Genomic DNA, 57,671 nt, shown 5'->3' on the forward strand with positions numbered 1-57,671 from the left:
CAGATTTACGTCGGACAGCCGGTTACCATTCGTTTCACGGCATTCAATCAAAGCACGACGCCGGATTTGAGCGCGCAAGTTGCTGTCGTCGCCCCCGATCTGCAGACAGATTCCCGAACTGGCACATCTTATTACGCGCTGCGTATCAAACCCGACAAGGCCGGAATGGGTCATCTGCCCGGCGGGAAATTATATCCCGGCATGCCGGCCGAAGTATTCATACAAACCAGCGAAAGGAGTGTTCTTTCTTATTTTGTGAAGCCGTTCCAGGACAGGCTCAAAAAGACCTTCGTACAGGAATAAACAGTTTCCATTGCATGATTTTTCGAAAGGAATTTTCACAACACGTTAAAGACGCACTTTATTCAAAAAAACAATTTCTTATATTGTATTATCATTTTTTACGTATTAAATATCACCCGCAATATTTATTATAAATTTAATTTCAATTCATCGATTTCTCAAAAATTTATGGGAGTGTAAAATGGCGTTGAAAGTAACTTTTGGTAATGGTGGCGCTGCTTCGGTCTCTTCGCTCACCAATCTGGTCGATCAGGAAGCTTATAAGCTCCTCACCGAATCCACAGCACAGGTCAAAAACGGTTCTTCGCTCGACTCCGGCGTGGTCAATGTCGGCGCGGTATCGGTTCCCGGCACCGGCGCGGGCGGCACGGTCGATGTTGGCTATGACCCCAGCTCGAACGGCTTCAAATTTGACGTATCGTCGGCATGGAATTCGGTAAAGAACGCTCTCGCCCAGTCCGACACTTCTGAAAACCTTATCTTCAAGGATTTCGTTCAGGTCGATGTTCATCTCGGCGGCACCGGTTCGTCCACCGTGGAAGTTCTCAATGCCAAGCGTGGCAACATCTCGACCGGCGCGGGCAACGACACGGTCTCGGTCTCGGTCGTATCGAACGACAAGGCTTGGGTAAACGCCTTCAACATCGACACTGGCGCCGGCAACGACACCATCGTGGTCAAGGCGGGCACGGCGTTCGACGGCGGCGTTGCTGCCGGTACCAACGTCGTGAACGGTGGCGCTGGCGTCACCGACGGCAGCTTCACCTCCGTCAAGATCGACGCCGGCGCGGGTAACGACTCTATCGACCTGAGCGGTGTGAACCTCGCTTCATCGCTCGTCACCGGCGGCAAGGGCATCGACCACATAAAGGCAAGTGGTGGCGCCGATACCTTTGTCTTCAATCTCGGCGACATGGCCAAGAGCATCGCCACCGACAGCATTGAAGGCTTCAACGCCGCCGTGGACAAGCTCAAGCTGGTCGGCACGGTAATCGATAACTGGGCGGTTTCGACGATCGATAGCGACACCGTCCTCACCTACAACGTCACTGGCGAGCACAAGGGCGAAAAGATCGTTGTCGCCGGTGTTCACCTGACCGGTAGCGACTGGTTCACCGCGTAATTCTCTCGAAGAGAATTTCATTATTTGCCGCTTAAAATGATCGTGGCCCGGAAACATCCGGGCCACGATTTTTACATATGCGACCGCCGGCGCTTATGGCAGCCGTCGCTATTTTCCAAAATCAGGCAGCCTTGACCTGATTGCCCATTCTGCGGGTTGCGATGATGACCAGCACGCCAGCAAGCGCCAGGCAGAAAGCAAGGAAGAACATCGGCGCGATGGTGCTGCCGGTCTGATCCTTGATCCAGGGCACCACATTCTGCGCCACGAAGCCACCCAGATTGCCGACGGAATTGATCGCGGCGATGCCGGCGGCCGCACCTGCTCCCTTGAGGAAGCGGCCGGGCAGGCTCCAGAACACCGGCTGGCCGGCAAAGATGCCTGCGGCGGCGATGCAGAGGAAGGCGAACTGCAAGACCGGATCGCTCAGCAATGCCGACATCAACAGGCAAAAGGCGCCGATGAAGGCAGGACCGACGATATAGGGCGTCTTGTTCTTTGCCTTGTCGGCGGCCAGGGGCACAATGAACAGGGCGATGGCCACGATCACCCAGGGGATGATGTTAATGAAGCCATTGGCGGTGTTGGAAACGCCGAAGCTCTTCACGATGGTCGGAAGCCAGTAGCTGAGACCATAGGCCGCCAGCGGAAAGCCGACATAGCAGAGCGCCATGAACAGCACGCGCGGATTGACCAGCGCCTTGAAGCCGTCCTCCGCATGCTCTTCCATGCCCTTGTTTTCTTCGGCCAGCCGGTTCTTCAGCCAGTTTTTCTCATCCTGCGTCAGAAACTTCGCCTTTTCCGGGGTGTCGTCGAGATAAAAGAAGGTGACGATGCCGGCGATGACGGCCGGGATACCCGTGGCGAGGAATACCCACTCCCATCCCGCATAACCGAGGAAACCATCCAGATCGAGCAGCATGCCGCCGAGCGGCGCGCCGATGGCATTGGCAAGCGCGCTGAAAATCATGAACAGGCCGATCATGCGGCCGCGATAATCGCGCGGGAACCAGAGCGTCATCAGGAACAATACACCGGGGAAGAAACCCGCTTCGCAAAGCCCGAGCAGGAAGCGCAGGATGTAAAACATCGTGGCGTTCTGCGTGTAGGCAAGCGCGATGGTGACGGCGCCCCAGGAAACCAGAATGCGGGCAAACCATTTGCTGGCGCCGAAACGGTTGAGGAACAGGTTGCTCGGCACTTCGAAGATGAAGTAACCAATGAAGAACAGCGAAGCGCCAAGACCATAGGCATATTCGCTGAGGCTCAGCGCATCGACCATCTGCAGCTTGGCATAGCTGACATTCTGGCGGTCGATATAGGCGATGAGATAGAGAAGGCCAAGAAACGGCATCAGCCGCCAGGTGATCTTCGAGATAAGGGCTTTTTCCGATACCATATGCTTTTCCCTCCCTTCGATTTCTCGTCGAAACGCAAATGATAAGGGAACCCATCTATATGTGCATCGCAAAATACGCAAGTTGCATTGCATCATGGCCATTGGAGAACTCCAGTGGGACAGGCCCGTTGCGGGCCTTCAGTCGTGATGCAGTGCATATAGAAATGCCGAGCCGCCGCATTCCGTGCTGTACGCATTCATATTGCCGTAAAACCGGCGATCTGCTATGGAGGCTGCCATGGGATCTAAATTCGGATGTCTCGCGCAGAATGTTTATGTGCTGCAGGACCACAAGCGTCTGCCGGCACGGTTCTTTGCGCGCGTTTCCGGGGCGCTCACCAGCCGACTTAGGCTCGCCTGACAGCACCGCTGTCCACGCCTTTCTGAACCCTGATTACCCTTTTCCATGACAAGGCATAGAGCCATGAGCGCACCCCGCACCTTATATGACAAGATCTGGGACGACCACGTCGTCAATCGTGACCCGGATGGAACCTGTCTTCTCTACATCGACCGTCACCTCGTCCATGAGGTGACGAGCCCGCAGGCCTTCGAAGGCCTGCGCATGGCCGGCCGGCCAGTGCATTCGCCTGCCCGCACGCTGGCCGTCGTCGACCATAACGTTCCGACCACGGCCGACCGGCTGGAAGGCATCAAGAACGAGGAAAGCCGCATCCAGGTGGAAGCGCTCGCGCAGAACGCCAAGGATTTCGGCGTCGAGTATTATTCCGAGCGCGACAAGCGCCAGGGCATCGTTCATATCGTCGGCCCTGAACAGGGTTTCACCCTGCCGGGCATGACGATCGTGTGCGGTGACAGCCACACCTCGACCCACGGCGCGTTTGGCGCACTGGCGCATGGCATCGGTACCTCGGAAGTGGAGCACGTTCTGGCGACCCAGACGCTGATCCAGAAGAAAGCCAAGAATATGCTGGTGCGTGTCGACGGCAAAATTCCCGATGGCGTTACCGCCAAGGACATCATCCTCGCCATTATCGGCGAGATCGGCACGGCTGGCGGCACCGGCCACGTCATCGAATTTGCCGGCGAGGCGATCCGTTCGCTCTCCATGGAAGGCCGCATGACGGTCTGCAACATGACCATTGAGGGCGGCGCCCGTGCCGGTCTTATCGCACCTGACGAAACCACCTTCGATTACATCAAGGACAAGCCGCGCTCGCCGAAGGGCGAAACGCTGGAACAGGCCATCGCCTATTGGAAAACGCTGAAATCCGACGAAGGCGCCCATTATGACAAGGTCGTGGTGCTGGATGCGGCCAACCTGCCGCCCATCGTCTCCTGGGGTTCGTCTCCGGAAGACGTGACCTCCGTTGAAGGCATTGTTCCCAATCCCGATGATATCGAGGAAGAAAACAAGCGCGCCTCCAAGTGGCGTGCGCTTGATTATATGGGTCTGAAGCCCGGCACGCGCATCACCGATATCGCCATCGACCGTGTCTTCATCGGCTCCTGCACCAATGGCCGCATCGAGGATTTGCGCGCGGCGGCGAAAATCGTTGACGGCCGCAAGGTGGCTCCGACCGTTTCGGCCATGATCGTGCCCGGCTCCGGTCTCGTGAAGGAACAGGCGGAAAAGGAAGGTCTGGACAAGATTTTCCTCGAAGCCGGTTTCGAATGGCGCGAGCCAGGCTGCTCCATGTGCCTTGCCATGAATGACGACCGCCTGAAACCCGGCGAACGCTGCGCTTCCACCTCGAACCGCAATTTCGAGGGCCGCCAAGGCTATAAGAGCCGCACCCACCTCGTCTCCCCCGCCATGGCGGCGGCGGCGGCGATTGCCGGTCATTTCGTCGACGTACGTGAGTGGCAATAAGTTCCTGAGGCCATCGTTTCAGGAAAGCCACCCGTCCCCCGCCGGGGGCGGGTGGTTTTTATTAGAGCCCCTGCAAACGCCGCTGCGGCTGCGTGCCGTGCAGAAACACGGCAAAAGTATCCCAGGGCGGCGTGATGGAGAGCTGGCTCAAAATACGCGCGGCCTCGCCTCTGTGAATGCCCGCATGCAGGACCATATGTGAGATCATCTCAGCGCGGGACATGTAACCCTTGTCCCCATCCGTGAAGGTGAAGGCGACAAATTCGCCAAGCGATGCCGGCGATGTTTTCTCGAGATAATCGAGATACCAGCCATCGAGAGCGGTGACATCCTTCGCAAGATCATCCAGCTGCGGCGCTGCCTCGGTATTATCCGAGAGAAAGCCATGTGCCGTTCCGGTGAGGTGACCCGAAAAAATCCTCGCGACGACGTAATAGTGATTGATCAGCCGGATTGCCGTGTGCCGTTCGGATGCATTTTGGACGGGATCGAGGTGTTTCAGCTTCTCGAACAAGTCCCTGTTCGCCCATTGGTGATAGCCGAGCAGGCTCCTGAGCAGATCCCTCATCACAATATCCTTTACATCTGAAAAATGTGAGCACTATGTTTATATTTTCGCCATGGAGGGTATCTTGTCTACTCGCATTGCAAAGCGGAAGACCGAGATGCGCAAGGAGCCTCGTCAGGAGCGTTCCCGCGCCACGGTCGATGCCGTCATTCACGCGGCGGCTCGCATTTTGAGCGATCATGGCTGGGCGGGTTTTACCACGAACAGGGTCGCCGAAACGGCCGGCGTCAGCATCGGCTCGCTCTATCAATATTTCCCGGACAAGATTTCAATCGTGGAAGCGGTGCGCCATCGTCACCTCGAAGACTGTCTCTCTGTCATGAAGAGCGTCTCGCAAAAGCGGCAATCGCTTGCGACATTCGTGGAAGAACTCGTAACCGGCATGATCGGGGTCCACAGCATCCATCCCGGTCTTCACAAGGTCCTTCTGGACGATGCGCCCAGCCACGAAGGGACGAACGATCCCAACAGCGTTTTCGAACAGGAATATCTCGGCCTCTATGCTGCAGCGATCGCGGCACATATGACAGCCGGCACAAAGGGCGAAAGCAGAACCGCGGCGCTGATCGTATCCGATGCCATTGACGGCATCATTCACAATGCCGCCCGCCGCGGAGAATTGCAGTCATCCAAAGTCAGACGGGAAATGATTGCACTCGTTCATGCCTACCTGTCTCAGGCAACCGGTGAATGAGAGGCCGTCAGCTCATTCAGAAATGATCTTCACCCGCTGGCCTGGCTGAATGGTGGCCGTGGCGCTCATGGCGTTGATCATGCGGAACATGTCGAGCTTCCGGTCGGTTCCCATCATCCGCGCCGCCATCGTCGCGACGGTTTCACCGGGCTTCACCGTCACCACCCGCACCCTGAGCGGCTTCAGCGAGGCGATTTCCTGCGGCGTCATCTTGCGGAAGCTGGTGCGCAATGTATTGGCGATGGAATCGAGCTGCGTATTGCCCTTCGGCACGGCGGTCAGGAAACGGAATATCTGCTGGCCGACACGAATGACGGTAACGTCGAAGTCCCATTTATCCGCACTTGCCCGGGCCGTCGCAGCCTCCAGACCATTGATCTGGGTTTCCTTGACGGTTTCCGGCAACAGGCCGGCAACCCAGCCGCTGGTCAGGTAATTGGCAAGGCTCGTCTGTTTCGGATCGGCGACGCCGTCGAAACGGATGGCCATATCGCCCGGTCCCGTCGCCAGAACGGCCTCGACCTTGTTGTCGATGACGAAACCTTCCGGCACATCGAAACGAATGCCGAGCGTTCCGTGCAGGAATGTCTGGCCGCGGACATAACCTTCCTGCGGGCTGTCGCCATAAAGCAGACCGTCTATGCCATCCAGAAACCAGTCGCGACCACGATCACCGACCTGGCCGTCCTGGCCGAAGGCGCGGGCATGACGGCGCGCAAGCTCGATGCGCTGCGGCGTGTTGGGGTGGCTGGAAAGGAAGTCGAGGCTCTGGTCGTTTTCGGGGTCAGCCGAAGAGAACCGCGCATAGGCCGCCATGGAATCCAGAAAACGCGGCGAGGCAAAGGGGTCGTAACCGGCCTCACCCAGCATCCGCACGCCGATCACATCCGCCTGCAATTCCTGCTGGCGCGAAAAGGCCGCGAGCCGCAGCTTGCCGCGCGCAAGCGCCTGCTTGCCGGCAAGATCGCTCGACAGCACTTCGGCAACCACGCGGCTGGCAATCACCTCCGCCTCTTCGCGGCGCTGGCGTTCGATGCCGTGATTGGCGGTGACGTGGCCCATCTCATGCGAAAGCACGGCGGCCACTTCCGAAGCGTCGTTGGCAAGCGCCAGAAGCCCGCGCGTCACGTAAAGATATCCGCCCGGCAGCGCAAAGGCGTTGATGGCCGGCGAGTTGAGGATGGTGATGCGGTAAGACTGTTGCGGGTTTTCTGAAACGGCCGTCAGCGCACCGGCAATGCGCGCAACAAGCCGCTCCGTCTTGGCGTCGCGATATTCACCGCCATAACTCGCCACGATGCGCGGATGCTCGCGCGCGCCCATCTGGGCGCGGGGATCATTCTTCTGCACCTCTTCCACGGTCTGCGGATTATCCGACGGGCGCAGGGTGGACTGGTAGGCCGGGCTGAAGAGAGACTGGCACGACGACAGGAACACCGCAGACGCGGTCAGCACACAACAGGCTGCAGCCATCCTGCCCGAACGGCGAAGGCCTGAACGGGAGAAGAGCCTCCACTGTGCAGTCATGCTATTTCTCATTCTCTATGCCTGCCCCTAACGTTCCTGATCATCCGTTAATTGCAGACCAGAATAACAGATTCGCCCCAACGGGCGATGAATGCCGAAACGGTAAAAACGATCCATCAAGTCCGGATTATTCCTGAAGAACGCAATAATTCCCATCTTTTCTCGGGCAACAACTTGAAACTGACAAGTGCAAATTAGCGCCATTGAAGTCATCTAAAGCGATTGCCAGCGGCACACGTCGAAAATAAGGCGATCACCCGTTCAGAAAACTGTCCACCGCCTTCACATTTTGTGTGGCGAAGAAATCTGCGGTCGGGCCGGTATAGACAACCCGGCCGCGATCAAGAAAAACCACCTGCTGCGCCAGCTTCTTTATGTCTTCGGGATGGTGGGTGACAATAATCACCGTGTTTTTTGTTTCCTCATGCAAGTCGAGAAGCAGGGAGGTCATGCCCGCCCGCAGTCCCGGATCGAGTGCGGCAAAGGGCTCGTCGAGCAGCATGACCGGTTTTTTCCTGACCAGCGCCCGCGCTAGCCCCGCCCTCTGCCTTTCTCCGCCGGAAAGCGTGCCCGGTAAACGTTTGTCGAAACCCGCCAGACCGACACGTGCAAGCGCCATCTCAATCCGTTCCCGGTCTTCCAGCCGCAATTTCAGCCCGGGGCTGACACCGAGAGCGACATTGGTGAAGATATCGAGATGCGCAAACAGATTATTATCCTGAAAGATCGATGAGACCGGTCGTTCCGAAGGATCGAGCGCCGTCATGTCCTGCCCGCCGATCATCACGCGGCCGGAATCCGGCGCCTCGAAACCGGCGACGAGGTTGAGAAGCGTCGACTTGCCCGAACCGGACGCGCCGACGACGGCGATTATCCGGCTCTTTGGGAATGTGCAATCGAGGTCGAAATCCTGTGTTCCAAGCCGCAGCCTGACCTTGTCCAGTGCAACGGCAAAATCATCGCCTGTCATATGCTCGCCCTTGCTGATTGGGATTGCCGTGCAACACCGCCTGCGGCAAGCAGCAGGCAGACGACACCGAGAAGGAAGGCATAACCGGCGGCGTCATCGGTACGATAGCTGCCCATATTGCTGTAAACCAGCCATGGCAGGGTGACGAAACTTTCCGATCCGAACAGGGCAACCGCGCCTAAATCGCCGAGAGACAGCGCCATGGCGAAGGAAAACGCCATGGCCAGCGGCCGCCACAGAACCGGAAGATCGGCGAACCGCAGCCGCGTCAGGCCCTGAAGTCCGAGACTGGCGGAAAGCCGGCCGGTGCGCAAAAAATGACTGGTGCAAGCCGGCTCCAGCACGCGCATGGCAAGCGGCAAAGCCATCAGCATATTGATGAGCGCCACGAGGACCGGCGCATAGAAGCTGACATCGCCGAAAACCCGCAATAACAGGAACCACCCGCTTCCCAATACGACAGGCGGCACCAAAAGCACCAGCGAAGACCCTGCCCCCAGCATGGCGGAGAGGAAACGCAGGGGTTGCCCCGCCTGCCGTCTGGAGCCTATCGCCTGGCGTGCGCCGATGATCGCCATGCAGCAAAGCACGACAAGGGCTGCGGACAGTGCGGCGATTGCAAGACTGGTCGCCGCCGCACGCAGGAAAATAGGCGCGGACAGAAGACGCGGCAGATCGGCCCTCAAACCCGAGACAGCGATGGCGACAAGCGGCAGGCCGATCAGCAGAACAGCGAACACGATTGTCGCGCCATCCCAGAGACGGGCACCGATGCCCTTTCCGTCGAAACGGCGAAGGGAACGGCCAAGCGAGGGAATTTCCGCTTCGGGCGACGGCAAAAAGGCAAGAAGGCCGAGTAGGATTGCGGTGAGGCCAATCTGCAAAACCGAAAGCGCAATCGCCCGCTGCGGATCGAAATCGAACCGTAACGCCTGATAAATCGCCACCTCCAGCGTCGTTGCCGCCGGCCCGCCGCCCAACAGAAGAACGAGCGTGAAGCTGGTGGCGCACAGCATGAATACAAGCCCGGCAATGCCGGGGACGAGACGAGCGACCGCCGGCCATTCGATAAAACGGAAAATCGAAACCGGCCCCATGCCGAGGCTCGCCGCCATGCGCCAATATTCGCCCGGAATGCGCTCCAGCCCGGCCAGCATCAGCCGCACCGAAAGCGGAAGATTGAAAAACACATGGGCAATGAGGATACCGGACAGGCCGTAAATGCTGAAAGGCTCATTCGCCCCGGCAAAAACGAGGGCCGAATTCAAAACGCCCTGCCTGCCCCAGATGGTGATGATACCGAAGGCGCCGACGATCACCGGCAGACCCATCGGCACCGCCATCAGCCTGACGATCCAGATCCTTCCCGGAAACTCGCGCCGACGACAAAGCGCCAGCGCCACCGGCAGGCCGAGAACAATGGAAAGAAGGGTGGAAAGCGTTGCCTGATAAAGCGTGAAACGCAGGATGCGCAGCGTATAGGCATCCATGATGCCGGCAGCGGACGCACCGGCATCAAAAGACAGGAGAGCCGCAACCGCGAGCGCCATGAACAGGAAAACGGCGGCAAAAGCCGCCGTTCCGAAAATGATCGACCGCCGGTAATCGCGACGCAGCATCATGCGCGGGTGTGCCTCTTCCTCAATTCATGCTCATGGCGGCAAGCCATTCATCGATCCATGCCTTGCGGTTTTTCGCCACCTCTTCCGGATTCATCAGGAAAGTCTTCTGCGGCACGACGAGTTTTGAAAACGCCTCCGGCAAGGGCTTCGAGGTCGCCGCAACCGGCATCATCCAGTTGTTTTCCGGAATGGCATCCTGAAAACCGGATGTCAGCGTGAAAGCGAGGAATTGCTTTGCCAGCTCCTTATGCGGTGCATTTTTGAGGAGACCGGAAACCTCGATCTGGACGTAATGCCCTTCGGAAAAGGCGGCGGCCTGATAGCGATCCGTTTTTTCAGCGACCATGTGATAGGCGGGCGAGGTGGTGTAGGAGAGCACCATCGGCACCTCACCCTTGGTGAAGAGGCCATAGGATTCCGACCAGCCCGGCGTAACGGTGAGAATGCGCTTCCTGAGCTTTTCCCAGGCCTCCGGGGCCTTATCGCCGTAAACCGATTTCACCCATAGCAGCAGGCCAAGCCCCGGCGTGGAGGTGCGCGGATCCTGAATGACGATTTTCTGCGAGGGGTCGCCTTCCACGAGGTCTTTCAGGCTCGTGGGCGGGTTTTTCACCGTCTGCGTATCATAGATGACAGCGAAATGACCGTAATCATACGGAATGAAAACATCGTCCGTGTAGCCGCCCGGCACCTTCGCCGCCGATGCATCGATGCCGCTGACATCGAACAGACCGGTCTGTTTTGCTTCCGCGACAAGATTGGTGTCGAGGCCAAGCACGACATCCGCCTTGGACCCCGCCCCTTCAAGCTTCAGACGATTGAGCAGCGCCACACCATCGGCCACGCCGACGAAATTGACCGTGCAATTACAAACCTTCTCGAAGGCCTCCTTCACCTTGGGACCGGGACCCCATTCGGAAACGAAGCTCTCATAGGTGTAGACGGTCAGTTCCTGTTTATCCTGTGCGACGGCAAGACCGGGCAGAAACAGCGAGGCGGCAATGAGGGAATTCAGGAAAAGACGACGGCGCACGGGTATCTCCTCAAAAAAACGATAGGGAAATAGCCGCCTGCGTTAAAGCCGTCTAATCCCTCCGCCGGTATGAACCGGATCAGGTTCTTCGGGTTGGCAAGCCTCTCAGCCTTTTGCACTAAAGCGCAAAAGACACCCCGTTAGATCAAGATGATGGTGTAGTCCCGCCGTCCCTGATTGGCAAGATGGCCGAGGTCAGCCCTGCTCCGTCATATGCACCAGTTCCCAGACGTGCCCGTCGGGATCCTGAAAGCTGCCAGCATACATGAAGCCATGGTCCTGAACAGGTTTCCAGCCGCTGCCGCCGGAGGCAAGCGCCGTGGCGATCATCCGGTCGATTTCCTCCCTGCTTCCGGCGGAAAGACAGGTCAGAACCTCGGTGGTTCGCGTCGCATCGGCAATGTCGCCGTTGATGAAATCGCGGAAACGTCCCTCCTGGAGAAGCATCACAAAGATATTCTCTTCCACGATCATGCAGAGCGTGCGGTCATCCGAATATTCCGGGTTGAAACTGAAACCGAGAGCGGTGAAGAAGTTTCTTGATGTCTCGATATTCTTGACCGGCAGATTGACGAAAATCATGCGCATTTTCACAACTCCTCCAAACGAACGCCGGCATAGAACGGCAATTCTGCTTTTCTGTCAAAGGCTGAAGGAGGACCGGTCAAGCGGGGAACTGGTTGCCTTCAGCCCTCCAGTTCCTCGCGCAGCATCTCCAGTTCCAGCCATTCTTCTTCCATGGCCTCCAGCTTGTCGCGCAGCTTCGACATTTCCTGCGCTAGCGTGTTGAAGGCCGCCGGGTCCTTTGTGAAAAGTTCCGGATTGGCCATGCGCTGCTCGCGTTTTGCGATTTCGCCTTGCGCCTTTTCCATCTCCTTCGGGAGATTTTCGAGCGCGAATTTCTGCTTGAAGGAAAGCTTGCCCTTGGCCTTTGAAGGATCCTGCGATGCAGAGGCCGCAGGCGCGGCCTTCGCCTTTTCCTGTTTCTCAGCCTTGCGTTTTTCTTCCGCCGCACCCTTGCGCTGCGCCATCATGTCCGAATAGCCACCGGCATATTCGATCCATCGTCCGTCCGGTTCATCCGGATTGACGGGCGCGATGGTGGAGGTGACGGTGCGGTCGAGGAAATCGCGATCGTGGCTCACGAGGATAACGGTGCCGGAAAAGCCCGCAACGATTTCCTGCAGCAGATCGAGCGTTTCGATATCCAGATCGTTGGTCGGCTCGTCGAGGATCAGAAGATTGGTCGGCCGCGCCAGAATGCGCGCCAGAATAAGGCGCGCGCGCTCGCCGCCGGAAAGGTTGCGGATCGGCGTGCGGGCCTGTTCCGGCTGGAACAGGAAATCCTTCATATAACCCGTCACATGCTTCAATTCGCCGTTGACCAGCAGATTTTCACCGCGGCCATCGGTCAGATAATGCGCGAGCGTATCGTTGGGATTGAGATCCTCACGTTTCTGGTCGAGCGTCGCGATCTCCAGATTGGTGCCGAGCTTCACCGTGCCGCTATCGGGCTCCAGCTGGCCGGTGAGCATCTTCAGAAGCGTGGTTTTACCGGCGCCATTCGGGCCGACGAAACCGATGCAATCACCACGATGGACGCGCAGCGAAAACGGCGCGACGATCACGCGCTCGCCGTAAGCCTTGGTGATGGCCTCGGCCTCGATGACCAGCTTGCCGGATTCACGCCCTTCGGTAACGGTCGCCTGCACCGTGCCCTGAGGTCCCTTGTGGCCGCGATATTCCGCGCGCATGGCCTGAAGCTCGCCGACGCGGCGCATGTTGCGCTTGCGCCTTGCGGTCACGCCATAACGCATCCAGTGTTCTTCGCGCTCGATGGCCTTGCCGAGCTTGTGCTGCTCCAGCTCTTCTTCTTCCAGCACCTTGTCGCGCCATTCCTCGAAATGGGCAAAACCGCGATTGAGACGGCGCGACTGGCCACGATCCAGCCAGACGGTCGAGGTCGAGACCTTTTCGAGAAAACGCCGGTCATGCGAAATCAGCACCAGCGCGCTGCGCGTCTGCTGCAGCTCGCTTTCAAGCCATTCGATGGTGGGCAGATCGAGATGGTTGGTCGGTTCGTCCAGCATCAGGATATCGGGCTCAGGCGCCATGACGCGGGCAAGAGCCGCACGTCGCGCTTCACCGCCGGAGAGGCTCGCCGGATGTTCCTGCCCGGTGAGGCCAAGATGCTCAAGAAGATAGGTGACGCGATAGGGATCGTCACCAGGTCCGAGCCCCGCTTCGGCATAGGCCTGAACCGTGTCGTAACCGGCAAAATCCGGAGCCTGCTCCAGATAACGGATGGTGGCGGCCGGATGCCGGAAAACCTCGCCCGACTGCGCCTCGACCAAACCCGCGGCGATCTTCATCAGGGTGGACTTGCCGGAACCGTTGCGCCCGACAAGGCAGATGCGGTCGCCCGGTTCCACCTGGAGATTGGCGCCGTCGAGCAGCGGGGTCACGCCGAAGGTCAGCTTGATGTCATCGAGTTTCAAAATTGGGGGTGCCAAGGCGTCAGGCTCCGGTCAGATCATAAGGGCGGGCGAGCACGATGGCTTTTCCGCTTTTCAGCGAGAAATGCACGGGGCCGCCATTCGCGACATTGGAAATAGTGCGGGACGAACCGAAAGCAAGCGCGAAATCCTTCAGCGGATAACGCACATTGCCGATATCGAGCCCCTCAAGGGCGGTAAATCCGGCAACCGAAAACAGCGAAGCAGGCGGCAAATCGATATCCAGCGAACCGGCAAGCAGCGGCCGCGCCTCTTCTTCACCGGAGGTCAGCGTGACGTCGATACCATGTTCGGCGAGCGCCACCGCGTAAAGGAGATGCTGAAGCGCATGGTCGCTTCTCGCGCCTCCAAGCGCACCGACAAGCACCAGCGAATGCGCGCCACGGGAGAGAGCTTCCGATACCGCGATCTCGCCATCCGTCACCGCCTTTGCGGCCGGGTATGGCTGCCGCGCCACATCGGGCCAGGCCTCCAGCAAGTCTTTGCTGGCGGAATCGAAATCCCCGACCCACAACTCCGGCGCAAGGCCAAGCGGCCCGGCATGGCGCATGCCGCCGTCGGCCGCAATCACACGGCTATCCGCGACCGCCTCTTTCAGACGATCGGTCACCGTAACATCGCCGCCAAGCAGAATGGTGAAGCGCTCTTTATCCATGCCCTGCCTTATCGCACCTCGGCCAAAAATGGAAAGCGGAAACCCGATGAAATCGGCCTATATTGATTTTCGCCGGCTTCGGGATTATGAAACGCCTCAGTGGTGATTTGCCGACCGGCTTGCAGCCACTTTAAAGAAGTCGCTAAAGGGTCGAGGAAAAAGGCAATTTCCTGGGACCGGTCGCGATTTCGCTGCCGGTTTTTTTGTTTTCGCAACGTTCTTTACGTGATCCGGAAAAGAGAGTTCGACATGCCGATCAAGATTCCCGATACGCTTCCCGCTTTTGAGACCCTCGTTCATGAGGGCGTGCGGGTCATGACCGAAACGGCGGCCATCCGGCAGGACATCCGCCCGCTCCAGATCGGGCTTCTCAACCTCATGCCGAACAAGATCAAGACGGAAATCCAGATGGCGCGCCTTGTCGGCGCCTCGCCGCTGCAGGTAGAGCTGTCGCTGGTGCGGATCGGCGGCCATCGCGCCAAGAACACGCCGGAAGAACATCTTCTGTCCTTCTACGAGACGTGGGAAGAAGTGCGCCACCGCAAGTTTGACGGTTTCATCATTACCGGCGCGCCCGTGGAGACCCTGGCCTATGAAGACGTGACCTACTGGAACGAAATGCAGAAGATTTTCGAATGGACGCAGACCAACGTCCATTCGACGCTGAATGTCTGCTGGGGCGCGATGGCCGCCATCTATCATTTCCATGGCGTGCCGAAGCACGAGTTGAAGGAAAAGGCTTTCGGGGTCTATCGTCACCGCAATCTCTGCCCCTCATCGATCTATCTGAACGGCTTTTCGGATGATTTCCAGGTTCCCGTCTCGCGCTGGACGGAAGTACGCCGCGCCGATATCGAAAAACATCCGAAACTCGAAATCCTGATGGAATCCGAGGAAATGGGCGTTTGTCTGGTGCATGAGAAAGAGGGCAACAGGCTCTATATGTTCAACCATGTCGAATATGATTCGACCTCGCTTTCGGACGAGTATTTCCGTGACGCGAATGCCGGCGTGCCCATCAAGCTGCCGCATGATTATTTTCCGCACAACGACCCGGAACTTGCCCCGCTGAACCGCTGGCGCAGCCATGCTCATCTGTTTTTCGGCAACTGGATCAACGAGATATACCAGACGACACCTTATGATCTCGAATCCATTGGCAAACTCGCCGCGTAAATTGCGGGATTGCGAATTGCCGGGAAATGACGCAACGTCCGCCCGGCAATTCGCAACATCAGGGAGAATGACGGATGAGCGACGCGGCGGCTCGGGAGAATTTCGGTTTCACGGCGACCGGCGAAAAAGTCGAACGCGTCACCATCTCGAAAGGCGGGCTGACAGCCAAGGTCATCACCTGGGGCGCAGTCATTCAGGATCTGCGCCTTGAAGGCCACCAGCCGCCGCTCGTTCTCGGCTTCGATAAATTCGAGGACTATAAATATTCCTCCTATTTCGGCGCCACCCCCGGCCGCAACGCCAACCGCATCGGTGACGGCAAATTCTCCATCGACGGGCATGACTACCAGCTGGAGCTGAACGAAAAAGGCGTAACCCATCTGCATGGCGGTAGCGACGGCATGGGCAAGCGCAACTGGATGCTGATGGAACATGGCGAAAGCCATGCGGTTCTGCAGATCATCGACCCCGACGGCCGCGCCGGTTATCCCGGCAATTGCACGGTCACGGCCACTTATACGATCCTCGACGGCGGCGTGCTTTCGGTGGTCTATGAAACGGTAACCGACAAGCCGACCATCGCCAATGTCTGCCAGCATTCCTATTTCAATCTCGATGGCGCAGACACCGCGCTTGGGCATGAGATCAACATCGCGGCTGATTTTTACCTGCCCACCAATGACAAGCAGATACCGACGGGCGAAATCCGCTCCGTCGAAGGTACCGTCTTCGACCTGCGCCACCCGACACCGATGCGGCGCAAGGAGAATGGCGAGCAGGTTCTCTACGACCATAATTTCTGCCTGTCGCCCGAGCGCCGCGCAAAACGCAAGGTCGCCCGCGCCTATTCGCCGGCCTCCGATATCGCCCTTGAGGTTCACACCACCGAACCCGGTGTGCAGTTTTATTCGGCCTTCAAACTGGATGTCCCGGTTCCCGGCCTTGATGGCCGTCACTATGGCCCCTTTGCCGGTTTCTGCCTGGAAACGCAGATTTGGCCGGACGCCGTCAACCACGCAGATTTCCCGCACGCCATCCTGCGGCCGGGTGAAACCCTGCGTCAGGAAACCGACTATATTTTCAAGAAGGGCTGAAGCGGCGAGCCGGTGTCAATCCAGCACGCAGCCAACATAGCCGCCGGAAGCGCGGGCGCGCCGTTCGATAAGGCCGGCAAGCCGTTGCAGCCCGCGTCCTGGCTTGCTGGCGACGCGGTCTATGGGGTTAGGTAGCGAAACCGCCAGCAGCGCCGCCTGACGGGAGCTGAGTTTTGCAGCCGGCACCTTGAAATGGTGCTGGGCGGCAGCCTCGATTCCATAAATGCCCGGTCCCCATTCGGCAACGTTGAGATAAATCTCCATCATCCGTTTTTTGACCAGACGAAATCGGCGGCAATCGCCAGCGGCAGTTCCAGCCCTTTGCGCAAAAACGAGCGGCCGTTCCATAAAAACAGGTTCTTGGCCGTCTGCATTGGGATGGTGCTGGCCCCACGCGTCGCAGCCCCGTCGAGCGCATTACTGACCACGGACTGCATCTGGTTCCAGTCCACGCCGCCATGGAAACAGAATTGCCCGTCCTCGGACATCATCACGGATTGCACGAGGCGCGGCGAAATATCCTCAAGCGGCACCCAGCGCCGGTCATATCCCTGCAGGGTCACCAGATCGGCGAGCATCAGCGTCGAGACTGGCCGGATAAACGGCAACGCATAAACCGGAATCAGCAGATAGGGCAGGATCAGCAAAGCCAGCAAGGTCATGACGATACGCTTTGCCAACGTGCGAAAATCCACCTTCGGACTGCTCCGGTCTTCCGCCAGCACGGCGTAATCTGCGTCGCTTTCAGGCGTACTGCTCAATATTCGTCAAAGCCCCGCACCAATTGAAGCCTTTCATAGTCCATTGCCGCCTTCAAGGCGAGTCCGCTCAAATAGTTGCACCAATGGAATCACGAAAAGGTTTGCCTGCATTCGCGCGGCATGCCAAAGAGCGCGGCATGGACGCTGCGATGACAAATTTCGAAACGAAGCTGCGCGAAAACGCGGCTAAAACCGAAGCCCTGCTTGGCCGCCTGCTTTCCGGCGAAGCCCGCGCGGATGAGATCACGCGCCCGCAAAACCTGCTCGACGCCATGCGCCATGGCGTGTTGAACGGCGGCAAACGCCTGCGACCCTTTCTCGTCATCGAAAGTGCCGCCCTCGCGGGCGGGAATACCGAAGCCGCCCTTTATGTCGGTGCGGCACTGGAATGCCTCCATTGTTATTCGCTCGTTCATGACGATCTGCCGGCCATGGACGATGACGACCTGCGCCGCGGCCAGCCGACGGTGCACCGCAAATTCGATGAGGCAACCGCTATTCTCGCCGGCGACAGCCTGCTGACACTGGCCTTCGATATCATCGCATCGGACGAAAATCCGCTCGCGGCCGAGCGCAAGGCCGCGCTCGTACTCTCGCTTGCCCGCGCGGCAGGCATCGGCGGCATGGCCGGCGGCCAGGCCCTCGATCTCGCTGCGGAGAAAAAAGCACCAGATGAAGCCGGCGTCATTACATTGCAGGCTATGAAAACCGGTGCGCTGCTGCGTTTTGCCTGCGAAGCAGGCGCAATCATCGCTGGCAGCGATGTTTCCGAAAGGCAAAGGCTGCGTCTCTTCGGCGAAAAGATCGGCCTCGCCTTCCAGCTTGCCGACGACCTTCTGGATTTGACGGCCGATGCCGCCACCATGGGCAAGGCAACCGGCAAGGACGCCGCGCGCGGCAAGGGAACGCTTGTGGCGCTGCGCGGCGAGGACTGGGCGCGCAGCCAGCTGCGGGAGCAAGTGGCGGAAGCCAGCGAACTGCTGGCCCCTTATGGCGAAAAGGCCGCGATTCTCATCGCGGCCGCCAGATTCATCGCTGAACGAAAGAGCTGAGCGGCTTCCACTCAGCTTTTCATCACCCAATCAGCCCTTGAGCGGCGAAATCAGCACTTCGACGCGACGGTTCTGAGCGCGGCCATCCGGCGTTGCATTCGAAGCGATCGGCTGCGACGGGCCGAAGCCGAGCGTCGAAATACGGCGCTGATCGACGCCGCGCGCGCCGAGATAATTGGCGACCGATGCGGCACGACGCTCCGAAAGACCCTGATTGTAACCGGCACTGCCGGTCGAATCGGTATGGCCGTTGATGTCGATGAGCGTGCGGTTGAACTTGTTCAGCACGATGGCGACGGAATCGAGCGTCTGATAGAATGGCGGGATGACCTGATCCTGGTCCGTCGCAAAGGTGATGTTCGACGGCATGTTGAGAACGATGCTGTCGCCACGGCGGGTAACCGAAACGCCGGTTCCCTGAAGCTGGGCGCGAAGCTCGGCTTCCTGGCCATCCATGTAATTACCGATGGCGCCGCCGGCGAGCGCGCCGATGCCCGCACCGATAAGCGCGGCATTACGGCGACCGGTCGGCGAACCGCCGACAGCCAGACCGCCCAGAGCACCGACCACGGCGCCGATGCCGGCGCCGCCCGCCGTGTTCGACATCTTCTGCTCACCCGTATAGGGATCGGTGGTGGTGCAGGCGGAAAGATAGGTCCCGCAAAGGGCGACGATCGCGATTTTTTTGATCATGTGTTTTGATGCTCCGAGAGGTTCAGGAGGTATGACAGTGGAATTCCGGCCTTTTCACGGTACTCTTTACTCCGCCGCATCTTTCCGGCCAAAACGCTTTTCGATGTAATCGATCACAAGCGCTTCAAAATCGGCGGCGATATTGGGACCACGCAGGGTCAGCGCCTTTTCACCGTCGATAAAGACGGGCGCTGCCGGGCTTTCGCCGGTTCCGGGCAGGGAAATGCCGATATCGGCATGTTTGCTTTCACCGGGGCCGTTGACGATACAGCCCATGACGGCAACGTTGAGCGCCTCGACACCCGGATATTTTTCACGCCAGATCGGCATGTTCTTGCGAATATCGTTCTGGATGTTCTGGGCAAGTTCCTGAAAGACGGTGGACGTGGTGCGCCCGCAGCCGGGACATGCCGCAACGACCGGAATGAACTGACGGAAACCCATGACCTGCAGCAGTTCCTGCGCCACCTGCACTTCGCGGGTGCGGTCGCCATTCGGCTCAGGCGTCAGCGAGACGCGGATCGTATCGCCGATGCCGTGCTGCAGCACATAACCCATGGCGGCGGATGAGGCGACGATGCCCTTGGAGCCCATGCCCGCTTCGGTGAGACCGAGATGCAGGGCGTGGTCGGAGCGTTCCGACAGCATGGAATAAACGGCGATCAGGTCCTGCACCTGGCTGACCTTGGCCGACAGGATGATGCGGTTGCGCGGCAGGCCGATCTCTTCGGCAAGCTCGGCGGAAATCAGCGCCGACTGAACAATGGCCTCACGCGTGACCTGACGGGCGGAGAGAGGGAAGCCCTGCTCCTTGTTCTTGTCCATCAGCGTCGTCAGAAGCTCCTGATCGAGCGACCCCCAGTTGACCCCGATTCGCACCGGCTTGTCGTAGCGGATCGCCATTTCGACGATCTCGCCGAACTGCTTGTCCTTCTTGTCCTTGAAGCCGACATTGCCCGGATTGATGCGGTATTTCGCCAGCGCTTCGGCGCAGGCCTGATGATCGGCCAGAAGCTTGTGGCCGATATAATGGAAATCGCCGACAAGCGGCACATCAAGCCCAAGCCGCAGCAACCGCTCGCGGATTTTCGGCACGGCGGCCGCACTCTCGTCGCGGTCGACGGTGATGCGCACGATTTCCGAACCGGCCCGGAACAACGCCGCCACCTGTTGCACGGTGGCGTCGATATCCGCCGTATCGGTGTTGGTCATCGACTGCACGACGACGGGCGCGCCGCCACCGACGATGACACCGCCCACGTCTACGGCGACGGATGCGCGGCGGGGCTTGGGATCGTAATCGGCATGTGACGTCATGGCGGTCTCTGGAGCTTGCGGCAAGGTCTGGCAATTGAGGTGAAACAGGCAAGCCTGCTTGTCAACACCCAACGCATGAGAGCTTCTACTTTACCGCAATCATGGCAAAATTCGAGACGCCTATTCCTTGCCCGCGCCATCCGCATGGCGGGCGAGCCGCGACAGTAACAGAACCACCACATGCAAGAGCGGCAGGGCGATGAAGACGCTGGCAAGACCGGTATGCTCGGCAATAAAGCCGATGGCCGATGGCGCCACCAGAATACCGGAATAGCCCATGGTGGTGACCACCGAGAGACCAATGCCGGGCGCCAGTCCCGGCATGTTGCCGGCGGCGGAAAAGGCAATCGGCACCATGTTGGAAATGCCGATGCCGGCAATCGCGAAGCCGATGATCGCAATAGTGGAATTTCCCGCAAGACCGGCAATCAGGAGACCGATAATCGACATGGCCGAACAGAAGCGCAGGGTCGTCACGGCGCCGAAGCGGTCACGTACCAGATCACCGGCAAAACGCATGGCCGCCATGGTCATGGAGAAGGCCGCGAAGGCGAAACCGGACTGCGATACCGAAGCGCCGAGTTCATTGCGCAGATAAAGAGCGCCCCAGTCGAGGATAGCGCCTTCCGGAATCATCGAGAACAACGCCATCAGGCCGATAATCCATGGCAGCGGCGTCAGCGGCAGGCCGCCTTTCGGGCGTTCCTCCTCCGGATGCGGACGATCCGCAAGGACGCGCGGCCACGCGATGACCAGCAGCACGAGTGCGATGACGGTTAGCGCAATGGCATGTCCCTGCACGCCGATGGCCGTGATGAGATAACCGCCAAGACCGGCGCCAATCAGGCCGCCTAGGCTCCAGAAGGCGTGGCACGACGACATGATGGCGCGGCGCATATCCCGCTCCACCGCTACCGCATTGGCGTTCATGGCGACATCCATGGCCCCCGTCAGCCCGCCGAACAAGAACACCGCAATCACCCCGGCCCACACCGTGCCTGCCCAGGAAATGAAAAGCAGAGTCGGCAAAAAGATCGCCGCAGTGACGAGGCTCACCGTACGCGAGCCGAAACGGGCGATCTGCGAACCGGCAATCGGCATGAAAACCAGCGAGCCGATGCCGAAGACCAGAATGATCAGGCCGAGCGCGCTCTCACTGAGGGACAGGCGCGCCGCAAATTCCGGAATCTTGGGCGCCCATGATCCCATCATGAAACCGTTCATCAAAAACAGCAGGGAAACGCCCAGCCTGTGCCGAGTCAGATAGGACGAGCGTATGCCTGTCCGCGAAAATGTCGTGGGGCCATTCATCGGCAATATCCTTCAGACTTGACCATGAGAAAACTGAGCGACGTCATCATCGCCGCAATAAACCTGTACGCCCTTTGCCGACAGCGCCGCGACGAATGCGCGGTCGGCATCCTGCTCCAGCACGAGGGAAAGAGGCGGAGAAAAATCATGCACATGGAAAGCTGCCCTGTGGCCGAGCTTTTCCGTGGTGATGGCGGCGACAATCCGCTGGCTGGCGCTGCAGGCGAGCCGCTTGAACACCGCATCCTCGAAAACATCCGCCGACAGACCCGTCTCGGCCGCAACGCCGCAGACACCGAGAATGCAGAGATCGGGCCGCATCAGTTCGAGCTGCCGAAGCGCCATGGCGTCAATCGCAGCACCTACGGCCGGATCGACCTTGCCGCCGATCAGCACCAGATCGATATCGGCCCGCCCCGTCAGTTCAGCGGCAATGGCGGGCGTATTCGTCACCACCGTCAGGTTGAGCCCGGCGGGAAGCGCCCTTGCAATGGCGAGATTGGTGGAGCCGGCGTCGATGAAGACGACCATGCCCGGCGCGAGAAGCGGGACAACGGCGCGCGCCAGCAGTGCCTTGCGGTCAGCATCCTCGGCAATGCGCGTCTTCAGCGGCACCGTTTTGCTGTCGGAAAGCAACGCCCCGCCATAAACCCGCAGGCATTCTCCCCGGGCTGCCATCTCACGCAGGTCGCGGCGCACGGTGTCTTCGGAAACGCCAAAATTCTGCGCGAGATCCTGCGCCAGGACCCGGCCGCTTTGCCGCAACTGCGCAAGGATGAGCGCCTGCCGCTCGCTGACAAAATGATCGCTCATCGGAACTCATGCATAAACCGGAATAAACGTGCACGAACATGCATATTCGAGTTTTCACGGCTACGCAACAAAAAACGCCCGCCGGAGAGGCGGGCGTCTGACACTGCATTGATGATCGGATACGGCTTTATTCCCCGTAAGCGATCAACAGATCCTTCGCATCGATCTGATCGCCCGGGCGTACCAGAACTTCGACGATCTTGCCGTCGCGTTCGGCGTGAAGCGCGGTTTCCATCTTCATCGCCTCGATGGAAAGCAGCACGTCGCCGGCCTTGACCTCCTGGCCCTGGTTGACGAAGACGCGGCTGATCACGCCCGGCATCGGCGCGCCGATATGGACGGCATTGCCGGGTTCGGCCTTGCGGCGCACGGCGGAGCCGGAAGCGCCATGGGCACGATCCGGCACCTTGATGCGGCGCGGCTGGCCGTTGATCTCGAAGAACACCGTCACCATGCCCTTGTCATCCGTGCCGGACGAGGCTTGATTGACGATGACAAGCGTTTTGCCGCGTTCGATATCGGCAAACAGTTCCTCGCCATCCTCCATGCCGTAGAAATAGGCATGGGTGGGCAGCACCGAAACCGGGCCATAGGTCTCGGCTGTCAGCGCGAAATCCGTGAACACCTTCGGATACATCAGATAGGACGCGAACTCGAAATCGTCGACCTTGCGCTCCAGCTTGGTCTCGATCACCTTCCGTTCGGCATCGAGATCGGCATCTTCCAGCAGCGAACCCGGACGAACCGTATAGGGCGCTTCGCCCTTCAGCGCCTTTTTCTGCAGGGCTGCCGGCCAGCCGCCGGGCGACTGTCCAAGATCGCCCTTCAGCATCGACACCACCGATTCCGGGAAAGACACTTCACGATCGGGGTTTTCAACGTCGGCCACCGTCAGATCCTGGCTGACCATCATCAGCGCCATGTCGCCGACGACCTTGGAGGACGGTGTCACCTTGACGATATCGCCGAACATCCGGTTGGCGTCGGCATAGGCCTGCGCCACCTCGTGCCAGCGGCTTTCGAGACCCAGCGAACGCGCCTGTTCCTTGAGGTTGGTGAACTGGCCGCCCGGCATTTCGTGCAGGTAGACTTCCGAGGCCGGTCCCTTGAGATCGCTCTCGAAGGCGGCATACTGGTTGCGCACAGCCTCCCAGTAGAAGGAAATGCGGCGGATCCACTCGGTATCGAGACCCGTATCGCGTTCCGACCCCGCCAACGCCTCCACGATCGAGCCAAGGCATGGTTGCGACGTATTGCCGGAGAAGGCATCCATTGCGGCATCGACGGCGTCGACACCGGCATCCACGGCCGCAAGAACGGTCGCGGCGGAAATGCCCGAGGTATCGTGGGTGTGGAAGTGGATCGGCAGACCGGTCGCCTCACGCAACGCCTTGAACAGAACCCTGGCGGCGGCCGGTTTCAACAGGCCCGCCATGTCCTTGACGGCGATGATATGAGCGCCGGCCTTTTCAAGCTCGGCAGCAAGGTTGGTATAATATTTGAGATCGTATTTCGGACGCGCCGAATTCAACAGATCGCCGGTATAGCAGATGGTCGCCTCGCAGAGCTTGTTCTCCTCGGCAATCGCATCCATCGAAACACGCATATTCTCCACCCAGTTCAGGCAGTCGAAGACGCGGAAAAGATCGACCCCGCCCCTTGCGGCCTGGCGGACGAAATATTTGACGACATTGTCCGGATAATTCTTGTATCCCACGCCGTTCGCGCCGCGCAGAAGCATCTGCAGCAGCAGGTTCGGCGCGCCTTCGCGGATCAGCGCAAGACGCTCCCATGGGTCTTCCGTCAGGAAGCGCATGGAAACGTCGAAGGTCGCCCCGCCCCAGCATTCCAGCGAGAGAAGCTGCGGCAGCGCCTTGGCGTAAACGTTGGCGACGCGGGCAATATCATGGGTGCGAACGCGGGTGGCGAGCAGCGACTGGTGCCCGTCGCGCATGGTCGTGTCGGTAACCAGAACGCGTTTTTCATTGCGCATCCAGTCCGCAAAGCCCTTTGGGCCAAGCTTGTCCAGCAACTGCTTGGTGCCATCGGGCGTCGGCGCATCGATATAAGGCACGACGGGCTTTGCCGCCTTTTCGGACGGCCTGGCGCGACCCTTGGTTTCAGGGTGGCCGTTGACGGTCACGTCGGCAAGATAGGTCAGGAGCTTGGTGGCGCGGTCCTGACGCTTGACCTGCGCAAACAGTTCCGGCGTCGAATCGATGAAGCGGGTCGTATAGGTATTGTTGCGGAAACTGTCGTGACCGATGATGGCTTCGAGGAAGGTGAGGTTCGTTGCCACGCCGCGGATACGGAATTCGCGCAGCGCGCGGTCCATGCGGTTGATCGCCTCATCCGGTTGCGGCGCCCAGGCCGTTACCTTGACGAGCAGCGGATCGTAATAGCGGGTGATGACGGCGCCGGTATAGGAGGTGCCGCCATCCAGACGGATTCCGAAGCCAGAGGCGGAACGATAGGCGGTGATACGACCGTAATCCGGAATGAAATTATGTTCCGGGTCTTCCGTCGTGATACGGCACTGCAGCGCGTGGCCGTTGAGACGGATATCCTCCTGGCGCGGCACGCCGGATTCCGCGGTGCCGATCGCAGCCCCTTCGAGAATATGGATCTGCGCCTTGACGATATCGATACCAGTCACGACTTCGGTGACGGTATGCTCCACCTGGATGCGCGGATTGACCTCGATGAAGTAGAATTTGCCGGTATCGGCATCCATCAGATATTCGACCGTGCCGGCGCCGATATAATTGGTCGCGGCAGCGATCTTCAGGGAGTAGGCAGCCAGTTCCTGGCGCTGCGCTTCGGTGAGATAGGGCGCGGGCGCACGCTCGACCACCTTTTGATTGCGACGCTGGATCGAACAATCACGCTCGAACAGATGCACGACATTGCCGTGTGTGTCGCCGAGAATCTGGCTTTCGACGTGACGCGCACGCTCGACCAGCTTTTCGAGATAGACCTCATCCTTGCCGAAGGCGGCCTTCGCCTCGCGCTTGGCTTCCGTCACCTCGCGGGCGAGATCTTCTCGTCTGCGGATGGCGCGCATGCCGCGTCCGCCGCCGCCCCAGGAGGCTTTCAGCATGACGGGATAGCCGATTTCCTCGGCCATGCGCTCCACCTCGGCGATATCGTCCGGCAGCGGATCGGTAGCGGGAACAACGGGGACGTTGACCGAGATCGCCAGATTGCGCGCAGCCACCTTGTTGCCGAGCTGGCGCATCGTATCCGCCGTCGGCCCGATGAAGGTGATGCCGGCCTTGTTGCACGCCTCCACGAATTCGGGGCTTTCAGACAGAAGACCGTAACCGGGATGGATCGCGTCCGCTCCGGAGAGCTTGGCTACGCGAATGACCTCCTCGATCGAAAGATAGCTCTCGATCGGCCCCATATCCTTGGCGAGATGCGGCCCCCTGCCGACCTGATAGGATTCGTCCGCCTTGAAGCGGTGCAAAGACAGCTTGTCCTCTTCCGCCCAAATCGCAACGGTTTTAATCCCAAGCTCGTTCGCTGCCCGGAAAACGCGGATCGCAATTTCGGATCGGTTGGCAACAAGTATTTTCGATATTTTCAAGACGGTCTCCCCACACGCCAAAACAAAATTTCTGCTGCACTGCGGAATTAAGCAGCAAAACCCGGTCTTGGAAAGGGCAATTCCGGCGAGAACTGTCCTGTTTGCGCTAGCTCAGCAAACCATGACGAAAAGCAAGCGCTACGGTATGCTGTCGGTTCTTGGCGCTGAAACGGCGCTGAATTCCGTTGATATACCAGTCGACCGTGTGGTTGGAGATCGATAGTTGGCGTCCAATTTCGGTGGAAGTCATACCGTCCGCCATCAGCGTCAGCACCTCCATTTCGCGCCTCGTAAGTTCGAGAGCGGAAACGTCAGGGGCATTGCTGAAGCCGTGGGCCTGCCCGGAAAGATCGAGCAGGCGCCAGAACACGGCACGCGTGGCCGCATCGAGCAGTTCCACCTGCAAAGAGGGCAATTGCCGATCCTGACCGCCAATGAAGACCGCACCGATGAAGCCCGCACGGCCGTGAACGGGAAAGGCATAACCGCCCTGCAGACCGTACCGGCCGGCATCGTGGAAAAAGACGCTCGCCCTTTTGCGATGCATCGCACGCGGCAGGCCCTCCAGCGCTTCCTTCCACTGAAACGGCTTGTGCACCATGCCGATCACCTTGCGGACGGGATCGACGAGATTGTATTTCTTGGCCCTGTAGACCTCCAGCCAGCCTTCGGGCAGATGTTGCGCAAGAATGTGTCCGGTGGAGGCGAGCTCCCCGGTCATCCGCCTGCTGACGAGAAAATATTCGAAACCGTATTCGCGAACGAGCGTTGCAAATTCGGAACGAACACGGTCGGCGCTTCCCGCCTGGTAACACGCAGAGATGAAGTGAAGAATATCATGCATAAAGACACGTGGTCCGGAGCTTGGCTTGAAGGGAATGACACGAAGGACGTGGTCCCGCGATGACGTCATGTTACTCGGGCGCCGGTCGGTTGAGATTGAACATATCGTCGTTAGCAATCCCTGAAACGAAGATGCGAAATCTTGTGACGGCAGGCCCCGGGAAACATCGGGTTCGGTTTTTTTCGGTTCGCACGCGCGGTCAATCTGTTAAGCCGCCATTCAGACAGAAAGAGCGATAATTACACAAATTTCGCCGTCTCATGCAACCTTGCTAAAATAACTTGCCTTGAGGCCGAACAAACAACCGCTCGAAAAAGACGCTCGGACTGGATTGAAAATTTGACCTTGTTTCAGGTTTACACACGCGCTCTGCGCTATCTGACCGTACATAAATGGCGGGTGACGGTGGTCGTCATCGCCAACGTCATTCTTGCAGCGATCACCATCGCCGAACCGGTGCTGTTCGGCCGGATCATCGACGCCATCTCTTCCGGCACCAACGTCACGCCCATTCTCATTCTTTGGGCGGGTTTCGGTGTCTTCAACACCGTCGCTTATGTGGCCGTCGCCCGCGAGGCCGACCGGCTGGCCCATGGCCGGCGCGCGTCGCTGCTGACGGAAGCCTTCGGGCGCATCATCTCGATGCCGCTTTCCTGGCACCATCAGCGCGGCACATCCAATGCCCTGCACACGCTGCTGCGCGCCAGCGAAACGCTGTTCGGCCTGTGGCTCGAATTCATGCGCACGCATCTGGCCACCTTCGTCGCACTGGTGCTGCTTGTGCCGACCGCCATGTCCATGGACCTGCGCCTCAGCTTCGTGCTGATCGGCCTCGGTATCGTCTACTGGTTCATCGGCAAGTGGGTGATGGGCCGCACCAAGGACGGCCAGGCTTCGGTTGAAGAACACTATCACAGCGTTTTTGCCCATGTCAGCGATTCCATCAGCAACGTGTCGGTGCTGCACAGCTACAACCGCATCGAGGCCGAAACGAAAGCGCTGAAATCTTTCACCGAAAAACTGCTGAGCGCGCAATATCCGGTGCTCGACTGGTGGGCCTTCGCCAGTGCTCTGAACCGCACGGCCTCCACCGTTTCGATGATGATCATCCTCGTCATCGGCACCGTGCTGGTGAAAAACGGCGAGTTGCGCGTTGGCGATGTCATCGCCTTCATCGGTTTCGCCAATCTCCTGATCGGCCGTCTGGACCAGATGCGCCAATTCGTGACGCAGATTTTCGAAGCCCGCGCCAAGCTCGAGGACTTCTTCGTACTGGAAGATTCCGTCAAGGAACGGGAAGAACCGGGCGATGCGCGCGAATTGTCGAATGTCTCCGGCACGGTGGAGTTCCGCAACATCAATTTCGGTTTCGCCAACACCAAGCAGGGCGTTCACGACGTTTCGTTCACGGCCAGGGCCGGCGAGACAGTCGCGGTCGTCGGACCGACAGGGGCTGGCAAGACCACGCTCATCAACCTTTTGCAGCGGGTCTACGATCCCGATTCCGGCCAGATCCTGATCGATGGGACCGATATTTCGACGGTGACGAAAAATTCGCTCCGCAACTCCATCGCCACGGTGTTTCAGGATGCCGGCCTGCTGAACCGCTCCATTCGCGAAAACATCCGTCTCGGCCGTGAATCGGCCACCGATGCGGAAGTAGTGGAAGCAGCGTCAGCCGCAGCGGCGACGGATTTCATCGATAGTCGCATCAACGGCTACCTGACCCAGGTGGGTGAACGCGGCAACCGCCTGTCCGGCGGCGAGCGCCAGCGCATCGCCATTGCACGCGCCATCCTGAAGAACGCTCCCATTCTGGTTCTGGACGAAGCGACCAGTGCGCTGGACGTGGAAACGGAAGCCCGGGTGAAGGCCGCTGTCGACGCACTGAGAAAGAACCGTACGACCTTCATCATCGCTCACCGCCTTTCCACGGTCCGCGATGCCGATCTTGTCCTCTTCCTTGATCAGGGCCGGATCATCGAAAAGGGTACTTTCGATGAGCTGAGCCAGCGCGGCGGACGCTTTACCTCGCTGCTGCGCACCAGCGGCCTGCTGACGGAAGACGAAAACCAGCAGCCCCGGCCAAAGGCCATTGCCTCCTGAGGGCTTGGCTAACGGAATGAAGACAGGGCGGACAGCATGTTGTCCGCCCTTTTTCTTTGTGCGCTTCCCGACGGCCCGCCAGATCACAGGTCGCCTATCGGAGAATTCCGGTCAAGGAACTCGCCAGCCAGAAATCGATCTGCCCGAAGGGGAGGAGATTTCCCAGAAAGGCGACAATACCTGCTGCGAGATTGGTCAGGAAAACTCCAAGCAATACGCCAAGCATTATTCCGACACTCGTTTTCCGGGGGTAGCGCGCCAACCAGCAGGACAACGCCAGGGAAAGAATGGCGAGCAACGCCAACAGTGCAAGCTCTGTGAAAGATGCGCTGAATTGCAAGATAACTCCCCTCCGATCGACCGACTATTCGCGACTGCTGCTTTTCTCGAAAAGAGATTGACGAGACAGTCCGCACCGACGATCCGGCACCGCGCCATCAAAGCCTTCGCCAATATGATCCTATCTCGGTGCTGCAGGACCTTCCAGCCGATGTTGCGAAGAAGGCCCGGGCTCCGTAGATGATCCGACCCATAGACTGAGCGGAGGCCAGGGTAGTCCAATAAAGATTCAGGCCCCCGCGTTACCACGGGAGCCTGATTTTAAAGGCGAACGGAGACCTGATCGTCTCAGTCGAAGGGGATCACCCAGTCATCTGCCGACAGGGCCTTGCCATCGACGGAAACGGAGACTTCCGCCGTATCGGCCTTGCGGCTTACGACGATATCCCTGGCCTTGCCGTCGAGCGTGATCTTCACCGAGAAGCCGCTCCAGTCCTCCGGCAGCGACGGCGAAATATGCAGCTTGCCGTCGGTGCGGGTGATGCCGAGAATACCCTCGACGGCGGCGCGGTAGAGCCAGCCGGCGGAACCCGTGTACCAGCTCCAGCCGCCACGGCCCGCATAAGCGCCTTCACCGTAGACATCCGCAGTCACCACATAGGGTTCGACCCGATAGGTTTCCGATGCTGCCGCATCGAGCGCATGATTGACGGGGTTGAGCAGCTTGAAGCAGTTCCATGCCTCCTGTGCCCTACCCTGCTTCGCAAAAGCAAGAACCACCCAGGTTGCAGCATGGGTATATTGTCCGCCGTTTTCGCGCACACCCGGCGGATATCCCTTGATGTAACCCGGATCATGCGGCGCACGCGAGAAGGGCGGCGTGAACAGCCGGATGATACCGGTCTTTTCATCGACCAGATGCTCCATGACGGCATCCATTGCCTGCCGCGACCGAGCCTCTTCGCCTTCGCCGGAGAGAACGCTCCAGCTCTGGCCGAGCGAATCGATCCGGCACTCCTCGCTTTCGGCGGAACCGAGCGGCGTGCCGTCATCGAAATAACCACGCCGGTAATAGCTGCCATCCCAACCCGCTGTTTCCAGCGCATTGCGCAGCCTTTCCCGGTGCGCCGCCCATTTGCCGACGCGCTCGGTATCGCCACGCTTTTCCGCAATCTCGATGAAATCGCGCAACGCTCCGGACAGGAACCAGCCGAGCCAGACGCTGGTGCCCTTGCCGCCCACGCCGACACGGTTCATGCCGTCGTTCCAGTCGCCGCCGAGGATCAGCGGCAGACCATTTTCGCCAGTGCGATGAATGGCAAGATCGAGCGCCAGCGCCGCATGCTCATAAAGCGTGGCGGATCTGTCGCTGGTTTCCGGCTGGAAGAAGGCGTCATGCTGGCCGGGCATCAATGCCGCGCCCTTCAGGAAGGGGATGCTTTCATCGAGTATGGCGGCATCACCCGTGGCCGATACATATTGGTTGATCGCATAAGCGAGCCAGACCACATCGTCCGAAATGGTGGTGCGAACACCGGCGCCCGTCAGCGGCAGCCACCAGTGCTGCACATCGCCTTCCGGGAACTGGCGACCGGCCGCGCGCAGAATCTGCTTGCGGGCGAGATCCGGCTGATAGAGCAGGAAGGCCAGCGTATCCTGAAGCTGGTCGCGGAAACCGAAGGCGCCGCTCGACTGGTAAAAGGCGGTACGCGCCAGAATGCGGCACGCCAGCGCCTGATAGGGCAGCCAGTTGTTGACCATGTGGTTGAAGCCGGAATCGGGCGTGGAAACCTGCAACTGGCCGGTAAAGCCCGTCCAGAACGCCTTGCTCTCATCCAGCACCGTCTGGAAGTCCGCCTTGCGAACGTCCTTTACCAGCGCTTCGGCCTCTTCCGCATTGTCGGCATCGCCGAGAATGAAGGTCATGTGCCGTTCTTCGCCGGGCTTCAGGTGGATTTCCTGCATCAGCGCAGCACAGGGATCGCCGTCGACCTCCGTGCTGCCGCTGAGTGCAGCGCCGGACACGATGCCCTGCGGCGCCTGTGCCGAACCGAAGCGGCCGATGAATTCCCGGCGGCTGGTGGTAAACCCGCTCGCCTCGCTGTCGAGCGTCAGGAAAGCGGTGCGGGCGCTATAGTCGATGCTATAGGGGTTCGACGCGAAGATCGCATTGTTACCGGCATCGTGCCTGCTCAGAATGAACGGCGCGGATTTCTGGCCGTTATTGCCGAGCACCCATTCCACATAGGCATAGACCTTCAGGCGGCGGCTTTTCGAACCCTTGTTGCGAACGATGACCTGCGAGAACTTGACCGGTTTTTCGCGATCAACGGTCTGCGTCAGCTCGACTTCGAGCGTATCCGCTACACCGGTCAGCACGGAATATCCGAGGCCATGACGGGTTTCAAACATGGCTTCGGGATCACGCGACAGCGCGGCACACGGCGTATAGAGCTTTCCTGTCTCCACATCGGCGACATAGAAAGCCTCACCCGGCCGGTTGATGACCGGATCGTTGCTCCACGGCGTCAGCTGATAGTCGCGCGAATTGCGGCTCCAGCTGAAACCGGCGCCTTCGGCCGAAATATGGAAGCCGAAATTCTCGTTCGAGATGACGTTGATCCATGGATGCGGCGTGGACTGCCCGCCATTGAGGCGCACGACATACTCCTGACCGCTTCTGGCAAAACCGCCGAAACCGTTCCAGAAATCGAGATCGCCTGCATCCTCCACCGGCTCCGCAACAGGGAAGACCAGAACAGGCAGACGGGCCTGTGCAGCGTCGCTCGTGCCGTCGGGGCCGCGATGGGCCGCAAACAGCGATACCGCGCGGTTGATCTGATCGACGATCTTGCCGTTACGCACATGGAGGACAACGCGGGAGGCGGCCAGAAGCGCGCTCCAGGTCTCTTCATCCATCAGGTCGCGGCGCACCGAGAAGACGTGCGGACGACCGCCATCGGCAGGATTGATGCGGCGCTGCGCCTCGGAAATATGATCGAGCGCATGCTGCATGTCCTGCGCATAGGACGCGGCCCGTTCGTTGACGATGACGAGATCGAAGATCACACCGCGTGAACGCAGATATTCATGGGCGCTCAGCGCCTCACGGGCGATATCCATGTCCATATCGTCGTTGATGCGCAGGCTGAAGATCGGGAAATCACCCGAAATCGCAAGCGGCCACAAGGCGCGCTGCGAGGCAAGGCCCGTTTTCAGCGTTTCAGAATCCGCACGCAGATGCATGTCCGGATAGGTCAGATAACGGCCGAGATGCTGGAAGGCGGCCGCCTGCTGCGAGGTGACGCCCACATGGCGCATCTGCACCTGCGTGCGCGTCCAGGCATGCACCAGTTCATGCGCGAAGGCGTCCGGATGACGATAACGGTCGATTGCCTTATCGACTTCCTCGCGGCTCGGCGCGGCAATCGTCCAGAAGATCACGCTCACCTTCTTGCCCGCCGGCACGCGCACCGTGCGTCGCAGCGACAGGATAGGATCGAGTGTGAAACCATCCGTGCTGGAAAGCGTCGCACCCATATCAAAGGCAGCGGCTTCGCGCAGCGACCGACCGCGACCGATGAACTTGGCGCGATCCGTCTCGAATTCCGTCGGGCGCGACGGGCCGGCATTGTCGGCCGCCAGATGCGCAATGACGGTACCCGGCTCATTCGGGCTGCGACGGTTGCGCCATGCGCGGATGACATCGCCGCGCCGGCCGATTTCCGTCTGCACGAACATGCGCGAGAACAGCGGATGGGCGTTATCGTCATCTTCAGACGCGATGACAGGCTCCATATAGGAGGTCACTTCAATATAGCGATCCTCGGAACCGACGTTCAGCAGCGTGATACGGCGGCCTTCGGCATCATGCTCGGTGGCGACGATGCATTCAACGACGCTCTGCAGATCGCCTGTTGTCTTGTGGAACTCGGCCTTGTCGTCGGTGAAGATCGTTTTGGTCTTTTCGCCTTCAATGACGCGCGGCTCGGCCGTCGCACTCCACCATTGTCCATTGGTGGTGTCGCGCAGGAAGATGAAGGTGCCCCAGCGATCTTCGGTCGGGTCGGCTTTCCAGCGGGAAATCGCCTGGCCGTTCCACTTCGAATAGCCTGCACCCGTGGAGGTGAGCATCGTCGAATAATGGCCGTTCGAGAGGAACACCACTTCGCGGTCGCGCACCGCCGGATCGGCGATGGAGCGCACTTCCGCACGCAACAGGTCTGCCTGTTCCTTGCCAGGCGTTTCCGGCTCGTATTTGGCGCTCATGACCGGAACTTCGCGCGGCGCCTTTTCCTGCAGCAGCAGCTCAGCCGCCTCGATCACCGGATCGGAGTGGAACAGTTCGCGCAGCACGCCATCAAAGGCGACGTTGGCGACAGCCGCAATCGACATGCCATGGTGGTGGGCATAATAGTTATAGACCACCGCGCAGACCTTGCCGTCAGGCACACGTGTCGGCGTGAAATCCACCGCGTCATGGAAACCATATTGGCCAAGCGCCCCAAGCTTGCGCAGCTTGTCGAGGTTCTCGAGCGCGCCATCAGGATCATACTGGCTGGCGAGGATCGACGCGTAGGGCGCGATCACCGCATTCTGGCCAAGGCCGCGCTTGAGGCCAAGGGTCGGCACACCGAAGTTGGTGTACTGGTAATTCATGTTGTGATCGCGGGCGTTGAACGCCGCTTCGGAAATGCCCCATGGCGTGCCGAGACGACGGCCATGGTTCATCTGTTCCTTGACGATCAGATTGTTGGTCTGGTTGAGAATGCCACCCTGACGCTCCTGCATGACGAGCGGCGGCATCAGATATTCGAACATCGAACCCGACCACGACACCAGCGCGCCCTGCGCACCGATCGGCACGACCTGACGGCCGAGACGATACCAGTGCTCGGTCGGCAGATCGCCCTTGGCGATGGCAAACAGGCTGGTCAGACGGCATTCGGAAGCCAGAAGGTCGTAGCAGGCCTCATCCAGCTCCTTGCTTTCGACACGATAGCCAATCGACAGAAGACGGCGATCCTTGCGGTAGAGGAACGTGAAGTCCATCGAGAAGGCAAGGTTGCGGCTACGGTCGCGCAGCGAGGCAAGGCGCTGGCGCAGCGGCTCCATATTGGTGAGATCGATGGCGCTGTCGGAAATATGCGACTCGCAGCATTCCACCAGCAATTGCGCCCAGCGCGTCACTTCCGCGCTCTGCGCCGACTTCACCTCATGATCGACATTGGTAGCAAGTTTCTGGATGTCGCGTGCGAGCACCGCCAGATTGATGACACGGATCGACGCAAATTCATGCTCGCGCTTGACGGAGGCAAGCGCGTTCGAGAAGCCGATGATACGCTCTTCAAGACGGCGATGCAGCGGGCGCAGGTTCTTGCGGTTGTCGGGCAGCGCCTTCAGCGTTTCGCGCAGGATACCGGCGACGTCGCCGATACCGTCGAGATTGCCCTGAAGATGGGCGGAAGGGGCTTCCGCCCAATCGCGGCAGGCGGACGAAACCGCGATCAGGTGACCGGCGAGATTGCCGCTGTCCACGGCCGAAACATAGCGCGGACCAAGCGTCTGCAAGGTGTCAGTGTGATACCAGTTGTAGAGATGGCCGCGATGTTTCTCCATCTTCTCGACGGTCTGGATCGTATTCTCGATCCGCTCCAGCGTATCGGCAAAGCTGATCCAGCCGAACTGGCGTGCCGAAATGATGGACAGCAGATAGACACCGATATTGGTGGGCGAAGTACGCGAGGCGACGATCGGCTCCGGCGTTTCCTGGAAATTGTCCGGCGGCAGGTGGTTTTCCTGCGGCGTCACAAAGGCCTCGTAATAACGCCAGGTGCGGCGCGCGATCTTGCGAAGCTCGAAGGAAACGTGTTCCGAAACGAACAGCCGGTCTTCGGTTTCAGCCGACTGGCTGACATACCAGGCAACGGCAGGCGACAGAACCCAGAGCAGCGTGAAGGGAATGCCGATCAGGAAGGCGTTATCGCCCGGCAGCGCCGCAAACAGCAGGCCGAGCATCGCCACCACGGGCGCATGCCACATCTGGCGGTAATAATCGACGATGCTGCCCTGCGCGCTCGATTGCATGCTGGCGGCGGTACGCCATTCCAGCATCAGCTTGTGGCTGACGAGCAGGCGGTAGAGCGAACGGGCAATCGCATCCGTCATCATGCAGGCGGCATCGGCGATGAAGACGATACGCAGCGCAACCTGTGCATTGGTGGCGCGGATTTCCGACCAGATGGTGTGGAAATGCGCCTGCGGCACGATATCGGTGGAACGCGGCACGAGGCCGGAGAGCAGCGAAAGCGTGGGCGCGACGAAGAGCGAGAAGATCAGCAGGATCTGCCAGATCAGCGCGCCGAGCGGATCCATGAAATACCAGCCGAGAATCGAGGCGAAGAACCACGCGATCGGTGTGAGCGAGCGGCGCAGATTGTCGACCATCTTCCAGCGGCCGATGGCGGTAACGCCACGGGCACGGTCAAGGATGAAGGGAAGCAGCTGCCAGTCACCACGCGCCCAGCGATGCTGGCGCGACACTTCCACCTCGTATCGGGTCGGGAAATCCTCGACCAGTTCCACATCGGTCACCAGCGCGCAGCGCGCAAAGGAGCCCTCGAGCAAATCGTGGCTGAGGATGGAGTTCTCTTCGATACGGCCCTTCAGCGCCGCCTCGAAGGCATCCACGTCGTAGAGGCCCTTGCCGGTGAAGGTGCCTTCCGAGGTCAGGTCCTGATAGACGTCGGAAACGGTGAAGACGTAAGGATCGATACCGCGATTGATCGAAAAGACGCGCTGGAAGACGGAAGCGTCCTTGCCTGTCGTCAGCGAGGGCGTAACGCGCGGCTGCAGCAGCCCGTAACCTTCGACAACACGGCCGGACACAGGATCGATCACCGGACGGTTGATCGGGTGATGCATCTTGCCAACGAGCTTGGTCACCGCATCGCGCATCAGGCGCGTATCGGCATCCAGCGTCATGACGTATTTGACATCGGCCGGCACGATGTTTGCGCCGCCGAGGAATGTCGTATCCTTGTCGCCGCGCAGCAGCATGTTCAGCTCGTGCAGCTTGCCGCGCTTGCGCTCCCAGCCCATCCAGCAGCCTTCGGCAGGATTGTAGATACGGCGGCGATGCAGCAGGTAAAAACGTGTCTTGCCGTCAAAGGCATAACGGCTGTTCAGCGCCGCAAGCTCGCGCTTGGCATAATCGAGGATCTCAAGATCCTCATCGGATTGCTCATATTGCGCATCGCGCCAGTCGCTGACGAGCGAGAAATAAATCTCGCCATGCGGATTGGCGAGATAATGCACCTCGATATTGCGCATCATTTCGTCAACGCTGTCGCGGCTGGTCAGCATGCAGGGCACGGCGACCAGCGTGCGGGCATCCTGTGGAATGCCGTTCTTGAACTCGTATCCGACCAGCCGGAACGGCTTCACGAAGAAGGTGACGAGCGTGTTGAAGAGGCCGGTCGCGCCTTCGGAGGCCGGCAATGCGAACATCAGCAGGAAGGCGGTCACGACATACCAGGGCATGCCGGCCTGCGCCAGGAACCAGCCGACAGCGAGCATGGCGAGCGCAGTGATCAGCAGCACCGGCGCGGCGATTGCCAGCCAGTTGAACTTGCGCATCGAGCGCACGATGCGCTGCGACACCAGCGGCCGGTAACCCAAAGCCTTTTCAAGCTCGAAGCGGCGCTGGCCGACAAGCACGGAGCCGACATTGACGCGATGGGTTTCATCCGCACCGGCCGGCGTCTCCGAACGCGCCATTTCGACAGCGGCGCGCGCAACCTCGACTTCGGTCTTGGGAGAACGGCGCGCCAGAAGTTCGATCGTGTTGCGGTAGGTGTTGCGCGAACCGAAATCGAGAACCTCGTAGTCGGTCTCTTCGCGCAGAACCTTGTCGATATGGCTGACTTCTTCGAACCACACCGACCATTCAGTATCGTCGATCTCGCGCAGGCTCTTGACGATGTTGCCCATCGTCACATTGCCGGATGCCAGGCGGTTATGCTCCGACATCATGACGTTTTCAGCATCGGTGCCGGCAGCGTGAAGACGCTCTTCGAGCCAGGCAACGGCAAAACCGGAGGTCTGCGAACCGTTCCTCAGACGATAAAGGAACTGCGTCGCGAAAGTCGGGTCGTCGACCAGCGAATCGACCTGCTTGAGAAGCGCTGCCGAGGCTTCCGCATCGTTCAGACGGATGATTTCATCGACGACCTCATTTGCCTTCTGTCGCATGCGGCGCGAACGCTCCACACGGATGGAGATACGGCGGAGATTTTCGATGAGGACAAAACGGATGATCGACGGCAAAGCCCACAATTCGCCGATCTGCAGCGTCTTCGACGTCTGGTAGCCATCCACCAGCGCCGTCATGTTTTCGCGCGAAACCGTGCTGTGGGTATGGGCGACATAAAGCCAGCCGAGCGCCATGACCCGCGGGATCGTCACCCCACCCACCGTCATCGTCGGCAGCTGGCGATAGAACTTGCGCGGAAAATCGCGGCGGACTTCCTGGATCGCCTCTTCGATGACGTAGTGGTTGTCGAGCAGCCATTCCGCCGCTGGCGTGATCGTCGCGCCATTTTCCGCATCGACAGCCGTCGTGCGGTAGACCCTGAGGATTTCCTTCTCGTTCTCACGATGACGCTCGAAGAAATCGAATTCCATGAAGCCGGGAAGACTGTCGGCGCCATCGCGCGAAAGCGCGGCGCCCGCATCATGCAGTTCCTCCACCGTCATATAGGACGCGCGGATCGAATCGTTGTGATCGATCTGCTTCGTCTCGGAATCACGGGCGGCGGCGGTCGGGGTAATATGAAATGACATCGGGCTCGTATTCTGAACTTTATGGAAACTTGTTCGACTTGACCGGCATTTCGTCCGTGGCGGGAACACGCACGAAAATCGGGCCACGCTATATTTATGACTTATCCTGAACCTTCGGTGAACCGGACCGGACGCTGTGCGGAACGGATCGTCAAGTGCAGAATATCCGCAGGCGCGTCATGCTGCAGCGTCATTATTCCGCAATATCTGCAAAGCTGGAGATCGGCGCGGACAGGGCGTTTTCGATGAGGGGAAGAAAATGGCGTCGTTCGGCCCGGCAATGCCGTTCCGACCGGATTTCGCACCCTCCCCGATGGCGAAAATTGTTCGCGCAACGTCCGATAATCCCCCGTTGACAACCTGAAGGGCAACACGAACCGAGAAGCCCGCGCTACATCCGAAAGAAGCTAATGCCTCAGGACGTCAATAGTTCCATGCCACCTGTCGCGGCACGATGCAAGCGCTGAATTTCGGGGCATTTCCGGGCGGGCTACGCCCCTTACGCATGGCTGCATATGCTGCTATGTCATTTGCAAAAGGCGCCGGAAAAAACGGCCGAACCCGGGACTTTAAAAATGACCAGACAGACCGCAAATCTCGCATCCTTTGCCAACCATATGCCGGATGTGGTGGCCATTCGCCGCCACCTGCACCGCAATCCCGAAATCGGCCTTTCGGAGTTCAAGACGTCGGATTTTATCGCCGAACAGTTGGCGGCAATGGGCTATGAGGTTACGCGGGGACTGGCCGGAACCGGGGTCGTCGCCACACTTCGCAATGGCGACAGCACCCGCAGACTCGGCATCCGCGCCGATATCGACGCCCTGCCGATCCACGAAGAGACGGGGGCGGACTATGCGAGTGCCAATCAGGGCGTGATGCATGCCTGCGGCCATGACGGCCACACCGCCATGCTGCTCGGCGCGGCAAAGATCATTGCGGAGCGCAAAAATTTCGACGGAACCCTGCATCTGATCTTCCAGCCGGCGGAAGAGAATTTCGGCGGCGCCCGCATCATGATCGAGGACGGGCTGTTCGAACGTTTTCCCTGCGATGCGGTTTTTGCCCTGCATAACGATCCGGGCGTGCCCTTCGGGCAATTCGTGCTGCGCGACGGGCCGATCCTTGCCGCCGTCGACGAGTGCAAGATCAGGGTCAACGGATATGGCGGCCACGGCGCCGAACCGCAGGATGCGGCCGACCCCATCGTTGCCGGCGCAAGCATCATCATGGCGCTGCAAACGGTGGTGTCACGCAACATCCATCCGCAATTGTCGGCGGTCGTCACGGTTGGCGCGTTCCATGCCGGTGCTGCCAGCAACGTCATTCCCGAAACGGCGGAAATGCTGCTGACCATCCGCTCCTTCGATCCGGGCGTGCGCGACGAGCTGGAAAAGCGCATCCGGGCGATAGCCGAAGGCCAGGCCGCCAGCTACGGCATGAGCGTCACCATCGATTACGAGCGCGGTTATAATGCAACCGTCAACCACAAGGCGGAAACGGACTATGTCGCCAGTCTCGCCCGGCGTTTTGCCGGACCTGAAAAGGTAGCCGAGATGCAGCGCCCATCGATGGGTGCGGAAGACTTCGCCTATATGCTAGAGAAACGGCCCGGCTGTTATTTCTTCCTCGGCACCGCGCGCACGGATAACGACCCGCCGCTGCACCATCCGAAATTCGATTTCAACGACGATATCCTGCCGATCGGAACCGCATTCTGGGTCGATCTGGCCGAAGATTACCTGAAGGCATAAGTGACCATGAAAAAGGCCGGTCGGAGGAGCGACCGGCCTTTTGTTCTCAAATTACCTGATGAGAAAATCGGGAGGATCAGGGAACGAGACCGAAGATGACCGCGGCGACAAAAGCCACGCAGACGCCGACAAGAGCCGCATGAACCGAATCTTTCCAGTTGCGCGGCGACTGGGGCTGCGAGACAAAGTCTTTTACTTTTCCTGCCTTGGAATAAGACATTGTACACTCCCTTCCTGCTCGGCCCTTCAAAGCGGGCATTGCTTATTTCACTTATAGAATAGCTTTATTCCCCACTGTTTCAGTAGAGATAAAATTCCATAAGATTGGCGCATCGGGAAAAATACCGATTGCGACTTGCCCACCCGCAAGCATCAATCTACCCATTGCGCAGGATCAACGCGGTGGAGGGCATTTCCGTTCAAAACCGGTGGCGGGCACGGAAAAGACCATGACGGATATCGACGCCATCATCATCGGAGCCGGGGTGATAGGGCTCGCGACAGCGCGTGAATGGGCGATGCGCGGCCTCTCTGTCATCATCCTCGAAAGCGGGAGGGAATTCGGCTCTGCCACCTCCTCCCGCAACAGCGAAGTCATCCACGCAGGGCTCTATTATCCGGCCGGAAGCCTCAAGGCCCGACTTTGCGTGGAGGGCAAGGAGCGGCTCTATGCCTTCTGCCAAAGCCACGGCGTTTCACATCGCCGCTGCGGCAAGCTCATCGTCGCCACGAGCGATGAAGAGGTGGCCATGCTCGCCACCCTGCGCGAAAAAGGCAAAGCTAACGGTTGCAACGACCTTGAGCTGATCGATGCGCGACAGGCGCTCCTGCTCGAACCCGCGCTCGCCTGCGTCGCAGCCCTGATATCGCCCTCGACCGGTATCATCGACAGCCACGGCTATATGCTGGCGCTGCTTGGAGACGCGCAGGATCATGGCGCGGCCCTTGCCCTGAACGCACCCTTCGAAAAGGCGGAGGCGATGGGCAATGGTTTCCGCGTTCATGTCGGCGGAGCGGAGCCCATCAGCCTGACATGCCGGCTGCTCGTCAATTCCGCCGGGCTTGTAGCACCCATGGTGGCGAGAAAGATCGAAGGATTGCCGGAGGATGGGATCCCGCAGGCGCGTTTCGCCAAGGGCAGTTATTTTTCGCTGGCCGGCAAGTCGCCCTTTTCACGGCTGATCTACCCCGCGCCGCACACCCATGGCCTCGGGGTGCATCTCACCCTCGATCTCGCCGGCCAGGCCCGTTTCGGGCCGGATGTGGAGTGGGTGGACACCATAGACTACGCGGTCGATCCCCGACGCATGGCGGGTTTTGGCGATGCGATACGGCGCTATTGGCCGGGCCTTCCCGATAACGCGCTGATCCCGGCTTATTCCGGTATCCGGCCGAAGATTTCCGGCCCGGACGAACCGGCCATGGACTTCCGCATCGATGGGCCGGAAACACACGGCGTTGCCGGCCTCGTCAATCTTTTCGGCATAGAAAGCCCCGGCCTCACCGCCTCGCTGGCGATTGCCGATGAGGTCGCGGCACGGCTCGAGGCCTGACCTCAGCCGAAACGGGACAGCGCGGCGGCCATGATATCCGGATCGACATTGCCGCCGGAAGCGACTGCGATCACCGTTTCGCTTTCCAGTTCATCGCCGTGGAAGAGGGCCGCCGCCAGCGCCACCGCACCACCGGGTTCGACAACGATCTTCAGCCGGTTGAAGGCGAGAACCATAGCCCGCAGCGCTTCCTCCTCGGTCACGGCAATGCCTTTTCCGCAGAGCCCGGCCATGATGGGGAAAGTAATGTTGCCGGGCTGCGGCGTGACGATCGCGTCGCAGATCGAGCCCGAGGTCGTGGCGTTACGCTCAATCTTACCCGCAGCAAGGGAGCGCGCCACATCGTCGAAGCGCTCCGGTTCCGACGTCCTGACCTTGTAGTTCGGCGCTTTTGCTGCGAGTGCCAGGGAGATGCCGGAGGTGAGGCCGCCACCACCGCAGGGCACCAGAACCTCGGCCGCGCCGATGCCCAGCTCCGCACCCTGTTCGGCAATCTCCAGCCCCACCGTTCCCTGCCCGGCAATGACCAGCGGTTCGTCATACGGCCTGATCAACGTCAGCCCACGCTCGCGCGAAATGCGATCTCCGATCGCATCGCGATCTTCGTTAGCACGGTCATAAAGCACCACCTCCGCGCCAAAGGCCCGGGTATTGTCGATTTTGATCTTCGGCGCATCCGACGGCATGATGATGACGGCAGGGACATTGTGCAGCCGGGCGGCAAGCGCCACGCCCTGCGCATGGTTGCCGGAGGAAAAGGCGATCACGCCCTTGGCGCGCACCTCCGCCGGCAGGCCGGAGACCGCCGACCAGCCGCCGCGAAACTTGAAGGAACCCGTTCTTTGCAGGCATTCAGCCTTCACGAACAGCTTCCGCCCGGCAATTTCGTCCAGAAACGGCGATGAGAGAAGCGGTGTGCGAACCGCATGGTTGCCGATGCGCCCACGCGCGGCCTCTATCATCGAAATATCTGTCATGTCCTGCCCCTGTGATGCGGATTTGCGGGTACATTAAGAGGTCGCAATCAATTGCGAAACCGCCCGGAAAAGAAAAATCCCCGGACGTGGCCGGGGATTTTTGTCCTATGTGATCAATGATTGTGCCGGGGCATCTTCTCGGCGATCCGGCGGAAATCCGCGGCCCCTTCCAGAACCGCGCCATCGGAAAGCTGGGTCACCGACTGGCGGTAGATGCGCTGCCATGGCGTCGCATCCGCGGGAACAGCGGGAATGCCGTCAGCCTTGCGGGCGGCAAGCTCGTCATCCGGCACCAGCGCATTGCACTCGCCCTCATTGAAATCGATGCGGATGACATCGCCCGTGCGGAGCCATGCCAGCCCACCGCCTGCGGCACTTTCCGGCGAGGCGTTGAGGATGGACGGGCTGTCCGCCGTTCCCGACTGCCGGCCGTCACCAATCGTCGGCAGGCTGGTGATGCCCTTTTTCAACAGCGCATCCGGCGGCTGCATGTTGACGACCTCAGCCGAACCTGGCCAGCCGAGCGGCCCCGCACCGCGAATGACAAGAATGGTGCGTTCATCGATATCGAGGGAAGGGTCGTTGATACGGGCGTGATAGTCTTCCGAACCATCGAACACCACGCATTTGCCTTCGAAAATGCCCTCGCGGCCCGGCTCGCTCAGATAACGCTGGCGGAATTCCGCCGAAATCACGCTCGTCTTCATGATGGCGAAATCGAACAGGTTGCCCTTGAGGACGAGGAAACCGGCGCGTTCCTTCAGCGGCTTGTCATAAGGCAGGATCACGTCACGGTCGGTGGATTCCCGGCCTTCCAGGTTTTCCGCCATGGTCTTGCCGGTTACAGTCGGACAGTTTCCGTCGAGCTTACCCGCCTTGAGAAGCTCCCACATGATGGCGGGCGTGCCGCCGGCGCGGTGATATTTCTCACCCAGCCATTTGCCGGCCGGCTGGACATTGGCGATGAGCGGAATGTCGTAACCGTGGACCTGCCAGTCCTCCTCGCGAAGCTCAACGCCCGCATGTTTCGCCATCGCTGCGAGATGCGGCTGGGCATTGGTGGAACCGCCGATTGCCGAATTGACGCGGATCGCGTTCAAAAATGCCTCGCGTGTCATGATGTCGGAAGGCTTGATGTTCTCGACAACCAGTTCGACGGCGCGGCGGCCGGTGCGATAGGCCATCTGGCCGCGCTCACGGTAAGCGGCCGGGATCGCACCGCAGCCGGTGAGCGACATGCCGAGCGCCTCCGCCATGGCATTCATCGTGGAAGCGGTGCCCATGGTATTGCAATGGCCGACGGAAGGAGCGGATTCGAGCGCCGCCTGCAAGAATTCCTCGCGGGTGATTTCGCCAGCACCGTATTTACGGCGCATGCGCCAGATGACGGTGCCCGAACCGACCAGATCGCCGTCATGATAACCGTCGAGCATCGGCCCGCCGGAAAGCACGATGGCCGGAATATCGACCGTGCTTGCCGCCATCAGTGCCGAAGGCGTGGTCTTGTCGCAACCCGTGGTCAGAACGACGCCGTCGAGCGGATAACCGTAAAGCACTTCCACGAGGCTGAGATAGGCAAGATTACGGTCGAGCGCCGCCGTCGGGCGCTTGCAGTTTTCGAACATCGGATGGGTCGGAAACTCGATGGGAATGCCGCCCGCATCGCGGATGCCGTCCCGCACCCGCTTGACCAGTTCCACATGGACGCGGTTGCAGGGCGTCAGGTCGCTGCCGCTCTGTGCGATGCCGATGACCGGCTTGCCGGAACGAAGCTCTTCCGGCGTCACACCGTAATTCATGAAGCGCTCGAGATAGAGCGCCGTCATGTCGAGATGGTCAGGATTGTCGAACCAGTCCTGCGACCGCAGGCGGCGCATCGGTGTCTTCTCGTCGCTCATAAGCCTGCCTTAGCCCTGTTCCCGGTTATTGAGTTTTTCGAGGTAGAGCAGGATGCCGCTATGGTCGATATCGGCACCACCGTCACCAACGAAGTCGTCGAATTCCCGCGTCACCTGCTGGGTAAGCGGCAGGTTGAGAGACAGATCCTTTGCCGTCGCCAGCACGCCATTCAGATCCTTGAGCTGGAACTTGGAGGGACCGCCCGGCACGAAATTGCGCTTCACCATGCGCTCGCCATGCAGTTCCAGGATTCGGCTTTCGGCAAAACCGCCGCGAATGGCGTTGCGGAACCCTTCGCGGGATGCGCCACCCGCTTCCACCAGCATCATCGCCTCGGCAACCGCGCCGATGGTGATGGCGACGATCTGCTGATTGGCAAGCTTGCAGAGCTGGCCGGCCCCCGAGGGACCGACGTAGGTGAGGCGGCCCATCGGTGCGAAAACATCCGCAAGACCCGCGATCAGCGCCTCATCGCCACCCGCCATGATCGCAAGCGTACCGGCAGTCGCGCCCGGCACGCCGCCGGAAACCGGCGCGTCGACATGATGAATGCCGAGCGCCTCAAGCCGGGAGGAATGTTCCCGCGCAATCGGCGGCGCAATCGAGCTGCTGTCGATGACGACCGCACCCTTTTTCAGCGCTTCGGCCACGCCTGCCGCAAACAGCACCTCGCCTACCGCCTTGCCGTCGCTCAGCATGGTGATGACGATATCGGCGCCGCTGGCGGCCTCCGCCGGCGATGCCGCGACAACCGCGCCATCGGCAACCAGCGCCTCGGCCTTATCGACGCTGCGGTTCCAGACCGTGACCGAAAAGCCGGCGCCCAGCAGACGCCGGGCCATCGGCCCGCCCATCAGGCCAGTGCCGATAAAGGCGACAGACCGCTTCTTCTCCTCCCGGTCGACACTCATTTCAGCGAACCTCCCAGCTCGTCCTCGATATGAACCTGAATGATCTCTTCGAACGAGCTTTCAGCCGTAAAGCCCAGTTCGCGGGCGCGCTTGGCCTCGAAACCGGGGGCCCAGCCTTCACACATGCGCATGATCATCTCGTTCGGCTCGCGGCGAATGAGGGCAACGGCCTTTTCGCCCGCGACCTTGCGCAGCGCTTCGATCTGTTCGCCGACGGTGGCGCTGAGGCCGGGCATCGACAGGTTGCGGCGCGGGCCGACCTTTTCGACGTCGATCGTTGCGCCATGGATAAGGAAACCGACGGCGGAACGCGGCGAGGCATGCCAGTGACGAATGCTTTCCGGCACCGGCAGAACCGCTTCCTGCCCGACCAGCGGCTCGCGCAGGATATTGGAGAAGAAGCCGGAGGCAGCCGCATTCGGCTTGCCGGGACGGATGCAGATGGTCGGCAGGCGAATGCCGATGCCGTCAAAGAAACCGCGACGGCTGTAATCGGACAGCAGCAATTCGCAGATCGCCTTCTGCGTGCCATAGCTGGTCAAAGGCGTGGTGTGGAATTCATCCGGGATCGGATAGGGGAGCGGCGCACCGAAGACGGCGATAGACGAGGTGAAGACCACGCGTGGCTTGTAGCCGTCCTTGCCATTGGCAATACGGATGGCGTCGAAGAGATAGCGCGTGCCGTCGAGGTTGATGCGGTAGCCCTTGTCGAAATCGAGCTCGGCTTCGCCGGAGACGATGGCGGCGAGGTGAAAAATGGCATCGGGGCGGGCTTCAATCAGCTTTTCGGCCTCACCCGGCGCGGAGAGATCGGCGGCACGCGCATCGACCTTACCGGAAAAACCGGCGGGCGCTTCGGGCTGGAACACGTCGATGAGCGTGAATTTGTCGATTGGCTTGCCGCCGAGCGATCCATCCTTGACGAGACGCTGCGTCAGCTTGCGGCCAACCATGCCTGCGGCGCCGATGATTGCGATATGCATGTCTTCCTCCTCTTTGTCCCGGCCATTCTCCCGAGACCGAAAAAACACCATCGGCCAGTCGACCGATAAATTAGCTTGTAAGGTTGTCTGATAACCTTATATGATCGGATTGAAAATAGTATTTTTTCACAAACCGGCAAAAGCAAGGGCGAAACAGCCCTGTCCGGAAATTTAGGGCGGATTGGACGGAGAGGGTGGAATGACAATCGTGAGCGAAACCGATATCGAGGAATTGCGGTTCTCGTTGAAGAACAGGCTCGGCGAGGCTTTGCTGCTGACATCGCAGGAAGACATGCTGCGCTATTGCCGCGACTGGCACGGCGATGTCACCAGCTCGGCCGTGGCCGTCATCCGCCCCCGCTCGACCAAGGAAGTCTCCGACACCGTTCGCGCCTGCGCGGAACTCGGCCTTGCCATCATCCCCCAGGGCGGCAACACCGGACTGGTGCTCGGCGGCATTCCCGATGCCCCCAAGCATCAGGTCGTATTGAGCCTCGAGCGCATGAACGCCATCCGCACAATAGATAGCGACGATTTTTCCGCCGTCGTGGAGGCCGGCTGCATTCTCTCGGAGTTCAAGGATGCGGTTGAGGACAAGGGCATGTTCTTCCCTCTGTCGCTCGGCGCACAGGGCAGCTGCCGCATCGGCGGCAACGTCTCCACCAATGCCGGCGGCATCAATGTCCTGCGCTACGGCATGACGCGCGAACTGGTGCTGGGTCTGGAAGTGGTCCTGCCCGATGGCACCATCTGGAACGGGCTGTCGACGCTGCGCAAGGACAATCGCGGAATCGATCTGAAGCAGCTCTTCATCGGCGCGGAAGGAACGCTCGGCATCATTACCGCCGTTGCTGTCAAGCTTTACCCCAATCCCGAACATGTCGAAACGGCACTGCTCGGCCTCAATTCGCTTGACGATGCCATCAAGCTCTACCGACGCGCACGCCGCGAATGCTGCGACCTGATGTCCGCCTTCGAATTCATGCCGCCTGTCGCTTTCACGCTGGCGATCGAAGCGATCCCCGACCTGAAAATGCCGATTGCCGGCGATTACCCCGCTTATGTGCTGATGGAAATTTCAGGCTCCGGTCTGGTGGACACGGCCGACCTGATGGGACGCTTCCTAGAGGGCGTGATGGAAGACGGGCTGGTGCTGGACGGCGTGATCGCTTCTTCACGGGCACAGGCCCAATCGCTCTGGCTGTTCCGCGAAGGCATGAACGAGGGCCAGGCGCTGCGCGGCGCGCATATGCGTACCGACATTTCCGTACCTTTGTCGAAACTCGCGGCTTTCGTGGCCGAAGCCGAGGCGGAACTGGCGGAAAAATTGCCGGAGTGCCTGGCGGTTTCCTATGGCCATGTCGGAGACGGCAACGTCCACCTCAACGTGCTGCCGCCGAACGGTTCGACACCGGAAGAGCGCGACGCCTTCATTTACAAGTCCAAGACACTCGTTAACGAGGTCCTCGACCGTTACGTCGGCAGCATCAGCGCCGAGCACGGCATCGGCCGCCTGAAACGCTCCGATTTCGAAAGCCGGCTATCCGACGTCCAGCGCCGGATGATCACCGGCCTGAAAAACACCTTCGACCCTGATTTGCGGATGAATCCCGGTTGCCAGATAACCCTGCAACCGGATAGCTAATCGAGGAACGGCAAAGGCGGCCGAAAACGCCGCCTTTGAAAACCCCGCTGACGGCGAAGGAGGAAGTCGCCTGCCGCGGGAAAACGAACCAATCGTTTCTGTGGAACGGGAGCAACCATGACGCTGGAGTTCAATCAGATACATCGCAACGACCATCTGCCCGGCCGGATCGCCGCGGAGATTGCGCGCGAAATCAATGATTCGAAGCTCGGACCGGGTGACAGGCTGCCGACCGAACATGTTCTGGCGAAAACCTTCGGCGTCAGCCGTTCGGTCATCCGCGAAGCGATCGCGCAATTGCGCAACGAGGGCTTTGTCGAAACCCGGCAGGGCGTGGGCGCATTCGTCACAGATCCCCGGCAAAGACTGTCCATCCGCATCGAACGGTCGCGGCTGAACGATCCGGAAAATTTTCGCGATCTTTTCCAGCTTCGCATGCCGCTGGAAATAGAGGCGGCGGGGCTGGCCGCACTGCACCGCAGCCCGCAGCAGCTGACGCGGCTGGCGGCAGCCTTGAAAAAGATGAAAACCGCCGATGACTGGTCGACGGAAGGCGTTGCCGCCGATCTCGACTTCCATCGCATTCTGGCGGAAGCGACTGAGAACGAATATTTCCTGATGTTCCTCGGCTTCATCGCGGAACGCATCAGCTCCGCCATAAACATTGCTTTTTCTCGTGCGGTTTTTGGTGAAATTCTCGAAGTGACGATCGCCGAACATGTGGCAATCTACGAAGCCGTCGAGAAGGCCGATGCCACTGCCGCCAAGAACGCCATGCGCAAGCACCTGATCGGCGCAGCCAGCCGGGTCAATCTCGAACTGGATATCTTCTGAGCAGAAATGAACACGCCGGCTAAGCTATACGACAGGTTTACGACTTTCCGGGAATTGAGACGCGAAACACGATAATTTTGTCGGCGAGGCCGCTAGACTCGTAGCAAAAGTCATACTAAGAAGAATGGGATTAGGTTGTCAGACATCCAGACAATAAGACCGCAGGAGGCGGCCTGTCGGATGCTGAAGGGGAGGACTATATGACCGGTACAAGGTCCATCGACGCTACCGCAATTTTGCCTGAAGATTTCGAAAACGCGCTGCTCGTCGGCCGCGTCTGGTCGAAGAGCGAAGGCGGCCCCTGCCCCGTCCTGCTGAAGGGCGGCGTGCTTTATGACCTCACTTCGATTTCCCCAACCATGTCCGAACTTCTGGAAAAGACGGATCTGGTTGAGCAGCTCGCCGACACCGGCACTTTCGTCGCACTCGGCGCACTGGAAGCTTTTCTGGACGGTTCCGCCGGCGAACTCCTTGCTCCCAACGACATTCAGGCCGTGAAGGCCGCCGGCGTCACCTTCGCCGACAGCATGCTGGAACGCGTGATCGAGGAACAGGCCAAGGGCGATCCGCTGCGTGCGCAGGAAATTCGCGGAAGGCTGGCGCCGGTTCTCGGTGACAATCTCAAGGGACTTGAGGCCGGTTCCGAAAAAGCTGCCGAAGTGAAGAAACTGCTCCAGGAAATGGGCCTCTGGTCGCAATATCTGGAAGTGGGTATCGGGCCGGATGCGGAGATATTCTCCAAAGCGCAAGCCATGGCTTCCGTCGGCTGCGGCGCGCTGATCGGCGTTCATCCGAAATCGCAGTGGAACAACCCGGAGCCGGAAGTGGTGCTGGCCATCACCTCCGATGGCCGCATCGTCGGCGCGACGCTTGGCAACGACGTCAACCTGCGCGACTTTGAAGGCCGCTCCGCCCTGCTGCTCAGCAAGGCGAAGGACAATAACGCATCCTGCGCAATCGGTCCCTTTATCCGCCTGTTCGACGGCAACTTCACCATTGAAGATGTGAAGAAGTCGCAGATATCGCTTCTGGTCGAGGGCGAAGACGGTTTCACCATGACGGGCGTCAGCCCCATGGAGGCGATCAGCCGCACGCCGGAAAACCTCGCTTCGCAGCTCTTGAACCGTAACCATCAATATCCTGACGGCGCCGTCTTTTTCCTTGGCACGATGTTCGCGCCGGTGAAGGATCGCCATGGCCCAGGCCTCGGTTTCACCCACTCAAAGGGTGACCGTGTCGAAATCTCCACGCCCAAGCTCGGTAAGCTGATCAACTGGGTCACCACGACCGACGAATGCCCGGAATGGACATTCGGCACCGCGGCCCTGATGCACAACCTGGCGAAACGAGGACTGCTCTAGATATTTCTTCGGGAGGGGAAAATGCAAAAGACCATCAATCTCTTTTACCGGATTCTCGAAATCATTCTCGTCCTGCTGCTCGCCGGCATGTCGATCATGGTCTTCGTCAACGTCGTCATGCGTTATACGATGAATTCCGGCATCAACGTCTCGGAAGAACTGTCGCGTTATTTCTTCGTCTGGCTGACCTTCATCGGCGCCGTGCTGACCTTCCGTGAGAACAGCCACATGGGCATCGAAACGCTCGTGATGTTTCTCTCCCGTCGCGCCCGCATCGTCTGCATGATCGCGTCGAACATCATCATTCTGGCCTGTTCCGCCATCTTCTTCTGGGGCACCTGGAAGCAGTCCGGCATCAATGCCAGCATGCATGCACCGGTCACCAAGCTTTCGATGATCTGGGTCTATGGCGTCGGCATGTTCACCGGCGGACTGATGTTCATCATCGCGCTGGAGCGCCTGTACCGTCTTTTGACGGGTCGCGTCACGGAAGACGAAATCGCCCAGTTCGCGGGCGAGAACCTGACGATCGAACAGCTTTCGGAGCGCTGATACCATGACACTTCTCGTTTTTATCGGCTCTCTGCTGGGAGCCATGGCGATTGGCGTTCCCGTCGCTTTCTCGCTGATGTTCTGCGGCGTCGTGCTCATGTGGTACATGGGCATGTTCAACACCGCGATCATCGCCCAGAACATGATTTCGGGCGCAGACACCTTCACGCTGCTCGCCATTCCCTTTTTCATTCTGGCTGGCGAACTGATGAATTCCGGCGGCCTGTCGCGCCGCATCATTGATTTCGCCATTGCCTGCGTCGGCCATATCAGGGGCGGCCTCGGCATCGTTGCCATCGTCGCAGCCATCATCATGGCCAGCATCTCCGGTTCGGCGGCAGCCGATACCGCAGCTCTTGCCGCAATCCTCATCCCGATGATGGCCAAGGCCGGTTACAATATTCCGCGCTCGGGCGGCCTCATCGCCGCAGGCGGCATCATCGCCCCGGTCATTCCGCCGTCCATGGCCTTCATCGTTTTCGGTGTCGCCGCCAACGTCTCGATCACCCAGCTGTTCCTGGCAGGTATCGTTCCCGGCATTCTGATGGGCATTTCGCTGATCGTCGCCTGGCTGATCGTGGTGCGCAAGGACAACATCAAGCCGCTGCCGAAAACCACCGCCAAGGAACGTCTCGTCGCCACCGCGCGTGCCGGCTGGGCGCTCGGCATGCCCGTCATCATTCTGGGCGGCATCAAGGCCGGCATCATGACGCCGACGGAAGCCGCCGTCGTGGCGGCCGCCTACGCGCTTTTCGTCGGCATGGTGATCTACCGCGAACTGAAGCCGGCGGATCTCTTCCACGTGCTTCTGCGCGCCGCCAAGAGCACCTCGATCATCATGTTCCTCGTCTGCGCAGCGCTCGTCTCCGCATGGCTCATCACGGCAGCGAACATTCCGAACGAAGTCGCAAGCTATATCGAGCCGCTGATCGATCGTCCCATGCTGCTGATGGTCGTCATCATGGTGCTGGTCTTCATCGTCGGCACCGCGCTCGACCTGACGCCGACCATCCTGATCCTCACGCCTGTTCTGATGCCCATCATCAAGCAGGCGGGCATCGACCCGGTCTATTTCGGCGTTCTCTTCATCATCAACAACGCCATCGGCCTGATTACCCCTCCGGTCGGCGTGGTTCTCAACGTCGTCAGCGGCGTCGGCCGCATCCCGCTCGGCAAGGTCACGATCGGCGTCTGGCCGTTCCTCGTTGCCGAAACCATCGTCCTGGCGCTGCTGGTGATTTTCCCGGACATCGTCCTCGTACCGCTGCAGTATCTTCGTTAATGCAACCTGCTTCTCGAACACAATCCAAGGGAGGATATTATGAGAAAGCTTCTTCTGACCACCACGGCAATCGCATTCGCCGTTGGCGCCGCAGCTCCGGCAATGGCCGAATTCAACAGCCGCAATATCCGCGTTTCGAACGGTATCAACCAGGATCATCCGGTCGGCAACGGCATCAAGGCCATGCAGGCCTGCCTCGACGACAAGTCCGGCGGCAAGCTGAAGCTGACGGCATTCTGGGGCGGCGCTCTCGGCGGCGACCTTCAGGCAACCCAGGCCCTGCGCTCCGGCGTTCAGGAAGCCGTCGTGACGTCGTCCTCGCCCCTCGTCGGTCTCATCCCGTCGCTCGGCGTCTTCGACCTGCCGTTCCTCTTCGCCAACGCCAAGGAAGCCGATGCCGTCATGGACGGCGCCTTCGGCGACATGATGAACAAGAAGCTGGAAGAACAGGGCCTCGTAAACCTGGCCTACTGGGAAAACGGCTTCCGCAACCTGTCGAACTCCAAGCATGCCGTGAACAAGTGGGAAGACTTCTCAGGCCTCAAGGTTCGCGTGATGCAGAACAACATCTTCCTCGACACCTTCCAGAACCTCGGCGCCAATGCAACGCCGATGGCCTTCGGCGAAGTCTTCTCGGCGCTGGAAACCAACGCGATCGACGCGCAGGAAAACCCCTATGTGACGATCGACACCTCCAAGTTCTACGAAGTGCAGAAGTACATCACCGAGACGAACCACGCCTATACGCCGTTCCTCTTCCTCTTCTCCAAGCCGATCTTCGACAGCTACACGCCCGAAGAACAGGCCGCCCTGCGTGAATGCGCAGTCGTCGGCCGCGACGAAGAGCGCAAGGTCATCCGCGAACTGAACCAGAAGTCGCTGGAGAAGATCAAGGCTGCCGGCCTCGAAGTGAACACGCTGTCTACAGAAGAACAGACCCGTATCCGCGAAAAGTCGATGGTCGTCTACGAAAAGCACAAGGCTGAGATCGGTGCAGACGTCGTCGACGCCGTTCTGGCGGACCTGAAGAAGATCCGCGGCCAGTAATCCTTGCCGGATACAATTGAAAACACCCGGAGGTTCCGCCTCCGGGTGTTTTTGTTTGTGAAAATCACAGGTGGAAAAAGGCTGCCGAAGCAGCCTTTCCAGAAGATCAGGACGCAGTGCGGTTCTGCCGGTTGGCGATAAGGTCTTCGACCACTGCCGGATCGGCGAGCGTCGACGTATCCCCCAGCGCACCAAAATCGTCCTCGGCGATCTTGCGCAGGATGCGCCGCATGATCTTGCCGGAGCGGGTCTTGGGCAGGCCCGGCGCGAACTGGATCTTGTCGGGTGTCGCAACCGGTCCGATCTCGTTGCGCACGTGCTTCACCAGCTCCTCGCGCAGCGCATAGTCGCCATTCTGGCCCGCCATCAGCGTGACATAACAATAAATGCCCTGGCCCTTGATGGCATGCGGGTAGCCCACCACGGCCGCCTCCGAAACGAGGTGGTGCGACACCAGCGCCGATTCCACCTCGGCGGTGCCAAGGCGGTGACCGGAAACGTTCAGCACGTCATCGACGCGGCCGGTGATCCAGTAATAGCCGTCCTCGTCACGCCGGCAACCGTCGCCGGTGAAGTACTTGCCCTTGTAGGTCGAGAAATACGTATCGACAAAGCGCTGATGATCGCCATAGACGGAGCGTGACTGGCCCGGCCAGCTATCGATGATGCAGAGATTGCCGTCGGCGGGTCCTTCCAGCACATTGCCCTCGGCATCGACGAGCTGCGGCTGCACGCCGAAGAACGGCCTTGTGGCCGAACCCGGTTTCAGGTCGGTCGCGCCCGGCAGCGGCGAAATGAGAATGCCGCCGGTTTCCGTCTGCCACCAGGTGTCGACGATCGGGCTCTTGTCCTCACCGACCACATGGTAATACCACTCCCATGCTTCCGGATTGATCGGCTCGCCGACCGTGCCGAGAAGCCGCAGGCTCTCGCGCGAGGAGCGCTGGACGAACTGGTCGCCCGCCCCCATCAGCGATCTGAGCGCCGTCGGCGCGGTGTAGAAGATATTGACCTTGTGCTTGTCGATGACTTCCCAGAAGCGGCCCTGATCCGGGAAATTGGGAACGCCTTCGAACATCAGCGTCGTCGCGCAGTTCGCAAGCGGCCCGTAGACGATATAGGAATGGCCGGTGACCCAGCCGACATCGGCCGTACACCAGAAAACCTCACCATCCTTGTAGTCGAAGACATATTCATGCGTCATCGACGTATAGACGAGGTAGCCGCCCGTTGTGTGCAACACGCCTTTCGGCTTGCCGGTGGAGCCGGACGTATAGAGGATGAATAGCGGGTCTTCCGCCCGCATCTTCACCGGCGGGCAATCCGGCTTCACGGTAGCGATTTCCTGATGGTACCAGATATCGCGGCCGGGCGCCCAGCCGGTCTTGCCGCCGGTGCGGCGCACCACCAGAACCTTGTTGACGATGACATATTGTTTGGCGGCGATATCGATCGCCTTGTCGGTATTTTCCTTGAGCGGGATCGGCTTGCCGCCGCGCACGCCCTCATCGCAGGTGATGACGAAGGTGGACTGGCAATCGACGATGCGGCCCGCCAGCGCTTCCGGCGAGAACCCGCCGAACACGACGGAATGGATGGCGCCGATGCGAGCGCAGGCGAGCATCGCGTAAGCCGCTTCGGGTATCATCGGCATATAGATGGTGACGCGGTCGCCCTTCTTGACACCGTGCTTCTTCAGCACATTCGCCAGACGGCAGACATAGTCATAGAGCTGGTTATAGGTGATCTTCTTGTCGATATAGGGGTTGTCGCCTTCCCAGATGATCGCCGTGCGCTCGCCATGCGTCTTCAGATGCCGGTCGATACAGTTATAGGAAACGTTCGTCAGGCCGTCCTCGAACCACTTGATCGGCACCCTGCCCTTGAAAGACGTGTTCTTGACCTTGGTATAGGGCTTGAACCAGTCGATCCGCCGGCCGTGCTTGTCCCAGAACTTTTCCGGATCCTCGACGCTCTCCTGATACCATTTCTGGTAACGCTCATTGTCGATGAGCGTGCGGGCCTTCGCCGATTTGAGAACCGGGTAGATTTTGGCAGACATGAACTCCTCCTGGAACCGATATGGCTTATGACGTGGCCCGAGACTCCCACCTCAGGCATGTGTTGAATTCATAGCAGTTCAAATCCGCACGGCAATTAGACAAAGGTCATTTGTTTCGCAAAGAATTGCAATTCTGATGCAATGCGGCTATAGAGCCCCCATATCCCGGAAATTAGTGGTTGATACCCACGGCCCGCGACACCGGCGCGGACGGACAGAAGGACTGTATCTATGGCTCAACAATTGCTCATGCCAAAGGCTACGGCTGTATGGCTGGTTGACAACACCGCGCTGTCGTTCGATCAGATCGCCACGTTCTGCAAACTGCATCCGCTTGAAGTCAAGGCGATTGCCGACGGTGAAGCCGCACAGGGCATCAAGGGTCTCGATCCGATTGCAACCGGACAGCTCTCCCGCGACGAGATCGCCCGCGCCGAAGCCAATCCCAACCACAAGCTCAAGCTTTCCGAGCCGAAGGTTCGCGTACCGGAATCCAAGCGCCGCGGCCCGCGCTACACCCCGGTTTCCAAGCGTCAGGACCGTCCGAACGCCATTCTCTGGCTCGTTCGCAACCACCCGGAACTGAAGGATGCGCAGATTTCGCGTCTCGTCGGCACCACGAAATCCACCATCGAGCAGATTCGCGACCGTACCCACTGGAACTCGGCCAACCTGACGCCGATGGACCCGGTGACGCTCGGCCTCTGCAGCCAGATCGATCTCGACCTCGAGGTCGAACGCGCATCGCGCGGCCGTCCGCTTCCGACCGCGGAAGAACTCGACAATACGCTGCAGCCGGCAACGGCGACGGAAGGCCTGGACTACAGCTTCCAGCGCGAGGAAGACGAGCAGATCGACGCCGATGCGGTCTTCAAGAAGCTCAGCTCGCTGAAGTCTACGCAGAAGGACGAAGACGAGGACGATCACTACTGATCGAACGTCTTTTAGAGTTTGAAAACCCGGCCTCAGCGCCGGGTTTTTTATTTGCAGCCTTATCGCGTACCGAAGATCGCCGAGCCTACACGGACACTCGTTGCGCCGAATTCCACGGCAGTTTCGAAATCGCCCGACATGCCCATGGAAAGCTTCTCAAGCCCACATTGTTTGGCAAGCTTCGCCAGAAGCGCAAAATGCGGACCCGGATTTTCATCCGCCGGCGGAATGCACATCAGTCCTTCGACCTGCAATTTCAGCTCATCCCGACAAAAGGCGACGAATGCAACTGTCTCACGCGGATCGATGCCCGCCTTTTGCGGCTCAAGCCCGGTATTGACCTGCACATAAAAACGAAGGCTGCGACCCTGTTTGCCGCATTCCTCGGCAAGCGCGCGGGCGATCTTCTCCCGGTCGACGCTCTGCACCACATCAAACAGCGCCACGGCATCCGCCGCCTTGTTGGACTGTAGCGGGCCAATCAGATGCAACTCGATATCAGGCGTCTTCTCTTTCAGCGCTGGCCACTTGCCCTGCGCTTCCTGCACGCGGTTCTCGCCGAACACGCGCTGGCCGGCATCTATGACCGGCTGAATCGCCTCCGCCTCGAAGGTCTTCGAGACCGCGACGAGGGCAACATCCGTCGCCTTGCGTCCGGATTTTTCCGCAACATCGGCAATGCGCTGCCTGACATCCTCGAGACGTGCTTCGATTTCCATCACAAGACCTTCATTTGAACCATTCGCAACGCTAACTAGACGCCGATTGCCTTGATGCCAAGCGGGTTTAGCACCATTTGAGGCACGCTGGCCAAGATTGAACGCCCGAATGCCCCGCCAAACTTGACGCCCCGGTCGTTTCATGGTGAAGGTCAGCGCAAATTTTTCCCCTCGATACCCGGAATTCTAAACAATGGCCATCGAACGTTACAATCCTCGCGACGCCGAGCCGCGCTGGCAGCAGAAATGGAACGAAGACAAGGTTTTCGTCACCGACAACAGCGATCCGCGCGAGAAATATTACGTTCTGGAGATGTTTCCCTATCCGTCGGGACGCATCCACATGGGCCATGTCCGCAACTATGCCATGGGCGACGTGGTCGCCCGCTACAAGCGCGCGCGCGGCTTCAACGTCCTGCACCCGATGGGCTGGGACGCCTTCGGCATGCCTGCCGAAAACGCCGCCATGCAGAACAAGGTTCACCCGAAGGACTGGACCTACCAGAACATCGCCACCATGCGCGGTCAGCTGAAATCCATGGGCCTGTCGCTGGACTGGACCCGCGAATTCGCCACCTGCGACGTGGAATATTACCACCGCCAGCAGGCGCTGTTCGTCGATTTCATGGAAAAGGGCCTGGTTTATCGCAAGCAGTCCAAGGTCAACTGGGACCCGGTCGACCATACGGTTCTCGCCAATGAGCAGGTGATCGACGGTCGCGGCTGGCGCTCCGGCGCGCTGGTCGAGCAGCGCGAGTTGACGCAATGGTTCTTCCGCATCACCGATTTCAGCCAGGACCTGCTGGACGAGCTGGATACGCTCGACCAATGGCCGGAAAAAGTGCGCCTGATGCAGAAGAACTGGATCGGCCGCTCCGAAGGCCTGTCGCTGCGATGGCAGACGGTTGCCGGGACAGTGCCGGAAGGTTTCTCCGACATCACCGTCTATACGACGCGACCGGACACCCTGTTCGGCGCATCCTTCCTGGCGATTGCCGCCGACCATCCGCTGGCGAGAGAACTGTCCGCGAACAAT

Annotated in this window: 42 protein-coding genes, 1 pseudogene and 2 riboswitches (2 of these 45 cut by a window edge); of the genes and pseudogenes, 18 read left to right on the forward strand and 25 right to left on the reverse strand. The window is 59.7% G+C overall.

The window, feature by feature from the left end:
- Together O3W47_RS15355 and O3W47_RS15360 are read left to right on the forward strand one after the other, a co-directional pair.
- Positions 1–303, forward strand: the end of a protein-coding gene (locus tag O3W47_RS15355; RefSeq protein ID WP_269314076.1) for an HlyD family type I secretion periplasmic adaptor subunit. 1,011 nt of this gene lie to the left of the window's left edge; only the last 303 of its 1,314 coding nucleotides appear in the window; the start codon falls outside the window, past its left edge; its stop codon occupies positions 301–303.
- A 181-nt stretch (positions 304–484) separates the two neighbouring features.
- Positions 485–1,426, forward strand: a complete 942-nt coding sequence (locus O3W47_RS15360; protein WP_127756521.1) for a rhizobiocin — start codon at positions 485–487, stop codon at positions 1,424–1,426.
- A gap of 121 nt (positions 1,427–1,547) precedes the next feature.
- Here the strand turns inward: O3W47_RS15360 and O3W47_RS15365 are convergent, their stop codons facing one another.
- Complete coding sequence (locus tag O3W47_RS15365; RefSeq protein ID WP_137452633.1) at positions 1,548–2,825, reverse strand: MFS transporter; 1,278 nt, start codon at positions 2,823–2,825, stop codon at positions 1,548–1,550.
- 424 nt (positions 2,826–3,249) lie between these two features.
- Here O3W47_RS15365 and leuC point away from each other — a divergent pair, with 424 nt between their 5' ends.
- The gene (leuC, locus tag O3W47_RS15370; protein ID WP_003520336.1) at positions 3,250–4,659 is read left to right on the forward strand and encodes a 3-isopropylmalate dehydratase large subunit; all 1,410 of its coding nucleotides are present in this window, start codon (positions 3,250–3,252) and stop codon (positions 4,657–4,659) included.
- Between the two features lie 61 nt (positions 4,660–4,720).
- On the opposite strand, the gene O3W47_RS15375 is transcribed toward leuC, so the two are convergent.
- A complete protein-coding gene (locus O3W47_RS15375; RefSeq protein WP_269314077.1) occupies positions 4,721–5,227 on the reverse strand; it encodes a DinB family protein in 507 nt (168 codons plus the stop codon).
- 97 nt (positions 5,228–5,324) lie between these two features.
- Here O3W47_RS15375 and O3W47_RS15380 point away from each other — a divergent pair, with 97 nt between their 5' ends.
- Positions 5,325–5,921 carry a TetR/AcrR family transcriptional regulator gene (locus O3W47_RS15380; protein ID WP_269314845.1) on the forward strand — a complete coding sequence of 199 codons (597 nt, stop codon included), beginning with the start codon at positions 5,325–5,327 and terminating at the stop codon, positions 5,919–5,921.
- A gap of 12 nt (positions 5,922–5,933) precedes the next feature.
- Here O3W47_RS15380 and O3W47_RS15385 read toward each other — a convergent pair whose 3' ends face one another.
- The 7 genes from O3W47_RS15385 to O3W47_RS15415 form a co-directional block, all read right to left on the reverse strand.
- On the reverse strand, positions 5,934–7,394 hold the full coding sequence (locus O3W47_RS15385) for a M48 family metalloprotease (RefSeq protein ID WP_162936761.1): 1,461 nt from the start codon (positions 7,392–7,394) through the stop codon (positions 5,934–5,936).
- 307 nt (positions 7,395–7,701) lie between these two features.
- A complete protein-coding gene (locus O3W47_RS15390) occupies positions 7,702–8,418 on the reverse strand; it encodes a thiamine ABC transporter ATP-binding protein (RefSeq protein WP_269314078.1) in 717 nt (238 codons plus the stop codon).
- A complete protein-coding gene (gene thiP, locus O3W47_RS15395) occupies positions 8,415–10,040 on the reverse strand; it encodes a thiamine/thiamine pyrophosphate ABC transporter permease ThiP (RefSeq protein ID WP_269314079.1) in 1,626 nt (541 codons plus the stop codon). The genes O3W47_RS15390 and thiP overlap by 4 nt, the downstream gene beginning before the upstream one ends.
- A gap of 19 nt (positions 10,041–10,059) precedes the next feature.
- Positions 10,060–11,073 (reverse strand): thiamine ABC transporter substrate binding subunit, encoded by a 1,014-nt coding sequence (gene thiB, locus O3W47_RS15400; protein WP_269314080.1) that lies wholly within the window; start codon positions 11,071–11,073, stop codon positions 10,060–10,062.
- 39 nt (positions 11,074–11,112) lie between these two features.
- Positions 11,113–11,223: riboswitch (TPP riboswitch) on the reverse strand.
- Between the two features lie 45 nt (positions 11,224–11,268).
- Positions 11,269–11,661, reverse strand: a complete 393-nt coding sequence (locus O3W47_RS15405) for a VOC family protein (RefSeq protein WP_003520331.1) — start codon at positions 11,659–11,661, stop codon at positions 11,269–11,271.
- A 98-nt stretch (positions 11,662–11,759) separates the two neighbouring features.
- Positions 11,760–13,586, reverse strand: a complete 1,827-nt coding sequence (locus O3W47_RS15410) for an ABC-F family ATP-binding cassette domain-containing protein (protein WP_269314081.1) — start codon at positions 13,584–13,586, stop codon at positions 11,760–11,762.
- 4 nt (positions 13,587–13,590) lie between these two features.
- Positions 13,591–14,244: a thiamine diphosphokinase gene (locus O3W47_RS15415; protein WP_269314082.1), complete on the reverse strand. Its 654-nt coding sequence runs from the start codon at positions 14,242–14,244 to the stop codon at positions 13,591–13,593.
- Between the two features lie 89 nt (positions 14,245–14,333).
- Positions 14,334–14,410, forward strand: a riboswitch (SAM riboswitch).
- An 83-nt stretch (positions 14,411–14,493) separates the two neighbouring features.
- Here O3W47_RS15415 and metA point away from each other — a divergent pair.
- Positions 14,494–15,420 (forward strand): homoserine O-acetyltransferase MetA, encoded by a 927-nt coding sequence (metA, locus tag O3W47_RS15420; RefSeq protein WP_080815578.1) that lies wholly within the window; start codon positions 14,494–14,496, stop codon positions 15,418–15,420.
- Between the two features lie 74 nt (positions 15,421–15,494).
- Positions 15,495–16,514, forward strand: coding sequence for an aldose epimerase family protein (locus tag O3W47_RS15425; protein WP_127756513.1), 1,020 nt, complete (start codon positions 15,495–15,497; stop codon positions 16,512–16,514).
- A 15-nt stretch (positions 16,515–16,529) separates the two neighbouring features.
- Here O3W47_RS15425 and mtgA read toward each other — a convergent pair.
- Positions 16,530–17,275: pseudogene (mtgA, locus tag O3W47_RS15430) on the reverse strand (monofunctional biosynthetic peptidoglycan transglycosylase).
- Between the two features lie 137 nt (positions 17,276–17,412).
- Between mtgA and O3W47_RS15435 the strand changes: the two are divergent.
- Positions 17,413–18,327 carry a polyprenyl synthetase family protein gene (locus O3W47_RS15435; RefSeq protein WP_269314083.1) on the forward strand — a complete coding sequence of 305 codons (915 nt, stop codon included), beginning with the start codon at positions 17,413–17,415 and terminating at the stop codon, positions 18,325–18,327.
- Positions 18,328–18,357: 30 nt separating this feature from the next.
- Here the strand turns inward: O3W47_RS15435 and O3W47_RS15440 are convergent, their stop codons facing one another.
- The 6 genes from O3W47_RS15440 to O3W47_RS15465 form a co-directional block, all read right to left on the reverse strand.
- Positions 18,358–19,020 (reverse strand): OmpA family protein, encoded by a 663-nt coding sequence (locus O3W47_RS15440; protein ID WP_003520323.1) that lies wholly within the window; start codon positions 19,018–19,020, stop codon positions 18,358–18,360.
- A 66-nt stretch (positions 19,021–19,086) separates the two neighbouring features.
- Complete coding sequence (gene ispG / locus O3W47_RS15445) at positions 19,087–20,337, reverse strand: flavodoxin-dependent (E)-4-hydroxy-3-methylbut-2-enyl-diphosphate synthase (RefSeq protein WP_269314084.1); 1,251 nt, start codon at positions 20,335–20,337, stop codon at positions 19,087–19,089.
- A 120-nt stretch (positions 20,338–20,457) separates the two neighbouring features.
- Positions 20,458–21,648, reverse strand: coding sequence for an MFS transporter (locus tag O3W47_RS15450; RefSeq protein WP_269314085.1), 1,191 nt, complete (start codon positions 21,646–21,648; stop codon positions 20,458–20,460).
- A gap of 12 nt (positions 21,649–21,660) precedes the next feature.
- Complete coding sequence (locus O3W47_RS15455) at positions 21,661–22,461, reverse strand: DeoR/GlpR family DNA-binding transcription regulator (protein ID WP_269314086.1); 801 nt, start codon at positions 22,459–22,461, stop codon at positions 21,661–21,663.
- Between the two features lie 127 nt (positions 22,462–22,588).
- Positions 22,589–26,050, reverse strand: a complete 3,462-nt coding sequence (gene pyc / locus O3W47_RS15460; RefSeq protein ID WP_269314087.1) for a pyruvate carboxylase — start codon at positions 26,048–26,050, stop codon at positions 22,589–22,591.
- A 106-nt stretch (positions 26,051–26,156) separates the two neighbouring features.
- On the reverse strand, positions 26,157–26,894 hold the full coding sequence (locus O3W47_RS15465; RefSeq protein WP_269314088.1) for a helix-turn-helix transcriptional regulator: 738 nt from the start codon (positions 26,892–26,894) through the stop codon (positions 26,157–26,159).
- A gap of 339 nt (positions 26,895–27,233) precedes the next feature.
- Between O3W47_RS15465 and O3W47_RS15470 the strand changes: the two genes are divergently transcribed.
- Positions 27,234–29,000, forward strand: a complete 1,767-nt coding sequence (locus tag O3W47_RS15470) for a glucan ABC transporter ATP-binding protein/ permease (RefSeq protein WP_269314089.1) — start codon at positions 27,234–27,236, stop codon at positions 28,998–29,000.
- A gap of 94 nt (positions 29,001–29,094) precedes the next feature.
- On the opposite strand, the gene O3W47_RS15475 is transcribed toward O3W47_RS15470, so the two are convergent.
- Complete coding sequence (locus O3W47_RS15475; protein ID WP_269314090.1) at positions 29,095–29,340, reverse strand: hypothetical protein; 246 nt, start codon at positions 29,338–29,340, stop codon at positions 29,095–29,097.
- 287 nt (positions 29,341–29,627) lie between these two features.
- Positions 29,628–38,123 carry a GH36-type glycosyl hydrolase domain-containing protein gene (locus O3W47_RS15480; RefSeq protein WP_269314091.1) on the reverse strand — a complete coding sequence of 2,832 codons (8,496 nt, stop codon included), beginning with the start codon at positions 38,121–38,123 and terminating at the stop codon, positions 29,628–29,630.
- Positions 38,124–38,698: 575 nt separating this feature from the next.
- Between O3W47_RS15480 and O3W47_RS15485 the strand changes: the two genes are divergently transcribed.
- The gene (locus tag O3W47_RS15485; protein ID WP_269314092.1) at positions 38,699–39,877 is read left to right on the forward strand and encodes a M20 aminoacylase family protein; all 1,179 of its coding nucleotides are present in this window, start codon (positions 38,699–38,701) and stop codon (positions 39,875–39,877) included.
- 76 nt (positions 39,878–39,953) lie between these two features.
- Here the strand turns inward: O3W47_RS15485 and O3W47_RS15490 are convergent, their stop codons facing one another.
- Positions 39,954–40,097 carry a hypothetical protein gene (locus O3W47_RS15490; RefSeq protein WP_003505150.1) on the reverse strand — a complete coding sequence of 48 codons (144 nt, stop codon included), beginning with the start codon at positions 40,095–40,097 and terminating at the stop codon, positions 39,954–39,956.
- Between the two features lie 229 nt (positions 40,098–40,326).
- Here O3W47_RS15490 and O3W47_RS15495 point away from each other — a divergent pair, with 229 nt between their 5' ends.
- A complete protein-coding gene (locus O3W47_RS15495) occupies positions 40,327–41,430 on the forward strand; it encodes an NAD(P)/FAD-dependent oxidoreductase (RefSeq protein ID WP_262534192.1) in 1,104 nt (367 codons plus the stop codon).
- Between the two features lie 2 nt (positions 41,431–41,432).
- Here the strand turns inward: O3W47_RS15495 and O3W47_RS15500 are convergent, their stop codons facing one another.
- The 4 genes from O3W47_RS15500 to denD form a co-directional block, all read right to left on the reverse strand.
- Positions 41,433–42,407 carry a threonine ammonia-lyase gene (locus O3W47_RS15500; protein WP_262534194.1) on the reverse strand — a complete coding sequence of 325 codons (975 nt, stop codon included), beginning with the start codon at positions 42,405–42,407 and terminating at the stop codon, positions 41,433–41,435.
- Positions 42,408–42,520: 113 nt separating this feature from the next.
- The gene (locus O3W47_RS15505) at positions 42,521–44,305 is read right to left on the reverse strand and encodes an IlvD/Edd family dehydratase (protein ID WP_137004095.1); all 1,785 of its coding nucleotides are present in this window, start codon (positions 44,303–44,305) and stop codon (positions 42,521–42,523) included.
- Positions 44,306–44,314: 9 nt separating this feature from the next.
- Complete coding sequence (locus O3W47_RS15510) at positions 44,315–45,217, reverse strand: NAD(P)-dependent oxidoreductase (RefSeq protein WP_262534195.1); 903 nt, start codon at positions 45,215–45,217, stop codon at positions 44,315–44,317.
- The gene (gene denD / locus O3W47_RS15515; protein ID WP_137452616.1) at positions 45,214–46,200 is read right to left on the reverse strand and encodes a D-erythronate dehydrogenase; all 987 of its coding nucleotides are present in this window, start codon (positions 46,198–46,200) and stop codon (positions 45,214–45,216) included. Before denD ends, O3W47_RS15510 begins: the two co-directional genes overlap by 4 nt.
- A 199-nt stretch (positions 46,201–46,399) precedes the next feature.
- On the opposite strand from denD, the gene O3W47_RS15520 reads away from it, so the two are divergent.
- From O3W47_RS15520 to O3W47_RS15545, 6 genes are all read left to right on the forward strand, one after another.
- On the forward strand, positions 46,400–47,845 hold the full coding sequence (locus tag O3W47_RS15520) for an FAD-binding oxidoreductase (RefSeq protein WP_080815539.1): 1,446 nt from the start codon (positions 46,400–46,402) through the stop codon (positions 47,843–47,845).
- Positions 47,846–47,962: 117 nt separating this feature from the next.
- Positions 47,963–48,679 carry a FadR/GntR family transcriptional regulator gene (locus O3W47_RS15525; protein ID WP_269314093.1) on the forward strand — a complete coding sequence of 239 codons (717 nt, stop codon included), beginning with the start codon at positions 47,963–47,965 and terminating at the stop codon, positions 48,677–48,679.
- A gap of 200 nt (positions 48,680–48,879) precedes the next feature.
- Positions 48,880–50,040 (forward strand): fumarylacetoacetate hydrolase family protein, encoded by a 1,161-nt coding sequence (locus tag O3W47_RS15530; RefSeq protein ID WP_269314094.1) that lies wholly within the window; start codon positions 48,880–48,882, stop codon positions 50,038–50,040.
- 21 nt (positions 50,041–50,061) lie between these two features.
- Positions 50,062–50,592 (forward strand): TRAP transporter small permease, encoded by a 531-nt coding sequence (locus O3W47_RS15535; RefSeq protein ID WP_080815535.1) that lies wholly within the window; start codon positions 50,062–50,064, stop codon positions 50,590–50,592.
- Between the two features lie 4 nt (positions 50,593–50,596).
- On the forward strand, positions 50,597–51,874 hold the full coding sequence (locus tag O3W47_RS15540; RefSeq protein WP_080815533.1) for a TRAP transporter large permease: 1,278 nt from the start codon (positions 50,597–50,599) through the stop codon (positions 51,872–51,874).
- A gap of 39 nt (positions 51,875–51,913) precedes the next feature.
- Entirely contained in the window at positions 51,914–52,921 is a 1,008-nt protein-coding gene (locus O3W47_RS15545; RefSeq protein WP_127756499.1) for a TRAP transporter substrate-binding protein, read from the forward strand.
- Positions 52,922–53,027: 106 nt separating this feature from the next.
- On the opposite strand, the gene acs is transcribed toward O3W47_RS15545, so the two are convergent.
- Entirely contained in the window at positions 53,028–54,983 is a 1,956-nt protein-coding gene (gene acs / locus O3W47_RS15550) for an acetate--CoA ligase (protein ID WP_003520300.1), read from the reverse strand.
- Positions 54,984–55,214: 231 nt separating this feature from the next.
- Here acs and O3W47_RS15555 point away from each other — a divergent pair, with 231 nt between their 5' ends.
- Positions 55,215–55,916 (forward strand): DUF1013 domain-containing protein, encoded by a 702-nt coding sequence (locus O3W47_RS15555; protein WP_003520299.1) that lies wholly within the window; start codon positions 55,215–55,217, stop codon positions 55,914–55,916.
- Between the two features lie 59 nt (positions 55,917–55,975).
- On the opposite strand, the gene O3W47_RS15560 is transcribed toward O3W47_RS15555, so the two are convergent.
- Positions 55,976–56,635 carry a YggS family pyridoxal phosphate-dependent enzyme gene (locus tag O3W47_RS15560; RefSeq protein ID WP_170985809.1) on the reverse strand — a complete coding sequence of 220 codons (660 nt, stop codon included), beginning with the start codon at positions 56,633–56,635 and terminating at the stop codon, positions 55,976–55,978.
- Between the two features lie 193 nt (positions 56,636–56,828).
- On the opposite strand from O3W47_RS15560, the gene leuS reads away from it, so the two are divergent.
- On the forward strand, positions 56,829–57,671 hold the 5' portion of the coding sequence (leuS, locus tag O3W47_RS15565; RefSeq protein ID WP_269314095.1) for a leucine--tRNA ligase. The gene runs 1,788 nt beyond the window's last position; only the first 843 of its 2,631 coding nucleotides appear in the window; it begins with the start codon at positions 56,829–56,831; the stop codon falls past the right edge of the window.

This window comes from Agrobacterium sp. LMR679 (assembly GCF_027157905.1).
GTDB classification, from domain to species: Bacteria; Pseudomonadota; Alphaproteobacteria; order Rhizobiales; family Rhizobiaceae; genus Agrobacterium; species Agrobacterium leguminum.

Excerpts from the sequence above, each read along its gene's own strand:
- O3W47_RS15360 (WP_127756521.1), top strand. The coding sequence starts at position 485 with ATGGCGTTGAAAGTAACTTTTGGTAATGGTGGCGCTGCTTCGGTCTCT.
- O3W47_RS15365 (WP_137452633.1), bottom strand. The coding sequence starts at position 2,825 with ATGGTATCGGAAAAAGCCCTTATCTCGAAGATCACCTGGCGGCTGATG.
- leuC (WP_003520336.1), top strand. The coding sequence starts at position 3,250 with ATGAGCGCACCCCGCACCTTATATGACAAGATCTGGGACGACCACGTC.
- O3W47_RS15375 (WP_269314077.1), bottom strand. The coding sequence starts at position 5,227 with ATGAGGGATCTGCTCAGGAGCCTGCTCGGCTATCACCAATGGGCGAAC.
- O3W47_RS15380 (WP_269314845.1), top strand. The coding sequence starts at position 5,325 with ATGCGCAAGGAGCCTCGTCAGGAGCGTTCCCGCGCCACGGTCGATGCC.
- O3W47_RS15385 (WP_162936761.1), bottom strand. The coding sequence starts at position 7,394 with ATGGCTGCAGCCTGTTGTGTGCTGACCGCGTCTGCGGTGTTCCTGTCG.
- O3W47_RS15390 (WP_269314078.1), bottom strand. The coding sequence starts at position 8,418 with ATGACAGGCGATGATTTTGCCGTTGCACTGGACAAGGTCAGGCTGCGG.
- thiP (WP_269314079.1), bottom strand. The coding sequence starts at position 10,040 with ATGATGCTGCGTCGCGATTACCGGCGGTCGATCATTTTCGGAACGGCG.
- O3W47_RS15405 (WP_003520331.1), bottom strand. The coding sequence starts at position 11,661 with ATGCGCATGATTTTCGTCAATCTGCCGGTCAAGAATATCGAGACATCA.
- O3W47_RS15415 (WP_269314082.1), bottom strand. The coding sequence starts at position 14,244 with ATGGATAAAGAGCGCTTCACCATTCTGCTTGGCGGCGATGTTACGGTG.
- metA (WP_080815578.1), top strand. The coding sequence starts at position 14,494 with ATGCCGATCAAGATTCCCGATACGCTTCCCGCTTTTGAGACCCTCGTT.
- O3W47_RS15425 (WP_127756513.1), top strand. The coding sequence starts at position 15,495 with ATGAGCGACGCGGCGGCTCGGGAGAATTTCGGTTTCACGGCGACCGGC.
- O3W47_RS15435 (WP_269314083.1), top strand. The coding sequence starts at position 17,413 with ATGGACGCTGCGATGACAAATTTCGAAACGAAGCTGCGCGAAAACGCG.
- O3W47_RS15440 (WP_003520323.1), bottom strand. The coding sequence starts at position 19,020 with ATGATCAAAAAAATCGCGATCGTCGCCCTTTGCGGGACCTATCTTTCC.
- ispG (WP_269314084.1), bottom strand. The coding sequence starts at position 20,337 with ATGACGTCACATGCCGATTACGATCCCAAGCCCCGCCGCGCATCCGTC.
- O3W47_RS15450 (WP_269314085.1), bottom strand. The coding sequence starts at position 21,648 with ATGAATGGCCCCACGACATTTTCGCGGACAGGCATACGCTCGTCCTAT.
- O3W47_RS15455 (WP_269314086.1), bottom strand. The coding sequence starts at position 22,461 with ATGAGCGATCATTTTGTCAGCGAGCGGCAGGCGCTCATCCTTGCGCAG.
- O3W47_RS15465 (WP_269314088.1), bottom strand. The coding sequence starts at position 26,894 with ATGCATGATATTCTTCACTTCATCTCTGCGTGTTACCAGGCGGGAAGC.
- O3W47_RS15480 (WP_269314091.1), bottom strand. The coding sequence starts at position 38,123 with ATGTCATTTCATATTACCCCGACCGCCGCCGCCCGTGATTCCGAGACG.
- O3W47_RS15485 (WP_269314092.1), top strand. The coding sequence starts at position 38,699 with ATGACCAGACAGACCGCAAATCTCGCATCCTTTGCCAACCATATGCCG.
- O3W47_RS15490 (WP_003505150.1), bottom strand. The coding sequence starts at position 40,097 with ATGTCTTATTCCAAGGCAGGAAAAGTAAAAGACTTTGTCTCGCAGCCC.
- O3W47_RS15495 (WP_262534192.1), top strand. The coding sequence starts at position 40,327 with ATGACGGATATCGACGCCATCATCATCGGAGCCGGGGTGATAGGGCTC.
- O3W47_RS15500 (WP_262534194.1), bottom strand. The coding sequence starts at position 42,407 with ATGACAGATATTTCGATGATAGAGGCCGCGCGTGGGCGCATCGGCAAC.
- O3W47_RS15505 (WP_137004095.1), bottom strand. The coding sequence starts at position 44,305 with ATGAGCGACGAGAAGACACCGATGCGCCGCCTGCGGTCGCAGGACTGG.
- O3W47_RS15510 (WP_262534195.1), bottom strand. The coding sequence starts at position 45,217 with ATGAGTGTCGACCGGGAGGAGAAGAAGCGGTCTGTCGCCTTTATCGGC.
- denD (WP_137452616.1), bottom strand. The coding sequence starts at position 46,200 with ATGCATATCGCAATCATCGGCGCCGCAGGCATGGTTGGCCGCAAGCTG.
- O3W47_RS15520 (WP_080815539.1), top strand. The coding sequence starts at position 46,400 with ATGACAATCGTGAGCGAAACCGATATCGAGGAATTGCGGTTCTCGTTG.
- O3W47_RS15525 (WP_269314093.1), top strand. The coding sequence starts at position 47,963 with ATGACGCTGGAGTTCAATCAGATACATCGCAACGACCATCTGCCCGGC.
- O3W47_RS15530 (WP_269314094.1), top strand. The coding sequence starts at position 48,880 with ATGACCGGTACAAGGTCCATCGACGCTACCGCAATTTTGCCTGAAGAT.
- O3W47_RS15535 (WP_080815535.1), top strand. The coding sequence starts at position 50,062 with ATGCAAAAGACCATCAATCTCTTTTACCGGATTCTCGAAATCATTCTC.
- O3W47_RS15540 (WP_080815533.1), top strand. The coding sequence starts at position 50,597 with ATGACACTTCTCGTTTTTATCGGCTCTCTGCTGGGAGCCATGGCGATT.
- O3W47_RS15545 (WP_127756499.1), top strand. The coding sequence starts at position 51,914 with ATGAGAAAGCTTCTTCTGACCACCACGGCAATCGCATTCGCCGTTGGC.
- acs (WP_003520300.1), bottom strand. The coding sequence starts at position 54,983 with ATGTCTGCCAAAATCTACCCGGTTCTCAAATCGGCGAAGGCCCGCACG.
- O3W47_RS15555 (WP_003520299.1), top strand. The coding sequence starts at position 55,215 with ATGGCTCAACAATTGCTCATGCCAAAGGCTACGGCTGTATGGCTGGTT.
- O3W47_RS15560 (WP_170985809.1), bottom strand. The coding sequence starts at position 56,635 with ATGGAAATCGAAGCACGTCTCGAGGATGTCAGGCAGCGCATTGCCGAT.